Genomic DNA, 57,671 nt, shown 5'->3' with positions numbered 1-57,671 from the left:
TTGAAAAGTTGAAAAGTATAAGTTAGTTTTGGTTTGAATCCTCATTAAATGACCAATATCATTTCATCTAGTAGTACTTTACTTTAAATTAGTGAGTGTAAAGATGCTGTTAGATGAAAAATATATTACTCCTCACCGATTTCTCAGAAAATTCATGGAACGCTATTAAATATGCTATTAGTTTTTTTGAAAAAGAAACCTGCAATTTTTATTTACTACACGTAAATAGGTTAAGTAACCCAATAATAAATGACGCTTTATATATAGCTAATGAAGAAGTCATAGAAACCGTTTATTCCAAACCAACCAAAATAAAGTTACGAGAAATTTTAAAGCATATTGCAGTACAATGTTCACCTAATAAAAAACATAGGTTTTATACACTTTCAGATTATGATTTTTTTATAGAATCTATTAGGAAACATGTAGAAGAAAAAAAAATAGATTGCATTGTTATGGGCACTAAAGGGGCTTCTGGTTTAAAAAAAATTATTGTGGGAAGCAATACAGGTCATGTTATTACCAAAGTAAAATGTACCACTTTAGCAATACCAGAAAATGCTCAATTTGTTAAACTGGAAGAAATAGCCTTTCCTACAGATTTTTCATTAACCTATGATATACAAATATTGCAACCGCTTTCAGAAATTTTAGAAACCTACCAATCTGCACTAAGAATTCTTCATATTAGTAAAAAGAAACCACACTTAAACAACAATCAAAATAATAATAGAGAATTGCTACATGACTATTTTAGTCCCTTAAATCATAGCTTTCATTATTTAACAAATAATAAAGTTGAAGATGCCATACGATGTTTTTTAGAGAGCAGGAATATAAATATGATTTGTATGGTAGCAAAAAACCTAAACTATTTTCAGCAAATCTTATTTCATTCAAAAGTTGAAGAAATAAGTTTTCATACAGAAATACCATTTTTAGTATTACACGAAAAAATATAATGCATTATGGATAATTCAATTTTTTTAGCCAAGTTTTGGGGTTGGTACCTTATCATATTCTTCTTGATATTAAGTTTAAATCCCAAGCGAATAAAACAGATTTTCAACGATTTAAATGATGAGAAATTTTTAATTGTCACATCTTTTGTTGCTATTATTGTAGGTTTACTTAACATTCTGTTCCATAATATTTGGGAACCAAACTGGAAACTTATTATAACCTTTATTGGGTGGATTTCGCTTTATATTGGGCTATCTTTATTTGTGTTCCCAAAGCGTACGGTAGCTGTATTAGAATTTATAAATATAAAACTGGTACAGGTTATTTATACCTTGCTGTTTTTTACGGGCTTGTTTTTGTTAAATATTGTTTATGGAATTATACCTGCATAATTTTCTAAACTGATATATATCATTTCCTATTGAAAAATAGCGAATTATATTAGCATCATTATTAGAAAGTTCTTTTACATAGTTGTAAAAATATAGGTATTGTCGTTGCAAAACGCTAATACTAAAACAAAGTGTTTGAAGCTATTATTAGGCAGGAAAATCTCAATGTTGTCTTTAGTGATAAAGATGTACAGTAGAAAACCAAAGCTCAATGATGAAATTAAATACTTTGGAAAAGCAGGAAGTTTAGACTTCCTGCTTTTTATGAAAAAACCAGAACTTTACATTGCAAAATGTTTAGTACTGTATTGAAATGTTTGAAGATATTGGTTACTTAAGATTTAATATAGCTTTTATTAGGGATATTAATGATTAGGAAAAGGTTGGTTAATAAAATCAAACATTTCAAATAAGAAATAGGAAGTTTAGGCTTCCTGTTTCTTATTTAAATGGTGGCTATTAATTGATTCACATATATTGAGTAATGTGGAGAAAATAAGGGGATGTTTTTATAAACAATCCCCTTTTTTTTGTTAAAACTTATGTGGTGATATTTATATTTTTTTAAGTTTTAATCCAAACGATAAATCTCCAGCATCTCCCAAACCAGGAACAATATGGGCATCCTGATCTAAAGTATTATCTATAGAGGCAATCCAAAGTTGGGTGTCTTTTGGGAAAATGGAATTTACATAAGCAACACCAGGTTTTGATCCAATAACAGAAACGATATGAATCCGTTTAGGATTCCCATGATTTTTTAATGCATTAAAAACATTTTCTAGAGTTTTACCTGTTGCCAACATAGGGTCTATAAGTAAGAGTGTTTTATTATCTAAATTTGGTGCTGCCAAATATTCTACTACAATTTCAATAGATTTTTTATTGTTTTTATGTTTCCTATAAGCTGAAATGAACCCGTTTTCAGATTTATCAAATACATTTAGTAATCCCTTGTGCAAAGGCAAACCTGCTCTTAAAACAGAGCATAGAACTAATTCATCTAAGGGTAAGTTAATGTCTTTTGTGCCTAAAGGTGTTGTAATAGTTTCAGGTTTATAAGAGAGTGTCTTACTGAGTTCATAGCCAAAAATTTCGCCTATACGTTCTATGTTTTTTCTAAAACGCATCATATCTTTTTGAGTGTTCACATCCCTTAATTCAGCCATAAACTGATTTATAATAGAATTTTGATGACTAAAATCATGTACTTTCATGTCCTTTAAATTTTAATTTCTTTTAGTAATCTGTTTCAATACAACTTGGGAGCATATATTTCTTAGTATTAAAAGGCACCAATATTCCTTTAATAAATTAGAGTAGGGTAGTAGGTTCTTTATATTCTGAGATATTAAACTTCTTAGTTTTTTTCAGGGCGATAATACCTCCTTTGATATCAATTAAATTCTTAAATCCCATAGATTTTAAAATAGAGACAAATACCATAGAACGATAACCACTTCTGCAATGCACATAATAGGTTTTTTCTTTATCCAATTTTTTAATGCTATTTTTTATATAGTCTAAGGGCATATTTATGGCGTTTAATATATGCTCACTATTGTATTCACTGGCTCTACGTACATCTAAAATGGCAACAGGCTCTTTTTGTTTTATGGTAGCTAAATGGTTAGCTGTAATAGATGTAATCATTTCCAGTTCTTTTCCAGCTTTTTTCCAAGCATCAATACCTCCTTTTAAAAATCCAAGCGCATTATCAAACCCGATTCTTGCTAATCTTTTTGCAACTTCTTCCTCTCTGCCTGGATCAGCAACAATTAATATTGCTTGTTTTGTATTTACTATGGTAGTGCCTACCCAATTTGCAAAACTTCCATCAATACCAATATTATATGAATCTGGTATAAAGCCTTTAGCAAAAGCTTGTGCATCTCTAGTATCTATAATAATAGCACAATGTTCCAGCATAGCTTTTTCAAAAGCATTAACAGTTAATGGTGTTTTTGCCTTTTTTATAACGCTATCAATATTCTGGTAGCCTTGGATGTTTATTAAAACGTTTTGCGGAAAATAGCCTGGAGGAGGTGTTAAGCCTGTTAAAATATCATCTATAAACTCTTCTTTGGTCATGTCTGCTCTTAACGCATAATTTGTTTCTTTTTGATGTCCTAGCGTATCGCTTGTTTCATCACTCATTTTTTTGCCGCAAGCACTACCTGCTCCATGTCCTGGATAAATTATAATGTGGTCAGGGAGCGGCATAATTTTATTACGAAGGGAATCAAACAAATGTGCTGCAAGTTTTTCTTGAGTTAATTCTGCTATAACTTTTTGTGCTAAATCGGGACGTCCTACATCATCAATAAACAAGGTGTCTCCAGAAAACAATGCCGTTTCTTTACCGGTTTCATCAATAAGTAAATAACAACTACTTTCCATGGTATGTCCTGGTGTATGTAATAGCCTAATTTTAACATTTCCTAACTTGAATTCTTGTCCATCTTCTCCAACTACAAAATCGAAACCTGTTTTTACTGTTGTTGGCCCATAAACTATAATCGCTCCCGTTTTTTTTGCTAAATCGATATGACTAGAAACAAAATCTGCATGAAAATGAGTTTCAAACACATATTTAATTTTTGCTTTCCTATCTTTTGCCATAGCTATATATTGATCAACTTCACGTAAGGGATCAATAACGGCTGCTTCACCATGGCTCTCAATATAATAAGCGCCTTGCGCTAAACAGCTTGTATAAATTTGTTCTACTTTCATGATTTTTGAGTTATACCCTCTTTTAAAATTGTTTAATTATAGCAGCTTGAACCATGATATTTGTCAGCTTGAAATGTATCTCTTTATAGCAGGAAGTGCGCGTTAAAAATCAACCTGATATTTGTTTAAATAATCACCCCTAAATTTTTATTAGCTTCTTTTAACAACCTGATAACTTCATTATCGTTAACCTGGTCGAAATTTTCATAAAACTGACCAACAGCATGAAAGTTTGCAGGGACGAGCAAACAAATAGTATCGTTTACAAAGGGTATCTTTTTTATTTTTTCAATAATTGAAGGTGGTCCAACGGGTAATGCTACGATAATTTGCGATGGGTTTTGTTTTTCAATTAGTTTTATGCTTGAAATTAGGGTGTGGCCTGTAGCTACGCCATCATCAACAAGAATGGTTATTTTGTTTTTAAGATTTAAAGGTTTTTTAGTGCCATAGTACAAATCATGTCTTTGTTTTAAAAGCGTTCTAATTTTACTGGTTTCTTCATTTAAATATTGTTTAGAAACTTGATTGGCATCATCGCTTAAAATCCTATCATTTAAGGTCACCGCACCAATGGCAAACTCTTTGTGCAAAGGGTGTCCAATTTTTTTAGATAACACAATTTCTAAAGGCAAACATAATTGCTTTGCAATAGCATAACCAATTGGAAGTCCTCCTCTAGGAATGGTTACAACTATGGCGTTTTTGCTACGTGCGTATTTTTTTAACTTATCAGCGAGTAGTAACCCAGCCGTTTTTCTATCTTTAAACATAATTATTCTTTTTTTGAACCCAAATAAATATTAAGCCAATTGGCTGTTCGTTGCGCCACAATATCCAGTTTACCAGGCTCCTCAAATAAATGTGAAGCACCATTAACAATCTGTAATTCACAAATACCGTTCATTTTGCTTTTGGCTTTTTTATTTAAGCTTAGAACGGCTTGATCATTACCACCAACGATTAAAAGCGTTGGGGATTTTATTTTATCTAAAATGGGCATTGCAAGGTCTGGTCTTCCTCCTCTAGAGACTATGGTTTTAATAGTTGTACCTAATGATGATGCGGCAGTAAGTGCGGAGGCGGCTCCAGTACTTGCTCCAAAATAGGCTATAGGCAAATGCTGGGTTTCTTTATTATTAATAGTCCACTGAGTAGCTTTTAAAAGCCTTTCGGTAAGAAGTTCTATATCAAAACGGTTTTTATGCTTGGTGTCTTCTTGTGGTGTAAGTAAATCGAAAAGTAAACTAGAAAACCCTTGGTTTAATAAAAAATCGGCTACATAGTTATTTCTAGAACTCAGTCTGCTACTACCGCTACCATGAGAAAATAGAACCATGCCCTTACTATTTTTTGCATGGCGTAAATACCCTTTTAAACGCACTGAATTTATAGGGATTTCAATGTCTTTATAATCAGTTTCTGTTTCCATAATTTTAACAGATAAATCATTTTTTAACCAACAGCCATACCACCATCAATAATGTGCATGGTTCCTGTTATATATTTGCTTGCATTAGAAGCAAGAAATAGTACCGATTGTGCTATCTCTTCGGGTTCTGCATATCTTTTAAAAAGGATATCTTCTTCAAAACCTTTTTTTACGTCTTCAGCATGACCTGGTGAAATACTTTCTTCAATTGAGCGCATCATTCTGGTATTTACAGGTCCTGGATGAAGGGTGTTAACTCTAATGTTACGATCAGCAAACTCTATGGCTGCCACCCGCATTATACCTACAACAGCATGTTTGCTTGCCACGTAAGCGCCAAGGCCAGAAAACCCTTTTAGACCAGCTACAGATGATGTAATTATGACGCTTCCTCCATCATTCATTTTTGGAATAACATATTTACAACCCAACCAAACACCTTTTAAATTTATATCAATAACGCTATCAAATTCTGTATTAGGATAATCTTTTATTGGTTTTACAGAACCTTCAATTCCTGCATTATTAAAAAAGATATCAATACCTTTAAATTTTGATAGTGTTGTTTTTGTATATTTTTGTACGTCTTCAGCTTTAGAAACGTCCGCAGTGCAATATTCTAAATTCGCACTATTCAACTCTTTAGCAGTTGCTTTTAGTTTTTCTTCTCCTCTGGCAACCAACATGACTTTAGCACCTTCAGCCAAACATAGTTTTGCGGTTGCTTTACCAATTCCTCTAGATCCACCTGTAATGAGTACCACTTTATTTTCTAAAGTTTTCATGTCATTCTTTTTTAACGGTTAAAACATAATATTTTGATAAATCATCGATTTAAGATTTTTAGGAAGCTCTGTTCTTAAATCTTCTAATTCTCCTAGTGAAATGTATTTTCTTAGTAGTATAAATGTAGTGTCTATATAATTTTCAGCTAATTCGTCCGATCCAAAATCATGAATGGCTGTTACACCATCATATTTTCTTGTTAAATCAATAAACTCTGTCATTGTTTTAATTTTTTCTTTTTTATGGATGGTCCAACCATTTACATAAACTGCTTTTAAAAACATGGGAAATTGAGCAATGAGTTGCAAAGATTCTTGTGTAGAAATTACATCTCTTAAAGCATGTAGAATTGCAGAAAGTATACGACCAGCCTTTTCTTTGTCTTTACCTAAATTCATTTGTTTAGTATAGTCTTTTAAAAAGGCATTTGCTTCTGCTGCAAATTGATTAAAATTAAGTGCCATAACTGTTTGCTTTTAGTGTGAACATAAATATGCAAACTACTTGGGGTTTTTCAAATGATATATATCAGTGAGGTAAAGATTTTTCAGTTTATTAAATTGATATTAAGTGCTTTGAGACGAGATTTTTTCTAATACTGAAACTTAGATAATAGTTGTGTTTGTTGAAAGAAACCAATCTGATAAATATCATTGTACCAAGGGGTTTTAGTGTTTAAATTTAGAATTAATACTTAAGGCCATGAGAAAAATATTAATTCCTACCGATTTTTCTGAAAATGCTATGAATGCCATAAACTATGCTTTAGAGTTGTTTAAGTATGAGATTAGCGAATTTTTTATAATGCATGCGTACCAAGATGATATTTATGCTGATGAAGCTTTAATTAGCGAAAAAACCTTAGAAGTTGTTACTGATAGTGTGGGAAAAAAATCTGAAAAAGAATTAGAAAAGACGCTTAAAACCATTACTGCAATTTCTCCTAATCCCAGGCATACCTACAAAGTGATTTCAGCCAACAATGTCCTTTTAGATGAAACCGATAAAATTGTAGATGACGAAAATATTGATATCATCATTATGGGCACAAAAGGAAAATCTAATGATAAAAAAGTAACCTTTGGCAGCCATACACTTCAGGTTTTAAGATACGTACAATGCCCAGTGTTAGCCATTCCAGAAAATTATAAATATACGCAACCAAAGCACATCCTTTTTCCAACAGATTATTTAATACCCTATAAAAGACGCGAACTTAAATTGCTTTGCGAAATGGTATCACCTTATAGAGCTGTAATAGACATGCTTTACATATCTAGAAGTAAAAAATTATCATTGAGGCAAAAAGACAACCAAAGTTTTATAAAGGAAGAACTCTATAAAAACACAATTAATTTTAATGTTGAAAATAGTAAGCACATGATTAATACCATCTATAAATATATAAAAGAAAAACACATAGATATGCTGGTTATGGTAAATACAAGACATTCTTTTTTAGAGAATATTCTGTTTCAATCTACTATAGACGAATTGAGTTTACATCTTGATATTCCTTTTTTAGCATTGCAAAACATGAAACGTAATTAAGTTAAATTAAAAATTTTATATCATGAAAAATATTCTTCTTCCTACCGATTTTTCTGAAAACTCTTGGAATGCCATATCCTATGCTTTAAATCTTTTTAAAAATGAAACTTGTACCATGTATTTGTTAAACACTTATACACCGGTAATTTATCATGTTGAATATGTATTAGTAGAGCCTTCTCGATATGGTATGGCTGATGCTGTTAGGGAAAGCGCCTTAGAACAGTTAGATGAATTTAAAACCAGAATAAAAAAGGAGTTCAATAATCCAAAACATGCTATAGAAAGCATGGCTGCTTTTAACAACTTAATTTCTGAAATTAAAGATATTGTTAAAGAAAAAGCCATAGATTATGTAGTTATGGGTACTAAAGGTGCCACTGGTTTAAAAGAGGTTTTATTCGGGTCTAATACAGTCCATGTATTTAAAAATGTAAAATGTCCCGTATTAGCAATACCAGATGGTTTTGACTTTGAAACACCTCACGAAGTTTTGTTTCCAACAGACTACGAAATCAATTATAAAGACCATCACATAAAACCCATTTTAGATATTATCTCGCTTTATAACACGAGAGTTAACATACTGCATGCTACTTACGGATATGATTTATCTGAAGCTCAAGAAGAGAACAAAAAAGTACTGGAGAAATACTTTGAAAAATCGGCATACTTATTTCAGAGTATTAGTAATCAGACAATTGAAGAGGGGATCAATAATTTTCAATTAAAAGCACGCATTAATTTATTGGTTATGATAAATAATAAACACTCCTTTTTTGAAAATTTATTTTTTAAGAATACTATAAACAAAATAGGGTTTCATTTAAATATTCCATTCTTGGTAATTCCTTCAAAAAACAATAAAACTTAAATCATGAAATGTTGCATAATAAGTAATTTGATACGAAGTAAAAATGTTCAATGGAGAAATAAGAGATTCTTGAAATCTTTTGAAAAGCAATTATTAGCGACGAGAATAATCATATATAACCATTAAAAAATAGTAAAAAAAAAATCGGAGATGAAACGAAAGATTTTATTACCCACAGATTTTTCAGATAATGCTTGGAACGCCACGGTTTATGCCTTAAAACTTTATGCAGATGAAGAATGTACGTTCTATTTTTTGAACTCTTTAACTATAATTGGTGCACCCTTTGAGGATTTTTCAGATAAACTATTAAAAACAATGGAGGAAAATGCCATGAAAGAGTTATTGGCTTTAAAAGATTTAGCAGAAACATCTGATGCCAATGCAAATCATGATTTTGATGTTATTTTGAGTAAGGATGATTTAAGCAGAGCCATAAAAAACGCCGTAAAAAAACACAAAATCCATCTTGTGATAATGGGCACAAAGGGAGCAACAGGTTCAAAAAAGTTTTTCTTTGGTAGCAATACGGTACGGGTTATTAAAAACATTACTAATTGTCCTGTTTTAGTTGTGCCCGAAGAGTATGATTTTATTGTGCCTACACAAATCGCTTTTCCAACAGATTACAATCGATTTTATAGCATTGAAGAATTAAGGCCTTTAATGCAGTTAGCGGATATGTATGATTCTAAAATTAGAATTGTATATATCAATGTAAAAGAAGACGAAGAACTTAGTGATACCCAAGAATATAACTTAACGGTGCTAAAAAGTTATTTAAACAAATTTGATTTTAGTCTCCATTGGATGCCAAAATATGCTAAAAAAGAGATGGAAATTAATGATTTTATTGAAGAATTAGGAATCGACATTCTGGCGATGGTAAAATACAAGCACAGTTTGATGGAAAAAATAACAAAAGAACCTGTAATAAAAAAAATAGGATTTAATCCCAAAGTGCCATTTTTAGTTATACCGGAATAATGCTATTTATGCTTTAAAAGAAGTCTGTAAAAGTGGTTTTTCAAAGCATAAAAAATACTTACTTTTTTTATTGGTATTTGTTTGTGCTATAGGTATAGCTGATATATATCATTGTCATCAACAGCCTCTGGGGTTAAATTTATATGGCAAACTAAAAACAATCTCATGAGGCACAGAATATTAATCCCAACAGATTTTTCTAAAAATGCATGGCATGCTATAAAATACGCGCTAGAATTATATGAACACAAGTATTGCAATTTTTACATTTTAAACGTGTTTTCTGCATCCAATAATATTTTAGATAGTTTATTGAATTTGGGTCCTGGGAGTGAATTATATGAAACAGCAAAATTAGAATCTGAAAACGGGCTGGCCAAGATTTTAAATATGCTAGCTTTTGCAGATTATGATAACAAAAAACATCGTTTTGAAACTATTTCTTCTTTCAACAATGTCGTTGAAGCTATTAAAAATGTTGTTGAAGAAAAGGATATTAAAATGATTATTATGGGTACAAAAGGTAAAACAGATGCTAGGATCATGTATGGCAGTACCGCCATAAATGTGATGGAAAAGGTACGCAATTGTCCCGTAATTGTAGTTCCGGAAAAGTCCACAATAAAATTGCCCAAAGAAATTGTTTTCCCCACCAACTATAAAACACCTATAGAAAAACAAGAATTAAACCACTTACTGGGCATAGCAAGGAATTGTAATGCATCGGTTGAAATCTTATATATATCTGAAAAAGGTGAGCTGGACAACAAACAACTTACCAATAAAAAATTTTTACATGAAAGCTTTAATGGGGTTAATAATGCTTTCCACAAGCTTAGCAACATGGATATTCCAACGGCCATTAACTGTTTTGTAGAAAGTAGAGGGAGTGATATGGTAGCTTTTATAAATAGGAAACACATTTTTTTCGGAAGCATTTTAACCCATCCATTGGTAAAAGAACTCGGATATAATTCTAAGGTCCCCATATTGGTTATGCATGATTTACGAAACTAAAAATAATTCAAATCCTATAACAACGAAAGGATTTTAAAAGAGATAATAATGCAAAAGTCAAAATTTGATAGGATGAAACGAACTGGTGTTTGGTTAGACAAGGAAAAGGCCATTATTGTAACCCTGTATAATGGAGATATGAGCACGAACACCATACTATCTCATGTAAAAAATTTTCATGTTCATAGTGGTTCTGGAACACGATTAAAAGGAGGGCCACAGGATGTTGTTCAAGACAGTAAATATTTAGAACGTGAAAAACATCAACTAAAAAAGTACTTTAATAATATAGCTTCAGAAATTAAAGATGATGATGCTATAGTTCTATTTGGTCCAGCTGAAATTAAAGACCAATTCAATAAAGAGTTAAGGACATCTTATAAAGATTTAAGTGCTAAAATCAAAGATGTTGTAAAAACAGATAAAATGACCAAAAGACAAGTGAGATCATGGGTTAAAATATTTTTTGAATCGACAAATTAGTCGATTATAGTTGGTTGGTTAGTAACTGCCAAAATCATTTTTGGTTTTGGCAGTTTTAAAAAAAGCAAAAATGGAAACAGACGCTATCGAAATCATAAAATCATCAGGTGAAAAAGCAAAATTTTCATTAAATAAACTAAAGACTTCTTTAGAACGAATAGGTGCAGACCAACAAACTATTAATCAGATTATTGATAAGGTAAGAGACGAACTTTATCAAGGTATTTCAACAAAAGAAATCTATAATAGAGCATTTGCACTACTTAAAAAAAAGAAAAGCTATTTGGCTTCAAAGTATAAGCTAAAAAAGGCCATTTATGAATTGGGCCCTACAGGTTTTCCTTTTGAACGTTTTGTTAGTGCCATTTTAAAATACTCTGGTTACAAAACCGAAGTTGGTCAAGTTTTACAGGGAAAATGTGTTACGCATGAAATTGATGTTATAGCCTATAAGAATAAAGAAACCACGGTCATAGAATGTAAATTTCATAATGAAGAAGGGCTTAATTGTAACGTTAAAATACCGCTTTATATAAATTCACGCTACAATGATATAAAAACACATTGGAATGTAAATTCTAAAAATAAATCTACCCTTGCAAACGGCTGGGTAGTTACCAACACCCGTTTTACTGAAGATGCGTTACAATACGGCAAATGCGTTGATTTGTATTTATTAAGTTGGGATCATCCTAAAAATGATGGTTTAAAAGACCGTATAGATCGCTTAGGCTTATACCCCATTACCGTATCTACATTACTTACCAATAGAGAGAAACAGTTTTTATTAAGTAGGGATGTTGTGCTGTGCAGAGCATTAATTGGAGATGCTTTTTATTTAGATCATTTAGGAATTTCAGATACAAGGAAAATAAAAATATTGAATGAAATAAAAATGTTGTGTAGTAATTAGTGTTTGTTAGGCCGTTTTTATCTCATGTGTTTTTTAAGAATTGGTATAACGTGGAGGATTTAGATTTTAACAAAAAAGAATAAAAGTGAGCATGGAAAATTTTGTAAGAATCAACTTTTTAGGAGCGGCAGGTGTTGTTACGGGTTCTAAATTTCTTTTAGAAACTTCAGAAAAAAACATACTCATAGATTGTGGTGTGTTTCAAGGGTTAAAAGAATTAAGAGCGCTTAATTGGAGCAATTTACCTGTTAATGTTAAAACCATTGATGTGGTATTGCTAACACACGGACATTTAGACCATGTTGGCTATTTGCCAAGATTAGTAAAACAGGGATTTAAAGGGAAAATTAAGGGAACAGCACCTACTTTGGCCATTGCACAAATTATACTCAAAGACAGTGCTAAAATATATGAAGAAGAAGCGAAAAAGGCCAATAAAGAAAAATACACTAAACACGATCCGGCATTACCCTTTTACACAACATATGAAGCAGAAAAAACCATAACACAATTTCAAGTAGAAGCACCCGATAAGTGGATCGTGCTTTCAGAAAATATATCGTATCGCTTTCAGTATAATGGACATATTATCGGAGCTACTTTTATCGAGTTAGATATTAACCGAAAACGGTTTGTGTTTTCTGGGGATATAGGAAGACCAAATGATTATTTATTAGACACCCCTAAAAAACCTGAATGGGCAGATTTTTTATTTATTGAAAGTACCTATGGCAACAGGTTACATCCTAACGAGAATATTGAAGAACTACTTTCGGAATTAATTAACGAAACCATCCATAAAAAAGGAAATTTAATCATCCCAAGTTTTGCCGTAGAACGTTTGCAAACACTCATGTATTTACTTTGGAAACTCTACAAAAAAAACAAGATACCAAACATACCAGTTTTTATCGATAGCCCTATGGGAAATAACGTTTTAGAGGTTTTTGAACGGTTTCCTAAATGGCATAAATTATCGGTTTCAGATTATAACGCTATGTGTCATCATATAAATATTGTGCAATCCTATAAGGAAACCTGGGAAACTATTGATGATAAGCGTTCTAAAATAGTTATTGCAGGAAGTGGTATGGTTACGGGTGGGCGCGTACTTACATATTTGCAACAACTTATAGATGAACCCTCAACAACCGTTTTATTGGTTGGATATCAAGCTGAAGGCACAAGAGGCAGACAGTTACAAGAAGGTACTCACGAAATACGTTTTTTTGGAAAATATTATCCTGTAAAAGCCAAAATTAAAAGTATAGAAAGCTTATCGGCACATGCTGACCAAAAGGATTTATTGGATTGGATGAGCAGCATTAAAAACATCCCTGAAAAGGTGTATTTAATTCATGGAGAACCTACAGCTTTGGATGCTTTTCGTGTAAAAATAAAAGACACCTATAATTGGCAGGTTGCCATACCAAAACTTACAGATGTTGAAAAAGTAATGATTTAATTTTAAAACAGGAACACATGGAAGCCATTGAAGTTTACAGAAGTTTCAATAGTAATAAATCTATTGAAGAATTACAATACAATGTATCGAGACATAAAACTACAATTGAAAATTTAAAATTTGAACTTCATTTTTATAAATTTTTATTGAGTAAAGCCATTTTTAAACCTCATGTAATCAATTTATATGAAAGACTTACTAAGTTTAAAAATGAAATAATGTCTATGAATGAAAGTGGTATTGATTTAATAAATGAATTAAACTCACACGCTCATCTCATTAGAAATAAAATTGAATGCGAAGATTTGGCTTGTGATAATTTTTTCATTAAAAATCACGATGACTTAGAACTCAAGGTGTTCAGCTTTAATACTAAAATTTCTAACTTTAAATTTAGATTATTTCAATATCTGGAAAGCGTTATTAATAACTGAATTTTTTTTTAAAAACACTTTATAAAGTATCTAACTGACTGATATATATCATTGTAAAAATCTGTTTCTGTAAATATATTAGTGTTGAGTATAAATTTAACCTAAACATATAATATCATGACAACATTAATGAAACGCAGAAGAAGAAGTGGGTTGCGCCCATCAGAAAACAGGTTATTAACCCCTTGGAGCAATAACCTCTTAAGACCTTGGGAAAATCGTTTGTTCCCATCTAATTTTACCAACTTAATAAGATTTGATGACATTTTTAATGATGATTTCTTAGAAGATGATAGTTTAATGCCAGCTGTAAATGTGAAAGAACATGAAAAAGATTTTGAAATCGAATTTGCAGTTCCAGGCTTTAACAAAAAAGATTTTGAAGTGACTATTGAAGAAGATGCCCTTCATGTTTCTGGCGAAAAAAAAGTTGAAGAAGAAGAAAAGGAAGATGACTATTCTCGTAAAGAGTTTAGCTATAAATCTTTTAAAAGATCTATGATGCTCCCTCCTTCAGTAGATATAGACCAAGACATTAAAGCATCTTACAAAAATGGGATTCTAAAAGTGAAACTATTAAAGCAAGAAGAAGTTATTCAAAAAGAGCCTCCTAAAAAAGTTATTGAGGTTAATTAATTTTCCTTAAGCAGAAAGCAATATTTTCTCAAAATATGGCTTTCTGCTTCTTTAATTTTTAAAATAAATAGAAATGAAAACAAAACAAGTTAAACCAAAATATCAAGCATGGTTAAGTGCAGAAAGCATGCATAATATGTCCGCAAAATGGTTGTCTGAATTAAAATTTGCAAAAGATGAACAACTGTTCTTTAATGATTTAGTAAAATCGTATACACTTCAACTTATAGATTCAAAACGCTTTAATGAAAGCAAAAAGATTATAGATCAATTAAGTGCTTTGCAAAAAAAAACCGATAGCTTAATTGAAACAGTAATAAAGCACGAAAAAGGACTTAAAATTATGGTAGATGGTATTGATCAGATTGAAGAAGAAAACGCCTATAAAGATGAGCACACAAAACTTATCATTAAAATAAGTAAATTTTTAGCAAAATATAGAACGCTTAAAACACAGTTGTTTTCACTTGTAAAAGCTATTATAAAAGAAGGCAAACAAAAACGACTGCTACAATAGAAAAAATAGGATGGTTTATTTAATAGTATTTGTAATCAGTTTATTGCTTAGTATAACGATACGTTAGAATATATAAACTTCAATAAAAAGTAATATATGCAATCTATAAAAACAATAGCACTTTGCTTGCTGGTTATCAGTTGTTCTACAACAGAACTAGTTGAGAATTGGAAAAACCCAGATATAGATACGTATAGCCCTAATAAAGTTTTATTGGTAGGTATGACTTCTAACCTAGACGCTAGACAAGAATTTGAAAAACAATTAAAAGACGAATATACCTCTAGGGGTATAGAATCAGTGATGAGTTTAGAGTTTTTTGAACCATTATTTACAGAAGAAAAAAAGACAGAAGAAGAGATTAAAATATTGGAAAACAATCTGATAAAAGATGGGTTTGATACCATTTTATTCACAAAAGTAATTGGAGTAGAAGATAAAATAGAATACAAAAAAAATTACGATACCTATGATAGTACCTATAGGAAATTTAGTGAAGATTATTTAAAGTATCAAGATGCTTTTTACAATCCAGATTATTATCTAGAATATACGGTTTATCATACCGAAACGTCTATGTATTGTATTTGCCCAACAAAAGAGCGTGAACTTATCTGGAAGGGGTATATAGATATTATGGATCCGCAATCAATACATGAAACCATAAACGATTACGTTAGGTTAGTAATCGTTGTTTTAGAAGAACAACAGCTTATTTACCCAAACATACCTAAGGATGCGATACATGAAGAAGCTATTAATTAATATCAATTTATATGTTAAAAAGATAGCGATCTTAATATTTGTCACATCATTAATCAGCTGTTCTTCAACAAAACTTATTACGAGTTGGAAAAACCCTGATTATTACATATTTAAACCAAAAAAAATACTGGTTGTAGGTGTTACGCCTAATTATGAATTACGTAAAGCTTTTGAGTTTAAGCTTATAAGAGCGTTAAATGCCAGAAAAATTAAGGCTTTACAAAGCGCAGTAGTATTTGAAACTTCATTTAAAGATTCAAAACAGACTGAAAAAGAAATTGAAGTTCAGGTAGACATATTACTTTCTAAAGGGTATGATACGATACTGGTGTCCCGTGTTAAAGGCGTGGATGATAATAAGGCCTATAGCGGTAATTCTCCAAAAACCGACTATCATTTACGACGTTTTATTCTTTATTATTTGGCTTATCAAGATGCTTATTTCATGGAAGATTATTATAGCAGATATAAAGTTTTTAATATTGAAACATCCATTTATAATTTGAAAAATGATTCAGATAAATCTTTAGTTTGGAAAGCTTCTTTTGATGTGGTCGATATAAATAACAGCAATAAGGTTATGGAGTCTTATGTTAAAAAACTTGTCAAGACTTTAGAAAGGAAAAAAATTATTCCAACCAAATAAAAATATTAAAGTACTTTTGGCTAATATTTCAAAGAATTAGTAATAAATACATATAAACAATGGCCAAATTATTTCTGCTTAAAGGGAGAATTCAAAATTATGCTTGGGGAGGCACGCAATTCATCCCCAATTTATTAAACAAGAAGCCCAGTGGTGAAAAATGTGCCGAATATTGGCTCGGAGCTCATGTAAATGCTCCGTCTGTTTTAAAAACGAAAGACGGCGAGCAAACTTTAAATACGTTCCTGAATTCAGATTTAAAAAATAAGTTAGGTCAGAATATAGCTGAAAAATTTGGAAGGCTACCATTTTTATTCAAGGTTTTGGATGTAAATGATATGTTGTCCATTCAAGTACATCCCACTAAATCTGAAGCAGAAAAAGGCTTTAAGAAAGAAAACGAAATGGGCATTCCGCTCAATGCGCCCCATAGAAACTATAAAGATGACAACCATAAACCTGAAATTATGGTGGCACTTAGCGAATTTTGGCTGTTGCATGGGTTTTTAACAAAAGAAAAATTGGAGCAGGTGCTTGCAGGCATTCCAGAATTTCATGCATTACAATCTGTGTTTCAGTCAGAAGGGTATTTTGGACTCTATAAAAAAGTAATGGAACAGACCCAAGAGGAAACCAATAAAGCACTTAAACCATTAGTCGATAGGGTTTTGCCGCTTTTTAAATCTGGAAAATTAAGTAAGTCAAATCCAGATTATTGGGCTGCTAAGGCTGTTGATTCTGCAAATGATGCCTCAGTATTGGACAAAGGGGTCTATTCCATTTATTTTTTCAATATTGTAAAAGCCAACAAAGGGGAGGCCGTTTTTCAGGATGCGGGAATTCCACATGCCTATTTAGAAGGCCAGAATATGGAACTCATGGCAAATTCAGATAATGTTTTACGAGGCGGATTAACCCCAAAACATGTTGATGTGCCAGAATTGCTCAAACATGTGGTTTTTGAAGCTACCGTTCCTAATATTATGTATGGCGAATTACAAAATGATGGTATTGAACGCATATATAAAAGTCCGGCTCCGGATTTTGAACTGAGCCAGATTACTTTAAGCAGCTCTCAGCATTATAAAACCAAATCTAAAACGGCACAAATCCTAATGATTATAAATGGAGAAGTGAATATTACTGAAGGTGATACCTCTTTAAATCTTAAAAAAGGCCATTCAGTAATTTTACTAGCAGATAGTTCTTATCAAATTTCATCTTCTAAAAATGCTGTTTTATATAAGGCCACAACGCCTTAATGATTGTGTTTCTTGATAAGATAAGGGTATTGAGTAAAATATATCTTTAAAAATTTATTGAATACAGATAATGTTATGGTAAATAAAACAAAAAAGCCGAAGACTAATTAAGTTAGATACTCTTTTGATATGGTGTTTTTAAGTATTTTTAAATTTAACTGTCAAATCACCTTAAAGAAAGATTACTTTATATAACTGAAAGATTAAGAATGGAAAATTCTTAATTTTAAGTTAACATTAAATTGTGAAATTAGAATCCTTTATTAAGGAAGTCCCTTCCAACATCGATTCTTAATTATGGAAAACCATAAATATAGACCAGCGTGTTTTGACTGTGCACCTTTACACAGAAGCCAACGTTGGAGAAAAATTAAGTAATCCTGAACTGGCTTCCATGGTAAGCATGACACCAAATTCGTTTGCTAGATTGTTTAAAGAAGAAATGCATATTACTTTTACAGTTTTATTCAAAACAGAAAAATAGCAAAAGCTTGTGAATTGTTTGAACACTCGAACGTGACTATAAATATTGTGTCTTATAATCTTGGTTTTTCAGATCGTTGCCATTTCTCTAGGGGATTCAAGTCTATTTCTGGTATTAGTCCAGCAGTTTATATATTTGGTAGATACACTTAATTTAGCAATTGAAATATTTGAATTATAATGTATATATGATTAATTTTGGTTTACATTAAATATCAAATAATTATTATAAACAAAGAGGGCATTTGTTTCAAGGTTCCATTAATTAATATTTCTGAAATTAACCACATTAAATAGATTATACAAATCATTATGAAAACATTAAAACCAACATATATAAAAGGAGATTATAAAAAAAGTAATTTTTTTAATAATGAAAGTCGGCTGGTCTGTGGTTGTTCCGGATTAGGTGGGGTTTGGAGACCAATAAAAGAGGAAGATGCCATTGACACTCTAACATATGCATTAGAAAATGGAGTAAGTGTTTTTGATACGGCTCCATCATACAATAATTCTCAGTTATATTTAGGGAAAACTATAAAACAATGGACAGGAAAAAAACCATTTATTAGCACAAAAGTTGGTAGATTAAGAGCAGATAGAGCAGACGAATGTATTGTGGATTATTCACCAGAAACAATGCGTAAAAGTGTATATGAAAGCCTTGATGTTTTGGGTTTAGACAAAATAGACTTGCTTTTTATCCACGAGCCACACCTAGTTCCTGTCGAAAAAATGGATGACATTATGGATTGCTTGAATGCTTTTAAAAAAGAAGGTGTTGTTGGTATGTTAGGAATTGGAGGGAATCCAATAGAACGGTTTTATCCCCATATGATTAAAGAAAATTTTGATGTTTTATCAGGTTTTTTAAAATTAGATGCTTGTAATTTATCAGGCTTTGAAAGAGATATTCCTCAAATTAAAAATGAAAATATTGCTTACTATGCAGCATCTGCATTGCATATGGGATTACTCGGTAGACGTTTGAACCAGTATAATGAAGAACGACCAAACAATGAGTGGATTACTAATACAGATGTTGATAATGCTTTAAAAATCAATAAAATATCAGAAAAACATAAAATTCCATTGTCTAGATTGGCACTTCGTTATGTGTTTTCAATTGAAGAGGCAGACAGAGTTGTAGTTGGTCCTACTACGAAAGAACAATTAGTCGACTTATTGAATGCTTGGGATGAGGGAAAACTTCCTGAAAATATTTTTGACGAAATTACGAACACTATAGTCAACTAGGTTAAAATTAAATACTTGTATATTCTTAAATAAGGATAGAAAAGCCATAACATTCTTTATAGTTGTTTTTGTATTCTCATTTTTTTTAAATTTAGTTATTTAAAATTTTAGAAACCTCGTATATATTCTGTTATATCAATCATTTAATAAGTAGGCTAAAACCTTTAACTTGAAAGTTTTGCTATAAGTCTTGCTACTTTGTCATTTTTATACATTACTATTTAGGATTTTTACTTAATTTGAATAATGTGCGTTGAACGTAAATATTGATTTAATTTACTGCTATTTTTTTTCTTTCAGAAGAAAAAAAATGTAAGAAACTGATTAATTGTAGGCATAAAAAAAACGGTTTAGTGTGAACTAAACCGTTTGTTTATGGGCAATTTTGAATTGTAGCGAGAATGGGGCACGATCCCATGACCTCCGAGTTATGAACTCAGTGCTGGCATTTTTTTAAACACATTTACTGGGCTCACAAGCTGTTATTTTTGAAAATCGTGTTCTAAAACGTGTTCCGTTTTATGTTCACTTATTTGTAAAATACTTTAATGCAATATAAATAAAATTTCGCAAGTAAATAAAGTGTGTAATGACAAAGATAATGTGATATGTTTTAATTTAATCAGATAAGTTTTTCATTTTTTCTATAAGCAGATGAGAAAGGATTGTTCTTGTTTGTTAAGCTAATTAAACTTTGCTTTTCTTAAATTATTAATGAATTAAGAAGAATAATTTTATTAATAATGCGTAATATTGTGTAGGTGCCAATAACAATTTTTGACTGTAAAATTGTTTTTCATCTTCCCTACTGCATAAATTTTTTTATCACATTAAATTTAGCAAGCATTTAAATATAAAAGCAAGTTAATATAATGGCTAATAATCTAGACAAAAAGAGTAAGCTTCTTTTCATAGGAATTATTCTTATGGCAATTCTTAGTTGCGATAATAAAATTGAGCAATCTATATCAAATAGCTTACCTCAAAATTTTAAGTTAGATTCTTTACAAGAAATCAGTCACAGTTTTGAAGAGGTTCTTGATACATCAAATATTTTAAATGTTAAATATTCTACTGAGCAGTTAGATAATACAAATGGACTTTCAAATAGTTCCGTAAATACCATTTTTCAAGATTCTGAAAACATACTATGGATTGGCACTTGGGATGGACTAAATAGATATGATGGCAATAATATCAAGATTTTTAGACCAGAATTGAATAATGAAAATAGCCTTTCCAATCAAGTAATCCTTAAAATTGATGAAGATGAAAATGGATGTATATGGGTATTGACCATGCATGGCTTAAATAAATATGATAAAAAATCAAACACATTTAAGAGATTTTATTTTTCCAGAAAAGATATACCACCTTTTTCAGAATCAGAATTTAATATGGCTGTTGACAGTTCAAAAAATGTCTATTCTATTGTAAAAGATTGGGGGCTTGGCTACTTTGATGGGGAAGATTTTCAATTATTAGAAACTAAAAATCTTCAAACCAATGCTGTTAAAAAGATGGCATTTACACCTAAAGGAGAGTTACTTTTATTATTTAATAATGATGAACTCTATTCTTTGGTTATAAAATCAAGCGAGGACGGTACTAAAATAATATCTCATACAGATTTGATTTTAACTGATGTTAGAGATTTTGGAATATTGTCACAGAACAAAATTTGTTTTATTTCTACCACTGGAGACACTAAATTATATAATCTTACAGATAAAGTAAAAAAGCAAATCAATAAGGGGAATAATTACAATATTATATCTAGGACAGAAGAAGGCCTTTTAATAAGTGATAATTCAGGATATTTTATTATTGATAGTTTAGGAGAAATCAAAATTAATTCATGGGTTAGGAGTATAAAGAATAAAAAAATTACAACTTTAATACAGGGTACAGAAAATATAATATGGTCGGGGACTGATGGAGATGGACTTTTTAAAATGCACCCTCTTAAAAAGATGTTTAATCTAGTCTCGAAAGAACAGGTTCCTGAAATTGATGGAGGCATTGTGCGCGTATTTTTAGAAGTAGAAGAAAATTCTTTTTGGGTAGGAACAAAGGGAAAGGGCTTATTCCTATTTCCCTCCAAATTTTATCAAAAACCAAATGAACCAATAAAATATCAAAATTTCAATGAAAGCAATAGCCCTATTAATAATTCTGTATTCTCACTCTATAAAGGGCAGGACGATCTTGTTTTTATTGGTACCGATGGAGACGGGATTAATGTTTTTGACTTAAAAAAATCAAATTTTATTAGTTGGTCAGAAATTATAGGTAGTGAACTGTGTGACTATTTTAAGTCCACTTACACAATTTATCAAGATGAAAATGGGTTTATTTGGCTTGGAACGAATGGATATGGTATGATTCGTTTTAAAATTTCACGTACAGGTGATAATTTAAGAGTTACCGATTTTAAAAAATATTTGGCTGCAGATGGAACAGATGGATATTTAAGTAGCAATATTATTTTTTCAATAGTTTCAAAAAGCAAAAATGAACTTTGGTTAGGAACAAGATTAGGGGGGTTAAATCTTTTTAATAAGGAAACGAGTAGATTTAAAACATATAAAAACAGAAAGAGCGATTCGCAAAGCTTATCAAATAACGATATTTTATGTCTTCATAAGGATGTAAACAAAAACCTTTGGATAGGCACGAGTTTGGGCTTGAATTTATTGGAAGAATTTCATTATGAAGACGAGCCAAAGTTTAAAAAATTCACAGTTAAAGAGGGACTTCCGAATAATACAATTCATGGAATTACTTCCGATAAAGAATCAAATCTTTGGATAAGCACCAATTTTGGCTTATCTAATTTTATATTCAATGAGTCAAAATTTAGTAACTATACTAAAAATGAAGGTTTACAGAATAATGAATTTGCAGATGGTGCTTTTTATCAAAATAACATTACAGATTTCGTTTTTATGGGCGGGATAAAGGGGTTTAACTATTTTTTACCTTCCAAAATAGAAGAATCTCAAGTTTTACCAGATATCCTTATCGATAAAATTAGTGGTCAAAATCAGGATCTCCCCTATTATCAAGGACTAGTTATATCACCAAATTCAAAAACATTTCCATCCATAGTTTTAGAACATGATCAAAACTTTTTTGATGTAGAATTAGCAGCTTTGACTTATATAAATAGTGAAAAATGTCATTATGCCTATAAACTGAATAATTTTGATCAAAATTGGAATGTAGTAAATAATAGAAGAATTATTTCCTTTACAAATGTACCTAAGGGCTTTTATTCTTTATGGATTAAATGGTCTAACAGCGATGGTGTTTGGAGCAGTCCAGTTCAAGTCATTGATATAAAAATTAAACCAGTTTTTTGGCAATCAAACTTGGCTATCGTTATTTATTCTATTTTTATTTTTCTCTTTCTTCTATTTGTGTGGAGCTATTTTAATAAGCAGTATAAATTAAGACAAAATATTATTTTTCAAAAACGAGAAGAAGAAATACACCAAAACAGGTTGACATTTTTTACAAATATTGCACATGAATTTCAAACACCTTTAACCTTGATAGTTGGTCCTGTTCAAAAACTTGCTGAATCTGAAAACCTTGGAGAAAAAAGCAAGAAATTTATAAATATGATACAGCGAAATTCTTCAAGACTATTTTTTTTAACACAGCAGCTACTTGAATTCAGAAAAGCTGAGTACGATCATTTAGAAGTGACAGTAAAACAATTTGATTTAGTGAATTTGATTGAACAAATTGCTGAGCTTTTTGATGAATGGGCACTAGATAAAAATATAGAATACGATTTAGAATTACCAACTGAACTCATCGGGTGGTATGATAAAGATAAAATTGAAAAAATTATTTTCAATTTGTTGTCAAATGCATTTAAATATACACCCCAAAATGGCAGTATAAAATTAGAGTTCAGTATTCAAAGTGACAAAGCAAGAACACTTCATATCAAAGTATCCAACACAGGAAAAGGTATTTCTAAGGAAAAACTAGAATCTTTATTTGATAGATTTTTCTTGACTGATAATGTTGACAAATCAGATACGGATTTGTTTAGAACAGGTATTGGGTTAGCATATATTAAAAAATTAATAACAGTATTAGGAGGTGATATTAATGTGTCTAGTGGATCAAATAAAGGTGCAATTTTCACAATCAATCTCCCTTGTAGTAAACATTCATTTAAGGAAAAAGAACTTGATACAGAAGGCAGTCAAATTTTAATTTCAGACTATCTTAAAAATATTCTTGAAGAAACTCCAGATAACTCTGAAGATACCTTTAATAAAATGTCAACATTAGAAGCGTTTTTAGAAAAACGTAAAGTGGTATTAATTGTTGAGGACGAGCGAGAAATTCAATTGTTTTTGAATGAATTACTAAAGGAAAAATATAAAATTATAATCGCTAATAATGGATTTGAAGCCATAGAGAAAATGAAAAATGAGCTTCCAGATATTATCATTACTGATGTTATGATGCCTGTTATGGATGGTATAGAGTTATGTAAAAAAGTTAAAAGTGATGATAAAACTTGCCATATACCTGTAATAATGCTCACTGCAAAAAGTTCAATTCTACACCGTATTGAAGGATTAGAAAGTGGTGCAAACTCATACATTCCAAAGCCATTCCATCCAGATCATATTCTTATTAGGATACAAAAACTAATTGAAGAAAAGGAACTTATTTTAAAACATCTATCTCAAGACACCTTTATAGAGGACATTAAAGATCTTCCAGTGCATAATGATGATAAAGAATTGCTACGAAACGTTATTAAATTAATACGAGATAATATAGACAATGAAAACATGCAAAGTCTATATATTGAAGAAAAGTTAGGTATTAGTAATTCTCAATTATATAGAAAGATTAAACAAAACTTTGGTTTTTCTCCTGGAGATTTAATACGGACAATTAGGTTAAAGTATGCTGCCGAATTATTACGAAAAAGTAATTGCACCGTCTCAGAGGTGTGTTATCAATCTGGTTTTAATAACCGATCTTATTTTTACAGGGAGTTTAAAAAAATGTATAACAGCACTCCTAAAAACTATCAACTCCAAAATAATTCCAGAATACGATAGCTTAATTAGCTTAAAATAATGCAATTACATCTAGTGTACACTATTGGCGAAATAGTGTACAGTATTTAACGCACCCTACATCTACCTTTATAAAGTGATTTTTAAATCATAATCACACAATGAACTAAACATTAACTAATCCATTTAATTATTTAGAATTATGAAAAAAACTACTCAAATTATGAATCAATTAAAAACACTCTTATTATGAAAAAAAACATTATTTATAACATATTTTTTATAGGCGCCCTATTAGTAGGCACTACGTTATTTGCTCAGACCGTTACAGGTACTGTTTCAGATAGTAATGGTCCCATTCCGGGAGTAAATATCATTGTGAAAAACACATCCAAAGGAGCTGTGACCGATTTTGATGGTAACTACGCCATCGATAATGTAGACCAAAATGCCATTTTGGTTTTTAGTTTTATTGGATATACGACCCAAGAGGTTTCTGTTGATGGAAGAACTGTTATTAATGTTATATTGATAGAAGATTCGCAGGCACTAGATGAGGTTGTCCTTGTAGGATATTCATCAAGAAAGAAATCAACATTAACTGGGGCTTTGGCCGTTGTTGATGTAGAGGGTTTAGCCAAGGTTAGAACTTCAAATGTAGCACAATCTTTACAAGGTCAAGTTGCAGGTGTTCAGGTGGCTTCAAGTAGTGGTGCTCCTGGAGGAAATATTGAAGTCACTATTCGTGGGGTTGGAACTATAGGCAACAATACGCCATTATATATTATTGATGGAGTACCGTCTCGTGATATTTCTTTTTTAAATCAATCAGACATTCAAACAATGACTGTTTTAAAAGATGCCGCAGCTGCTTCAATTTATGGAGCAAGAGCATCAGCGGGTGTTGTTTTAATCACAACCAAGAGCGGTAAAAAAGGAAAAATGACTCTTGAGGCTAATTACTTTTACGGTATTCAAAGCGCTACTAATCTTCCTACTATGTTAAATGCCGCTCAGTACATGGATGTTACTGAAAAAGCATGGAATAATACTTTTACAGGAACAAACCCTTATACGGCAGATAAAGGAAGAGCAGATTTTGGAGATACCGATTATATTGATGAGTTATTTGAATCGGGTTCATCACAAAATTTACAATTATCAGCCAGTGGCGGTAGTGATAAAGTACAATATTTAATGTCTTTAGGATATTATGGTGAAAATGGTATTGTAGTTTATAACAATGATAAATACCAAAGATTGAATTTTAGAACCAATATCAATGCTCAATTAACGGATAAATTTAAGGTTGGTACAAATCTCCAGTTATCATATTCAATCCAAGATAAGGTGCCTTCTACAGGTGAAAGTTTAATTAGATTTGCTTTATTAAGAGCACCTGTTATTCCAGTTTTCAAAGATGTAAGTGATCCTACTTATTCAGCTGAAGATCCTTTTACCGATATGCCCTTTTTTACGTCTACTGGTTACGACCAAGGATTGAACAGAACCATGTATGAAATGGTAGGTAACCCTATTGCTCAAGCATATTTTTCTGATGATAGAACTACAAGGTTCCAAACATTTGGTAATATTTATGGTGAGTATAAATTAATGAAAGACCTTACTTTTAGAAGTAATGTGGGTATAGATTTATCTTTTTATCACGATAAAACTTTTAATGTGAATTACGGTGATGATGATGGAGGTGGAAGCGCAATTGACCAAGGATTAGGCAGACGTAATAGACCAAACAATTTAGGTGAATTAAGAGGAGAAGCTTTTACGTTTACCTTTAGTAATACATTAAATTATTTAAAAACGTTTAATGAAAGACATGATTTTAGTGCTATGCTTGGTACTGAATTAGTTTCAAATTATGAATCATTTATTGGGGCAAGTAGATCACGATTTCCTTATACGGTTGATGAATTTAGGTATCTAGATCAAGGAGGCTCAGGTCTTGATGTTAACAATTCTGGTACTGCATCAGAATACGGGTTGTTTTCAGTATTTGGATCAACATCTTACGTATTGGATAATAAATATATGGTAACTGCGAATCTTAGAGCTGATGCTTCTTCAAGATTTTCTGAGAATAATCGCTGGGGGTATTTCCCTTCTATTTCTGCAGGTTGGAAAATATCAGATGAGGACTTTTTAAGTGATGTTGATTGGTTATCAAATTTAAAATTAAGAGCAAGTTGGGGGCAAGTAGGAAATCAAAATATTGATGATTATTCTTACTTAGAATTACTTAGAGCAGGAGATATTCCTGGAAGAGACCGTTTTGGTAATCCAGATTTAAAATGGGAGACTTCCACTCAAAAAAACATAGGTGTCGATGTTGGTTTCTTAAGCAATAAATTGGTGTTTAATGCCGAGTATTATATAAAAAATACGACAGATATCTTATTACCTATAGGGCTGCCTGGTATATTTGGAGATTTACAACCTACCATTGTAAATGCTGGAGAAGTTAGTAATAAAGGATTCGAATTTTCTGCTAATTATAGAAATTCAGACCATGAATTTAAGTATAGCATAAATGCAAACTTTTCAACATTGGTAAATAATGTCGAAAAACTGCATCCAAATGTACCTAGTATAGTTACTGATAAATATAGAACGGTTGTTGGGCAATCTTTAAATTCATATTATGGTTATAAAATGATTGGGATTTACCAAAATCAAGCTGAAGTAGATAGTCATTTAACAGCTGGTAATGCTCAACCAGGCGATATTAAATTTAAAGATGTTAATGGAGATGGTAAAATAAGTCCTGATTTTGATAGAGAATTTATTGGATCTCCAATACCAGATTTAACCTATGGTTTTGCATTTAATGCCGAGTACAAAAAATTTGATTTCTCCTTGTTTGTACAAGGTGTGAGCGGTATTGAAAAATATAACGATGGGAAGAAAATCGTAGATTTTGACACACGACCATTCAACTATACGACAGCTATTTTAGGGTCTTGGGATGGTGAAGGTAGTACGAATAGTATGCCAAGAGTTGCATTTAATGATAACGGAAGCAGTAACGTTTCTAGTCTTTTCGTAGAAGATGCTTCATATTTCCGTCTTAAAAATATTGAGATTGGATATACTATAAATGGCATTAAAGGATTTCAAGATATGCGTTTATATATCTCTGGTAAAAACTTATTCACATCAACTGATTATACTGGTTTAGATCCAGAAGTTTCAGGATTGGTAGATAAAGGAACGTACCCATCCTCAACATCTGTTTTGTTTGGAGTAAACGTTAAATTTTAATTTTAAAAAACTGTAACAATGAAAAATATATTTATAAGCATACTAATAACATTTTGCTTTACTGCCGCTTTAGTTGGTTGTACAAGTGAATTGGATAATGAACCCATAGGAAGATTAACTGAGGATTTAGTTGATACGGAGTTGGCCGCAGTTACTTTAGAAGCGTTAATAAGCTCGTCATATCACCCACTTGGCAATACTTTAAATGGTGTTGTGCCAGGTTGGAGATGGGATTTAGGTACCGTATTTAGAAATGATATCGTATTGCAAGATATTGCAGCTAATGATATGAATAAGAAATGGAATCCAGACGGCGATCAGCCTTGGATGGATAAGGTAAGTGATTTTTCCTTTACTACGGAAAATCAGGCTTTTAATGGAATTTGGGTCTACGATTTTATTGGGATTAATAGATTAAACTTAGGTATTGGTTTTCTAACTGATGGTGAAACAGTTCCAAATTCTGGAATGAGTGAGGCTCGTAAAAACCAGCTATTATCAGAAGCTTATTTTCTAAAAGCATATTACTATTTTGATTTGGTAAACAATTTTGGAGATGTACCTTTATTAACTAAATCCCCTGAATCTTTTCAAGAAGCCGCAGAGGCTTCAGTAAGATCTCCTAAAGCCGACGTATTAACTCAAATAGCTTCAGATTTAACTACTGCCAAATCGTTAGCATCTAACGCTAAATATCCGGACGGTGCAGAACCTTGGAGAGTTTCAAAAGGGGCTATTATTGCTTTGCAAGCTAAAGTTGCATTATTTTCTGAAGATTGGCCTTCAGTACTAAGTTTAATTACAGAATTGGATGGTTTAGGAAATTACAGCCTTAACACTGAATATTTTGATAGTTTTGATGCTGATCTTGAATTTACCGATAATGAAGTGATTTTTGCTTATGATCATCGCTCAAATGAAACTCCAAATAACACAAACGGACTTCGAGATGTTGTTGGCTGGGGGTTTTTCGCGCCTACAGATGATTTTATCCAAGCCTTTGAACCAAATGATCCGAGGTTATTATATACAACTACTGGTGATCCAGACAATAAAGCATCTTATAAAATTAGAGGTTCGGTTGCGGGCAATCCAGATTATGGCAACAAAATTTATATTCGATATGCGGATGTATTATTATGGAAAGCAGAAGCACTTCTTGAAACAGCAGACTTATCTGGAGCCATTACTATAATTAACCAAATAAGAAACAGAGCTAGAACAAGCTCTACGGCTGATGGTTCAGTAATACCTCCAGGAACGTTACTCGATAGAGCAAGTTCTACAAATGCTTCCGAAATAAAAGGCTGGTTAATGCATGAAAGACGTGTTGAGCTTGGATTTGAATCTCACCGATTTAATGATTTAAAAAGATGGGGAACGGCTTCAACAGAACTTTCTAGTAAAGGTTTTCAAAGTCATCACAACCTGTTCCCAATACCTCAAATTGATATTGATAAGTCTGGTGGAACCATCATCCAAAATCCAGATTACTAATATTAACATTGTTTTAATAAATCATTGTTTTTTAGTTTAGTTTGAAGGGAAGTAGTTGTTTTTATAATTACTACTTCTCTTTTTTATGATTACTAAATAAAAAACTATGTTCTTTTATGATTCATTATTAAATAAAATTAGATATGGCAGATATTGCAATTAGATATAAACAAAATCCATTATTGTCTCCCAAGGATTTAGAGCCCAGCAATAAAAACATGATTATTGAATGTTTGCTAAATCCAGGCGTGTTTGAATTTAATGGGAAAACAGGACTTCTTGTAAGGGTAGCCGAACGCACCGTTCAAAAAGAAGGTGTCGTATCCGTTCCCATTTACAATGATTTTGGTAAAGTGGAAATTTTAGATTTCGACTTGGATGACCCGAAGCTAGATGCGTCCGATGCTAGAGTTATCAATTATGATGGCACAGATTATTTAACAACCATATCCCATCTTAGACTGCTTTTTAGCGACGACGGAATCAATTTTCAAGAATCAGATAAGTATCCTTCACTTTTTGGAGAAGGCGAATATGAAAGTTATGGCATTGAAGATTGTAGGGTTTCACAAATTGAAGACACCTATTATTTAACCTATACCATGGTGTCCCCCAATGGCGTAGGCGTTGGATTAAGGACCACTAAAGATTGGAAAAATTTCGAAAAGAAAGGCATGATGTTTAGTCCACACAATAAAGATTGCGCCATTTTTGAAGAAAAAATAAATGGAAAATACTATGCTTTGCATAGACCGAGCAGTCCAGAGCTTGGGGGAAACTACATTTGGATTTCAGAATCACCAGACGGTGTACATTGGGGCAATCATAAATGTATCGCTAAAACCCGTAAAGGGCAATTTGACAGCAAACGATTGGGAGCAGGAGCGGCACCAATTAAAACAGATAAAGGTTGGTTAATGATTTATCATGGAGCAACAGAGGGGAACCGTTATTGTTTGGGTGCTATACTATTAGATTTGGAAGCCCCTTCAACTGTAATTGCTCGCTCTGAAGAACCCATTATGGAACCTATTGCAACATACGAAAAAACAGGGTTTTTTGGAAATGTAGTTTTCACCAATGGACACATCGTTGATGGAGATACCATCAAAATGTATTACGGAGCGTCAGACGAACACGTTTGTCTTGCAAAATGCTCGATTAACCAAATATTGAAAACACTAGAAAAATAATGGGAAAATTAGCAGGAGTAGGACTAAAGGATTTTACTAGAAGTGCAAAAATACTGATACTTACTAATACAATTTATGCTTTTGTATTGCCAGTAATCGACATTTTTGTAGCCTCATATATCATGAGAAACTCGGATGATCCGTCTAAAGTTATTTTATATCAATTGGCAATTTATGTGGGAATCCCCATTACTTTTTTTATAAATGGATATTTATTGAACACCATTAATATTAAAAGATTATTTTCTTTAGGCATGTTATTAAGTGGCGTTTCCATGGTGTTTATGATGTCTTTGGATGAAATTAATTATACAGGAATAGCTGTAGCTGGTTTAATTATGGGCATGTCTTTTGGTTTATATTGGGCAAATAGGGATTATTTGGTTCTTGCTACCACCAAAGATAAAACACGAAATTTTTATTATGGCTTAGAAACATTTCTTTATACCATTATTGCGTCTATAGTTCCTGTAATGATTGGATGGTTCTTAATGAGCGGAAATGAAGGTGAAGGTGAGATTTCAAATGATGCTGTTAATTCAGGATATAGAGTTATAACCATGATTGTTTTTGGAATTACCATTTTAGCATCTATTGTATTTCATTTTGGAACCTATGAAAAACCAAAGAGTGAAAAGTTTTTATACTTTACATTTCACAAACTTTGGAAAAAAATGCTTCAATTAGCGGTATTAAAAGGATTAGCACAAGGTTTTATTGTTACAGCACCTGCCATGTTGATGATGAAATTCTTTCACTCAGAGGGCGCATTGGGTTCGGCAATATCCATTGGAGCGGTTATAGCAGCAGTAATTATGCTTGTTTTAGGTAAAATATCTAAACCAAAACATCGATTAATGATTTTTTCAGTTGGGCTCGTATCCTTTTTCTTAGCATCCTTTTTTAATGGTTTGCTTTTTAATACAACAGGTGTTATCATATTTATGTTTTTATTATTAATATCTAGACCTGTTCTTGATATTGCTTATTTTCCCATTCAATTGAAAGTCATTGATTTATTGTCTTCCATTGAAAACAGAAACGAGTTTTCTTATATTCTGAATCATGAATTCGGGTTGTTTGTTGGTCGTTTTTTAGGTGCAGGCACGTTCTTGGTCATTGCGTTTTATGTAAATACGGACATAGCATTACGATACGCCTTGTTGATTATTGGGGTGCTTCAATTGCTTTCCATAATTATTGCGAAACAGCTTTTAAAACAGCAAGAAACATTAGAAAATGAAACCCTAGCAACCAAAAATGAAATCGCTCAAAGTACAGATTCTATAGATACTATAACCGTCCAATAAAAAAAGAAAAATATTATCAGATGAAAATACTTAAAATAAAATACATCCTAGTTTTAATGATTGGCTTAGGTTTTTATTCATGCAAAACCGAACCATCAAAATTTAGCATAGAAAACCCGGTCAATCAGCTTCAATTAAGTCGTATTGATTCCATGCCTAATTTGCCAGAACCTTTTAAAATTATCGACTTCAACCAGATAGCTAAAGATTATGATAGATTGGTATATGACCCAAACCAAACTGGAAAATATTGGCCCATGATCTGGAAGGATAATTCCCGTAAAAACGTAGATCAAGAAACTTACGGCATTTATACAGCAATGGGCGATGTAAGGCAGGGCATAGAACATTACGATGGTATTTTTCATGAATCCCTGGCAAGTATTGGCTCTGTTTTGGGAGGCAGTTTGGTAGGTGTGGACAAGTCGAACCAGAACGGTGAAAATTATACGGGCATGCTGAAAAATTATTTCAATTCTGAAACGAAATGGGATATTATGATGAACAATACTTGCCCAGAAGTAGCTCAGTTAGGTGGCGGTTATGCGCGCGATTGGTGGTATGATGTGTATCCCAACGTGATGTTTTATGCCGTAGCGGATTTTTATCCAAACGAAACAGGTTTTGAACCTATTTTACGTTCAGTAGCCGATAAATTTTATGAAGCTGATGCTGTTTTAAACGGAAATTACGAGTATTCTTTTTTTAATTATGCCACCATGGAACCCACTAAAAATTGGATTTGTGCACAAGAAGATGTGGCTGCAGGACATGCTTATGTATTGTATTCAGCTTATCAAAAATTTAATGACCCAAAATATTTAGAAGGTGCAAAATCATCATTAGAAGCACTTTTAAATCAGAAAGAAAATAAGTTTTATGAAATACTGATGCCTTTTGGTGCTTATGTAGCAGCCCGATTAAATGCTGAACAAGGAACCAATTATGATTATTCAAAAATATTAGATTGGACTTTTAATGGAGATCCCATATGCAGAGAAGGTTGGGGTGTATTAGTAGACGAATGGAACGGATATGATGTTTCTGGATTAGTTGGAAGTACCACACATAATGGAGGATTTGGGTTTTTAATGAATACCTATGATACCATGTGGCCATTAGTACCCATGGTTAGATACGACCAACGTTATGCGAATGCCATAGGGAAATGGATGTTAAATGCTGCCAATGCATCCCGTTTATTTTATCCATATCAAATTCCAGACGATCATCAAACAATTCCTGAGGAAAAAGCACATACTAAAGGTGTAATTGCTTATGAAGGCCTAATAAAAAGTTCTCATTATGAAGAGGAAGGATTGTATTTAGATTTAAAAGCTCCTGTGGCAATTGGTGATGGAATGAAATGGAACAAAGACAATCCGAAAGTGTCTCAATTCAGTGTTTATGGAAGTGGACATGTTGGAATAGCAGGATCCATTATATCAAGAACGAATATTGAAAATATATTACAATTAGATTTATTAGCTACAGATTTTTATAAATCCGAAGCATATCCTTCTTACTTATTTTACAATCCAAATCCAGAAGCTAAAGCCGTTACCATTTTAACAGGAGAGCAAGAATTAAAGATTTATGATGCCCTTCAAAGAGCATTTATTGCTAAAAATGTAACAGGTAGTTTTACTTTTAATGTAGCTAAAGAGCATTCGGCCTTATTGGTTTTTGTTCCTCAAGAAGCTGTTGTAATTGAAAAGAATGGCAAGTTATATGCTAATGATGTTATCATAGATTTCAGATACTCTGCATCAAACTAGCACGTTTAAAAATGACAGGATTATATAAAAAAATTAGGATTGTACTTCTTGTTCAATTCTTTTGTTTTATAAGTACTATTGGATGGAGTCAAAATATCAATCTAAAAGTAGTTGGAAATGCAGAACAAGGTTTTACTGTAGATATTTATAGCGGTAGTAAACTATTAGTTCATAACACAGAAGAATTTAAACTTAAAGTAGCCAATTTGGATTTAAGTGAAACCTCTGAAATATCTGATTGGAAAGCTTCAGAATGGAGTAGAAATGAAACTTCAATAAAACTCTCAAAAGAAACATATTTGTCGGATTTTGATTTGAATTTATTCGTTACAGTAACATATGAAGTTATAAATTCAAATGTTATAAAAAAGAGTATTGATTTATTTCAGTCTGGTATGCCTTCTTTATATTATATCCTTGAAGAACATTTGAAGCCCGCAGAAATACCTACTAAGTATGTCACTTTTGAGCATAATAATTTTTCTGGAGGTTTTGTTCACGAAATGTTTCCATCTGCAGGATTTGTAACTTCTGATAATCAGTTGGTAGGAGTTTTAATGGATGCAGGATATAAGAACCATTATACCAGAACTACACGTAGAAGGTTTAACGGGCACGGTGGCGGTTTTGTAGGAATGAGGAAATTACCAGATACTGAGCTGGTTTCCGTTGCTACATTGGAAGAAAGAGCAAAGGGACAACATTACATCCAACAAAAATTTGGGGAAATGTACAACCTTGATGCTGGAAAGGAATTGGTATTAAAAATTAATGACAACTTTCAAAAAGTAGGAGTGGTTGGAATTGAAAAACAATCTGGAATAATTACACTTAATTGTAAACCTTCAAATCGGTCAGGAATAGAATTTTTAGCACCGTTAAAAGACCAAAAGATATATACTATCTCATTTCTATCCAAGGGTAATTCACCAATGGCGTTAAAGCTTTTCAGAATCAAAAATGGTCAAAAAACTAATGAATTGGAGCACGGAATCAAATATATTGATCAATTTCCTGTAAAAGAAAATGAATGGACTCTATTTAAAGGAAGTGTATTGGTTCCTTACATAGAAAATGATAGTGTATCCATGTTTTTAGGATCACAATCTGGTAAAGCATCTAAAATACAAATTAAAGATTTGAAGATTGTAGAACACCACCCTCAAAAACAGCCTTATAATAGAATGGATATGGGTAAAAAGGTAACAAAAACAACATACATTTTTATTGAGCCTTGGACTAATCATCATGATTTTGTTATTTCATCTCAATCACGACTTGCAGAGGGAAAGGGGTTTAAAGGGTCTTTAATTGAAAAAATGTTGTATGCAAATTTTAATATGTTAACATGGATAACTTCAATACATGATTTTACTCCTTTAAATGTTCCTAATATGAATTATGCTCCTGACATGTATAATCGGGACTCCTTTTTTTCAATAGTGTCAAGTTATAATGAAGGGTTGAATTTGAAAATTTGGGAACAATGGGCGAAAACCCAAAACTCCAAAGGAGCCGTAGCAACTATTATAACCCCTTATATGGGGACTATTGAAGCTAAAGATAATGAGGCTACTATTCAGTTTTTAATTTGGGCCATGATTGATAAAAGACGTTTTGGTGTTACCCTGCCTAAAGAGAAAATAGATAAAGCAGTTGATTATGTTTTAAATGAATTTGATGAAGATAGAAATAGTATATGTGAGTCTCACTTTACACTAAGTCAAGTTGATATTAATGTATATGAACCTAAGACAGATAAATTGGCAGTAAACCAAGGCATGTTTGCAATTGCGTTAAAAACCATTAAAGAATTGGGTTATGATATATCAGACGCATACATCAAAAAAGCAGAAAAAGCCTATCTGGATTTTTATGATGTAAAAAGGAAACATTTGTTGTTCGATAGAGACTTCCCCGATGTAATTACTATGACTGATTTGGAACCGGATTTTTTTTCCTTATGGTTGTTTGATAAGCCTATGTTGTCTGACGAAATGGTTGTCAATCATTTGGAGCAGATTCCTATACTGAATAAAACACCAAATTCGCCTCATCCGGAGTATGGCACTACGGCTCCTGTTTGTGTTCGATTGGATAATAGCGAAAAAGGATATTCCTATTTAACTCCAGATTATCAGCCTTTCAGAGAATTTGGAGAATCTAACTATAAAGATGGTGCGAGAGATGGCTTTTATTATAATGGAGGTAGCTGGATGCGACCAGAATATTGTGGGTATGTTGTTGGCCAAAGACATGGATGGGAAAAGGCAAAGGCTCTTATGGAGAACAGAGCATGGGCTGAAATTAACCTCAATCCAAAATGGCCATATAGCAAAGAATTTATTCCAACAAAATGGACCACAACCGATTCTTGGTGGTTGTCAACCCGTGGCTTATGCTGGAACGTATTTATACTTATGGCAAATGAAGTAGCAGGTTTGCGTACAGCAGATATGGATCCGGACTTTAACAAATAGAGAACCTTTATTAACGATTTTTCAAAATAGTTAGTAAAAGCAATATGATAAATAGTATTTTTTAAATTTAATTAAAAACACTAATAAAGTGAATAAAATTATAGTTTGGTTTGTTAAGGTAACAATAGTAGGGCTAGTTTTATTTACTTTAATAAAGTGTGCGTTTTTTGTTAATAACGATAAACGGGTTTCACAAAAAAGCAAAAAGTTTTATACCGAAGAAGAATTGTATAGACCAAAATTTCATTTTACACCAAGACAAAACTGGATGAATGATCCAAATGGGATGTTTTATCTCAATGGAAAGTATCATTTATTCTTTCAACATTATCCTGATTCTACCGTTTGGGGACCAATGCATTGGGGACATGCAATTAGTACCGATTTAGTAGCATGGAAAGAACAACCAATAGCATTATATCCAGATGAAAAGGGTTACGTTTTTTCAGGAAGTGCAGTAGTAGATGTTAATAATACATCTGGCTTTGCAAGTGGAACAAATCCACCAGTGATAGCGATGTTTACTTACCATGATCCTAAACTAGAAAAAGAAGGCAAAATTGATTATCAAAGTCAAGGGATTGCATTTTCTTTAGATGAAGGTAAGACATGGACTAAATACTCAGGGAATCCGGTTATAAAAAATCCTAGAATTAAAGATTTTAGGGATCCAAAAGTGTCTTGGGACCCTATTCATAACCAATGGGTTTTAGTATTAGCAGCAGGAGATGAATCAATGTTTTATAAATCAAATAACTTAATAGATTGGGAATTCTTGTCTTATTTTGGTAAAGATATTGGTGCTCATGGAGGTATTTGGGAATGCCCTGATTTTTTTTCTATGTCGGTTGAAGGAACCAATGAAATAAAATGGATTTTAATTCAAAGTTTGGTTTCTGGAGGACCTAATGGGGGTACAGGAACGCAATATTTTATAGGTGATTTTGATGGAAAAACATTTACGCTAGATACTGCTTTTAAAAAGGAATTACAAGATAAAAAAGTTATGTGGATTGATTATGGAAGGGACAATTATGCAGGGGTTACTTGGTCAAATATCCCAGCAAACGATGGTAGAACGTTATTTTTAGGTTGGATGTCAAATTGGGAATATGCTGAAAAAGTGCCCACTAACAAATGGCGTAGTAGCATGACAATTGTGAGAGCACTTAGATTAATTAAAAATGATAATCACTACAGTATTGTGTCACAGCCAATTAAAGAAATAAATAATTACATTTCAAAATCAATTAATAAAGGTGATTTTAATGTTGAAGGTGAAACAGTACTTGTTAGAAAACCTGAACTTGATTTTTCAAGTCTAGATATTCAGTTCAAAATAAAAAACATAAAGAAAGACATATACACTTTTTCGTTTTTCAATTCTTTTGGAGATTCCTTAAAATTTGGAATTAACAATAAAGAAAAGTTCTTCTTTCTAGATAGAACAAAATCTGGAAATCTTTCCTTTTCAGTTAAATTTGCGCCAATAGTTTCTATTGCTCCTATAAAAGAAGAATTCATAAATATTGATATTGAAGTGCTTTTGGATAAAACTTCAATTGAAATATTTTATAACAATGGAAAAACGGTAATGACAGAAATATTTTTTCCACAAAAGCCCATTGAAGCTTTTTCTGTTAAATCCGAAAAATTCAATATTGAAATTGAAGGTATGACTATTAATCAGCTAAAGTTTGACTAAACTAAATTATTTATTATATGAGTATTTTAAAACTAGCGTATCAATTTTGTTTTTATGCATTATGTTGTCTTGTAATGAAGAAAGAACATTAGCGTTAGAAAAAACATGGTGGAAAGAAACGGTTTTCTATGAAATTTATATGCCCAGTTACAAAGATAACAACGGCGATGGTTATAGTGATTTTAAGGGCTTAACATCCAAGTTAGATTATATTCAAAATTTAGGAATTAAAGGCATTTGGCTAACACCTTTTCTGCAATCGCCAAAAGTAGATAACGGCTACGATGTTTCTGATTATTATAAAATTGATTCAACTTATGGAAACTTGAAAGATTTTAAACTTTTCTTGGAAGAAGCGCATAAAAAAGATATCAAAATAATCATGGATTTGGTAGTGAACCATACGTCCACAGAATCAAAATGGTTTCAAGAATCTCGAAAATCTAAAGACAATCCATATCGAAACTATTACATATGGAAAGACAATCCCAATAATTGGGAATCCTTTTTTGGTGGTTCTGCTTGGGAGTTGGATAGTATTACAAACCAATATTATTACCATCAGTTTGATGTGAAAATGGCAGACCTTAATTGGGGGAATCCAAAGGTTGTTGAGGAAATTCAACATGTTCTAAGGTTTTGGTTAGATATGGGGGTTGATGGTTTTCGGTTGGATGTTATCAATTTTTTGACCACTGAAGGCATCACTTCGGATAACCCAATAAATGAAAAAGGAGAACAGGAACATCTCAATGATATTAATCAGAAAGGTGTTAAAGACGCTATGAAAACGATTCGGGCGACCGTTAATGAATATAATAACCGTTTTATAGTTGGTGAAATAGGAAGCGATAAAATCGAGGTCTTAAAACAATATCAGGGCACTGAATTATTGGATGTTATATTCAATTTTAATTTTGGAAGTATTTCCGAATTTTCTACACAACGCATATTTGATGAGTTGCAAAGCATGGAAAAAAATATGAGCAACTATCCAACATTATTTTTTGGAAGTCATGACATGCCACGTCTTATAAATCGTTTGGCAAAAAATAACCCAGAAAGGGCTGAAACTTTAGCTGCTTTAATGTTAACAGCAAAGGGCGTTCCCTTTATATATTATGGAGAAGAAATTGGTATGAAGAACATTGAGGCAAATTCAATAGATGACATGATGGATATTCAAGGGCGTACACACTATAATTTTGCCTTAGATAATGGAAAGTCTGAAGAAGAAGCCCTTATAATCGGGAATGACCATAATAGGGATAAATCTAGAAGCCCCATGCAATGGAATAATACTGAATTTGCTGGTTTTTCAAACAAGGCCCCTTGGATAAAGGTTCATGAAAATCACACCTATTTAAATGTAGCATCTTTAGAGAAAGATAATAATTCGTTGTTAAACAATTATAAGAAACTCATTGCTTTGCGAAATTCAGAGCCAGCACTTCAATATGGAAAATATTCAGATTTGACTTTTTCAGATGATGTCATAGCATTTACCAGAACATTTAATGGAGACACAATTAAATGCTACTTTAATTTTGGTGGAAATCCTAAGAAAATAACCTTAGAAAAGAACGAGAATATTTTACTCGGAGAATTAATAATTCAACCTAATACATACTTAATTATTAAATAATTTTAAAACGAAATGGAATTATGGACTTAAAAAACACCCATTTGTTGTACCTATGTTGTACCTAAAATAAAAAAGCCGAAGACGAATCTTCAGCTTTTCCTTTATTTACCTTGTAGCGAGAGGGGGGCACGATCCCCCGACCTCCGAGTTATGAATCCGACGCTCTAACCAGCTGAGCTACCTCGCCATAATTTAAGGCTGCAAATATAAAAACAATATTGTTGTAAGCAAACAGAACTAAGGAAAAATATTATTAAAAATAGTTGCTATACTTATCAATTAATGTATATATTGGGCTTATAAATTTCAAAAGTAGATATGGACGATAAAATTAAATTTGATATTGAATTCCCAATACATGCCTCTCCTCAATTGTTATATCAATATATATCCACTCCATCTGGTTTATCTGAATGGTTTTCAGATAATGTAAATTCTCGAGGAGAATTATTTACCTTTATATGGGATGATAGTGAAGAACAAGCAAAACTATTAAATAAAAAAAGCGGTGAGCGTGTTAAGTTTAGATGGCTTGAAGATGAAGAAGATGGTTTGTCTTGTTATTTTGAAATTAGAATTCAAGTAGATGAAATTACTAAAGATGTGTCTTTAATGGTTACTGATTTTGCTGAAGAAGATGAGGTTGACGAGTCAAAAATGCTTTGGACAAATCAAATTTCCAGTTTAAAGCAAGTATTAGGTTCGGCTTAATTACCAATAGCATATTTTAAATTATATTTGTCCCGCTTTCAAAACAATGTTAGCGGGATTTTTTATGACAAATTTTAACGGAACACTTTTAGAAGATAACACTGTTTTATCACCTCAAAATAGAGGATATGCTTACGGCGATGCGCTTTTTGAAACTATTAAGACCAGTTACGGAAAGGTTTTATTTTGGGAGGATCATTATTTTAGGTTAATGGCATCCATGCGTATTATGCGAATGGAAATTCCTATGAATTTTACCATGGAGTTTTTACAAGAACAAATTCTAAGCACATTAGAGGTCAATCAATTGTTGAAATCATCAGCCCGGATAAAATTGATGGTTCATAGAAATGAAGGCGGTTTATATACACCTGAAACCAATAATGTGAGTTTTATAATATCTGCAAAGCCAATTCAAGATGATTTTTACATATTGAACAATGATTATTATGAAGTTGATTTGTTCAAAGATTACTATGTGTCTCCAAGTTTACTGTCAACTTTAAAAACGAATAATAAAGCACTCAATGTCGTTGGAAGCATTTATGCAAAAGAAAATAATTTAAATAATTGCTTGCTTTTAAATACAGATAAAAAAGTTATTGAAGCGCTAAATGGAAATGTTTTTTTAGTCAAAGGTCATGTTATTAAAACCCCGCCAATATCTGATGGCTGTTTAAAAGGGGTTATGCGTACACAACTTATTAATATTATTAAAGCATTACCAGAGTATGAATTAGTTGAAGATTCGATATCACCTTTTGAGCTTCAAAAAGCAGATGAAATATTCATAACAAATGTTATTGTAGGAATACAACCAGTAAATAAGTATAGAAAAAAAGTGTTTACGAATGAAGTTTCTAAAATATTGCTTCAAAAATTAAATGTAAAAATACGATTGAATTAATTATAACTTGGATTTTCTGGCGCATTAGACCAAATGCTGTATTCTCCACCAAACTCTATCATTTTTTCTTTCCAAAAGGTTTCGTAGTCTTTCTCTATAATATTCTTTTTATAGATATTTTCAGTAACCACCCAAGAATTAGCTTTCAATTCACTTTCTAATTGGCTAGAATCCCAACCAGAATATCCAAGAAAAAAGCGAATATCATTTTCTTTTATGGTGTTATCTTTAATAAGTTCGGCAACTTTAGTAAAATCTCCACCCCAGTAAATCCCTAAAGAAATTTCAATGCTATCGGGAATTAATTGTGGTATTTTATGAATAAAATATAAATTATCCTGTTCTACGGGGCCTCCATTATAAACTTTAAATGTGGCTTCTACTTCAGGGATTAAATCGTTAATAGTATATTCAAGTGGTTTATTTAGAATAAAACCTATAGAGCCTTCTTGTGAATGATCTGCTAGTAAAACAATGGAGCGATTAAAAGAAACGTCACCAATAATTGCTGGCTCAGCGATTAACAAATTTCCTTTTTTTGGTTTTGTTGTTACCATGTTTTGAGGTTTTAATAATTAAATCTAATATTTATTTATTAAAAATGCAACTCTTTTGGTGATATATAAAAAAATGCCTCCATGAAATGAAGGCATTTTTAATATAAGATAAGTAACTGTAATTAGTTTACTGCACTTGATAAATCAGATCCAGCTTTAAACTTAACAACGTTTTTAGCTTTGATTTTTATTGTTTCTCCTGTTTGAGGATTTCTTCCGTCTCTTGCAGCTCTTTTAGAAACTGACCAAGATCCAAATCCTACTAAAGAAACTCTGTTACCTTTTTGTAAAGCTCCTTCAATTTCAATGATTGCACACTCTAAAGCTTTTTTTGCAGCTGCTTTAGTAATTCCTGCGTGTTCTGCCATTGCGTCAATTAAATCTGTTTTGTTCATAATATAAAATTTAATAATTAATAAATCGGTTAAACATTTTTGTTATTCCTCTACAAATTTATACGGATTATACTACCATGCAAGTAACAGTAAGGGAAATACATGGTTTTGTTAATAACTTAGGGTGTTTGTTAATAAAGGAAGCGCATTTTACCGATTATTTTATAATATCAATGAGAATAAGGCTTTAGAGCATTTTGGCATTTGCATTAAAAGTATAGCCATTTAAAAGTGATTTTACATCCATAGCTCGCTTGCCAGGAAGCTTCATTTCTTTTATAATAATGTAACCTTTTGTAACTGCTACCTTTAATTCCTTTTTAGTTGAAATAATGCTACCAACTTCTTCAGAATGATTTATAAACTCTTTTTCGGCCTCATATATTTTGATGTCTAATGTATCACTATCATTAATTAAGGTGCACCATGCTGCTGGGTACGGGCTTAATCCTCGAATCATGTTATATATATGGTCTATACTGGCATTCCAATCTATTTTACAATTGTCTTTATTTAATTTGTATGCTGTTTTTATATGTTTAGTTTCTTTTTGTGGAATGGTTTGTACTTCGCCATTTTGTATTAAATCAACGGTTTTTAAAACTAAAGCACTACCTAAGTTCATTAATTTGTCATGAAGGCTACCTGCGTTCTCATCTGGTTCTATAGCTAATTCTTCTTGAAGAATCATATCACCTGTATCAATTTTCTCATCAATAAAAAATGTTGAAACCCCGGTTTTTGTTTCACCATTAATAATGGCCCAATTAATTGGTGCTGCACCACGATAGTTTGGCAATAAAGAAGCATGCAAATTAAACGTACCGAATTTAGGCATTTTCCAAACTACTTTTGGTAACATTCTAAAGGCAACGACAATTTGAAGATTGGCATTTAGGGCTTTTAATTTGTCTAAAAAATCTTGGTTCTTTAAGTTAGTAGGTTGTAAAATATTTAAACCTTGAGTTTTTGCATATTGTTTTACGGCACTCTCATTTAATTTTCTGCCACGTCCCGCAGGTTTGTCAGGTGCAGTAATTACACCTACGATATTATGTTTATTTTCTACTAATGTTTTTAATACGGTAACTGCAAAATCGGGCGTACCCATAAATACAATTCTTAAATTTTTCATTTGTTGGAGTTTTTTTATATGTCAGACGCAATTCGATTCAGAAATTTCAAATTAAGTTGAAATTTCAAGAAGCTCATTTTATAAATGACTTAATTTATATGTATTTGTTGGTGTAATCGTTATAATTTGATGTTCTAATAATAGTTTTAAAACAGTTTTTAAATCTTTTTCAGAACATTTTAAGTTGACAAGCATAGTCCTTGATGACTGATCACCGTTTTCCAATAATTCTATAATACGTTTTTTTATGGTATTAATATCTTGTGGAGCGTTTCTTTTTTTAGAATTCATGCAAACCGAACAAATACCACAAGGTTTCATGTCCTTTTCACCAAAATAGGCGAGGAGTTGCATGCTTTTACAAACCGAATCATTTTTAATATAATCAAGCATTGCTTTTACTTGCTGCTGTTTTAATTTGTTTTGCTGTTCTATTATTGATGCAATTCTATTGATGGTTTTATCATCTTCTCTAGGTTGAATAAATGTGACTTGTGCATCGGTTTTTGCTAAATTTAAAGCGATGATATCATCGCTTTCTAATTGTTGTAGTGTGTTAATTAATAGCTGTTCTGAAACTGAAGCTTTTTCAGCAATCTTGGCTAAATCAATTTTTGTAATGTGATCAAAAACACCCCCATATAGTCGCAGAATAGATTTTATGATAATATTATAATCTTGATGTGTTTCTAAATAATTAAAAAGTGCGGTATTCGATATAATGAATTGTACGGTTACTTTATTTTTAAATTGTTTTGATAATGTAATAATGCTATTTCTATCTAACAACAGCAAGGCATTGTAGCATAAAATAGAGCTAAAGTTATAGGTTTTACAAAAGGTGTTAAAATCAAAATCGAAAGTAATGTATTCGCCTTCACCATAAGATATTTGAAAATAGTTGCATAGTTTTCTATACACTTGCTTTACAAAATCAACGTTTGGTAATACGCTTAGAAACTGATTTTTAACCTTAGATTCATCGCTATTGTTTTTTAAGATAACGGCAAAAGCCTTGTCGCCATTTCTACCAACACGACCAGCTTCCTGAAAATAACTTTCTATACTTTCTGGTAAATTTATATGAATAACCGTTTTTACATCTGGTTTATCAATACCCATACCAAATGCATTGGTGGCAACCATAACTTGTTTTTGGTTGTGTAACCATGCAGTCATATTTTTGTCTTTTTCAATATTTGAAAGACCGCCATGATAATACGATGCTGTAATGTTTTTGGATTCTAAAAACGTGCTAATTTCTAAAGTTAGCTTTCTGCTTCTAACATAAATAATTGAAGACCCAGTATATTTTTTTAGTATAGTTTCAAGTCGATAATGTTTGTCATTCTCATGATACACCATGTATGCCAGATTAGGGCGTAAAAACGATTGTTTAAATATTTTAGGCTGAATAAAATCGAGTTCCTTAACAATATCTTTTACGACTTCTGGTTTTGCTGAAGCGGTTAATGCCACCACATTTACGGAGGGTTGCAATTGGCGAAGTATAGCTATGTTTTTATAAGCCGGTCTGAAATCGCTGCCCCATTGTGAAATACAATGAGCTTCATCAACAGCAATTAAATTGACATGCATTAACCTAATGCGGTCTTGAACTATTTCTTGTTGCAAACGCTCGGGCGACAGGTATAAGAATTTATAATTCCCATAGATGCAATTATCTAAAAGCGTATCTAATTCATTATAACTTATACCACTTGTAAGCGCCATGGCTTTAATGCCTTTGTTGTTTAATTGTTGCACTTGGTCTTTCATAAGCGCAATTAAAGGAGAGACTACAATGCATATGCCTTTTTTAGCTAAAGCTGGAATTTGAAAACATAGGGATTTTCCGCCCCCAGTAGGTAAAAGTACAAAAGTGTCTTCACCCTCAATAACAGCGTTGATAATAGCTTCTTGTTCTGGTCTGAATTCCGTGAATTTCCAATAGCGTTCTAATATGTTTATTGGGTGTTCCATGTTACATATTTAACGTTTTTAAAATAAAATCAGTGCGCTTTTCAACGGTATCAAAAGGCACATCAATTAACTTATAATTGAAAGACTGGTAGGTTCTAAGTAGGTAGTCGTGAATTTCTAAAGCTTGTTTAAAACTTTCATAACGCTCGTTATCACTAGTATAAATAGCTTTCCATGGTTTTAATATGAACACCATGTCATAAATTGAGTTTTTACTGATTTCTACAAAGTTTTCTGGATAAGTATCACCAATAAAATCCATATATGCTAAAACATCGGGAACACCTCTATCAAAAAAAACCGTTTCGTTAGTAAAAATATTCGCGGCTACATATTGTTTTTGCCTGCCTTTTATAAGCAATTCACTAAATAATAACGGCTTGCTTAAAAACAACTGATCTATACCTTCTTTTTTAGCATCCAATGTTACCTGGCGCGAAATTTCTTCAAGGCATGAATAACCTCTTCTAATCAATTCATTGATTAAAGTCGATTTTCCAGTTCCTGGACCACCAGTAATAACAATTTTTTTTGTGCTCAATTTTGCATATTTGCTGTAAAAATCGGAATTTAACTGCTATAAAAAAAATACAAATGAAACCTTATATTTGTAGCTTAAAAAAGGATTATGAGCACACCTGAAAATACAGAAGAATTTTATAAAAAATTAAAAGCACAATTATATGATACTGCACTTTGGCCATCGGAATATTTATATAAATTTATAGTGCTTTCAGATAAAGAAAAGATACTGCAAATAGAGTCGTTTTTTAATAATTTAGGAGCAGTAATAAAAACTAAGGAATCTAAAAACGGAAAATATACTAGTGTATCTATTAACGTTTTAATGAAAAACCCCGTTGCTGTAATTGAAAAATACAAGGAAGTTGCAGAAAAAGTAGAAGGTGTCATAAGTCTTTAGTTTTTTTTCGTATTTTGCGCATGCATAGCAACTACATGCATCAATATTTAACTCTACACATTTATTTTGATAATAGACAATTTAGAATACAACACAGAGCGTGAACATTTAATCATTCCGGAATACGGGCGCCACATGCAGAAAATGATTAATTACGCTAAATCACTTGAAACAAAAGAAGAACGCAATAAAGTGGCAAAAGGGATTATAGCCGTAATGGGTAATATGCAACCACATTTGCGCGATGTTCCAGATTTTCAGCATAAACTTTGGGATCAATTATTTATCATGTCTAATTTTGAATTAGACGCGGATTCACCTTACGAAATTCCTACTAAAGAGATTTATGAAGAGCGTCCAGAGCCCTTAGACTACCCACAAAATTTCCCAAAATACCGTTTTTATGGAAACAATATAAAAACCATGATCGATGTGGCTAATACTTGGGAAGATGGCGAACTTAAAGAAGCTTTGATTTATACTATAGCGAATCACATGAAAAAGTGTTTTTTGAATTGGAATAAAGACACGGTAGAAGATGCTGTGATTTTTAATCATTTATTTGAACTTTCTGGAGGGAAAATTGATTTAAGAAATTCTGAGGAAAGCTTAACAGACGCTACAAGCTTAATGCGATCTAAAACTAAATATTCTAATACGAGCAGCAGTAAGAAAGGACATCACAAAAAAAGTTCTAGTAATCGACAAAGAAAACGCTATTAGAGCAGTATGGGAACATTTAAAATTGAAGGTGGTCATAAGCTAAAAGGAAGTATACAACCACAAGGTGCAAAAAACGAAGCGTTACAAATTTTATGTGCGGTTTTATTAACTCCAGAGTTAAATACAATTAACAACATTCCAGATATTGTTGATGTTAACAAGCTTATAGGCTTGTTAAAAAAGCTGGGTGTTAAAGTTGAGAAAATTGGAAAAGGTTCTTACACCTTTCAAGCAGACGATGTTAATTTAGAATATTTAGAATCCGACCAATTTAAGATTGATGGACGTGGTTTACGCGGTTCTATCATGATTGTTGGCCCATTATTAGCTCGTTTTGGTAAAGGATACATCCCAAAGCCAGGAGGTGATAAAATAGGGCGCCGCCGTTTGGATACACACTTTGAAGGGCTGATAAAACTTGGAGCTAAATTTGGATATAGTAAAGAAGAACAGTTTTATGGTGTTGAAGCTGAAAAATTAAAAGGTACTTACATGCTTCTTGAGGAAGCTTCGGTAACTGGAACCGCAAATATATTGATGGCAGCCGTCTTAGCCGAAGGGCAAACCACTATTTATAACGCTGCTTGCGAGCCGTACTTACAGCAATTATGTAAAATGCTGAATAGAATGGGAGCCAAAATTAGCGGTATTGGTTCTAATATGTTAGTTATAGATGGTGTTGAAAATTTAGGAGGAACAGAGCATACGATGCTGCCAGACATGATTGAAATTGGCAGTTGGATTGGTCTTGCGGCCATGACTAAAAGTGAACTTACCATCACGAATGTATCTTGGAGCGATTTGGGAGTAATCCCAAATGTGTTTAGAAAATTGGGCATTACTGTTGAGAAGCAAGGTGATAATATCCATATCCCTGCACATACCGATGGTTACGAGATACAAAGTTTTATTGATGGTTCAATTCTAACCATTTCTGATGCACCTTGGCCAGGGTTCACTCCCGATTTATTGAGTATTATTCTAGTAGTGGCAACACAAGCAAGAGGTAGTGTTTTGATACATCAAAAAATGTTTGAAAGTCGTTTGTTCTTTGTAGATAAATTGATTGATATGGGTGCAAAAATTATTTTGTGTGATCCTCATAGAGCCACTGTTATTGGGCATGACTTTAAATCGACTTTAAAAGCAACAACCATGACCTCGCCAGATATTCGTGCAGGTGTGTCGTTATTAATTGCAGCACTTTCTGCAAAAGGAACATCTACCATTCAAAATATAGAACAGATAGATAGAGGTTATGAAAATATTGATGAACGTTTGCGCGCTATTGGAGCTCACATTGAGCGTATATAGTTTTAGGACGCTATAAAATTAGAATGCACTATTTTTAAGTTTACATGGCAGTCTTCATTAATGACTGAAACACCTTTTTCTTTCATTGAACTTACATAGTCTTTTACTATTGAAATAGGAATGTCCATACATTCAGTAGTTTTAATATGGTGTTTAAATTCTATTTCTAAAGTATTATCTTTTTTGTTGAAATTTAGACTTTTAAGAAGCGAAGGGTTTAAATTTAAGCGTATCATATAATGTTAGTTTTGAATGGTGTCTACCAAAGATACGGTTATGGATAGTTAAAAAAAATACGCACTTGTACGTATTTTTGGTTGTTGTTTTGGAGTAGGGCTTAGTGTGTTTGTGTAACTTAAGTAAAAGATTAAAATGCACCTGTTTTTCGGTTTAGCGCTTAGCTAAATCTATAACTTTACCGTTATTTTACTTTTAATCAAATTGCAAATAAGTTAAAATTGAAAGTTTTACTACTAATATCAGCCTATTTTACATGTAAATCTTTGTGCAGTGTTATTTCTTTGCTTAATATCATATTTTGATGTATTTGCATATTTGATTTTGCATAATCAACCATTTCAAAAGCTTTTCTTTTATTCTGTTCAAAATAATTTGTTTTGTCTATATCTCTGTACTTATACAATTGTGGGGTGTTTCCTTGTTCTTTCATAATGCAAAAATATGTAGAATCAATAATGCCTATTTTATCGTCATCATTAATTATGGCATATGCTCTTTCTTGTTTTATCAAGTCAATTCCTAATGTGTTATTCACATATTCTTGTTTTAAGAGTCCCATAATTGTTGGGTAAACATCAATTTGACTTCCTGTTTTTTTATAGGTCTTACTGGATTTAAAAATAGAAGGAGCATAAAAGACCAATGGGACATGAAAATAGTTTAATGCAATATCGTAGTTGGCATGAAGAGGAACGCCATGGTCGGCTAAAAACACAAAAATAGTGTTGTCAAACCATGTTTCTTTTGAAGCTAAATCTATGAATTTCCGTAAAGACCAATCTGCATACTCTATAATTTGAGTTTTTATATCTTTTGTTTTTGGGTGGAAATATTCTGGTACGTAAAACGGTCCATGATCGCTTCCTGTTAAAAAGGTGACAAAAAAAGAATTTTCTTTTTTGTAAAGATCATTGATAATAGGTATCGAATGTCTGAACATATAATCGTCAGGGACACCCATTGCTGTTTTTATTTCAGACAAAGGATAATCTGCTTGGCTTACAATATTTTGGAAATCATTGGCTCTTAAAAAACCTTCAATATTATCAAATTGACTATCATGTGTTGTTATGTAAGTCGTTGAATACCCGTTTTTTAAAAGCGTACTACTTATACCGTCATACTTGCGTATATTTCTCATGGTATGCTGACGATACAAAGCAGGGAAAGAAAAAAGTGTACTAAAAACACCATTAAATGTATGCTTTCCTGCTGAATAGACATTTTCAAAATATATTGAATTATAAGATAGACTGTCAAGAAAAGGAGTCAATTCTTGTTTGTTACCATGGCGTTTCATTTTAGCGGCACTCATGCTTTCCATCAAAATGATAACAACATTAGGTTTTGATGTTAAAATAGTGTCTGATTGAATTTTTCTTGCAACAGGAGATTTATAATGCTTTTTATCAATGTTCAAATAAGATTGCACTTTATTGATTGCAATGGTTTTATCCATTAAATGTATTTTGTCATTTTCTTTACGGGTACTCTCAATATAGCTACGCATGAGCGTAAAAACAGGATTTAACCCCAGTTTATTCAAAAATGAATTATCAGAAAAATATGCAGTGCCTACTTTTATTGTGGATTTCTTCTGAAGACGACCTCTAATCCCAACAAACATTATAGCTAAGAACATTAAAGAGGTAAGTGTATTAAAGAAGATATGTAATCTAACAGGTTCGCTTTTTTGTGAGAATAACTTTTTTAATAAGATAAAAAATAAAATATCAAGTACTAAAAAAGGGATGCTAATTATAAAATACTTTGGTTCTTGAACAACCATGGATACAACAAAATCAAGGTTTTCAATCCATTCAAAGGCACCGATTGAAAAACGATCATAAAACTGATTGAAATAAGGGATATCTGCCGCTGATATGGTAAAAGCTATCGTGAATAAAATGAAAATCCAAAAGAAAAAGAATTGTTCAATAATTTTGCTTTTAATAAGGAATAGCTCTGAAATAAGTAATATTAGGGCAGGGAAAATAAGGATATATCCAGAAATTACAATGTCAAATCTTATGCCCATTATGAAAGATTGAACGATAGTCAGAATATCTACTTCATTAAAATCTATTCGGTTTAATTCCGTTAGAAACAGTATTACCCTAAAAACTGAAAAAATTGACAATACAAGTAAATATACTTTAAGTAAAAAAGGTATGGTTTTGTTTATTTTCATAACGTTTTTTAGTTGCTTTTGCTAATGTCAAAATATTTGCGAGATTGCATTTAGATGAAAACAAAATCTTTGATAGGCGAAATTAGAGTTTTCTTACTAGATTAGCAATGCGCATTTGAGCGTAAATTAACAAAATTAAGCTCTATCTGTTAAATTTGAAGTTTGTAAAATGAACTTTCTGCCCTTAAAACATAGGGATGTACAGTTTTTAGTGCTGTCTTAGAGGAAGTCGAAAAGAAAGCGTAATTAATAAATAAGTGTCTCATTATTAACGTTAACCGTTTAAAGCGGCCTTATAGACCTGTAAACAGCGTTCTCTTGCAGATTTATGGTCAACAATAGGGGTTGGGTATGTAAGTTGATGTAAATCTGTAACCCAGGTGTTAATGTATTCTAATTGTTTGTCAAATTTTTCAATTTGTGTCGTGGGGTTAAAAATTCTGAAGTAGGGCGCTGCATCAACACCAGAACCTGCAACCCATTGCCAGTTTCCAATATTACTCGCCATATCATAGTCATGGAGTTTTTCGGCAAAATAAGCTTCGCCCCAGCGCCAATCTATCAATAAATGTTTGCAAAGAAAACTACCAACTAACATTCGTACACGATTGTGCATAAATCCTGTTTCGTTTAATTGTCGCATACCGGCATCTACTAGAGGGTAACCTGTTTTTCCTTCGCACCAAGCTTTAAATTCAGTTTCGTTATTTCGCCATACAATACGATCGTATTTTGGTTTAAAACTTTTAGTTTGAGTATGTGGAAAATGCCAAAGGATTTGCGTGAAAAACTCACGCCAAATCAATTCTTGCCAGAATATCTCATTGGTTTCTCCTATGGCCTTTTTTATCATGTTTCGAACGCTAACTGTACCAAAACGTAAATGAGGTCCTAATCTTGAGGTGCTATCCTGAGCAGGAAAATTTCTAGTGGCTTCGTAATTTTGTATAAGTTTTGGTGTTACTGAGTATGGCTTTATTCTTTGTTCAGATTTAGAAAAACCAATATCAGCCAAATTTAAATTTGAAAGCGCTTTGTTTGAAACTAAATTAGCCAATACATCTTCTGATGGATAATGATTAAGATTCTCTTTTCTAAAAGTTTCTTTCCAACGTTTCATGTATGGTGTATAGACTAAATATGGAGTGCCATCACTTTTTATAATATCATTTTTTTCAAAAATAACATGGTCTTTAAAAGTTTTAAACTCAATATTATGTTTATTTAAAAATAATTTCAGTTCAGCATCACGATCTCGAGCGTAAGGCTCATAATCATGATTGATGTATACAGAATCAATGTTATAGGTTTCTATTAATTTCTTGTAAATAGAAATAGGTTTTCCATGATACATGGCTATTCCACTATCAAATTCATTCTGAATTTTTGAATTTATATTTTGAAGTGTTTCATGAATAAACGTAACGCGTGCATCGGTTTTTGGAAGCTGTTCTATAATTTCAGAATCAAAAATAAAAATGGGAAGGACATGTTGTTTTCCTTTTAGGGCTTCATATAGTCCATGATTGTCTTCTAATCTTAAGTCGCGACGAAACCAGAATATGTTAACTTTTTTTTTCATAGGAAAAATATTTTTTCATTTCCGTATTTCAACTATCGATCAAGATAAATAACAACGGAAATCTTTTAAATGAGCTCCATTTTGTTATACACTCCGAATAATGCTTCGAGTTTTTGTGTCCGGTAGTTAAAAATTTCTTCCAATTTAGGTTTTACTAAAAAAGGATGAACCAGTTGACCCAGAATTCCAAATGGGATTTTATAATCAATTATATCTTCCATTTCTACACCGCCTTCTATTTCTTTTATAAAATGTTTATGATGCCATAGGGTATAGGGTCCAAAACGCTGTTCGTCTACAAAATAATGTTTGTCGACAACATGTGTGATTTCGGTTACCCATTTGGTTTTAATGCCAAAAACGGGCGTTACAATATATTGAATTATTTGCCCAGCAAACATGGGTCTGTCTGCTCCTGAAAGTATATTAAAACCCATATAATCTGGAGTGATGGTTTTAAGGTTTTCAGGGCTTGATAGAAAATCCCAAGCCTGTGTTACTGTAATAGGTAAGTTTTGCTTTTTGTGAAGACGGTATATTTTCATTATTTTTTTATTGATTTGTTAGTTGTAAATAAAAACATAAGCATTCAATGAAGTTGCAACAATTAACCAAATAAAATAAGGTAAAATAAGCAGGCTTTTTGTTTTTAATTGGTCTTTATAAGCGAATAAAAATTTGCCAACAACAAGGCTTAATAAAATAATGCAAATTAAAGCTACTCCAACCAAATGTTGATTAAAGAAAATGTAATTCCAAATGACATTAAGAATAAATTGAATGGCAAATAATATTTTTACTTTAGAATTGGGCATAGTTTTATATAAATAGGCCATATAAACTGAAAAACATATCATAATGGTGCTCCAAGCTACTCCAAAAAACCAGCCAGGAGGTGTCCAAGGTGCTTGATTTAGATTTTGATACCAAGCAGTACGCGGCCCATCATTCATTAATATATTACCAATGTATAAAGCGCCAAAGTTGATTATTGAAAAAACAAAAATAGTTTTAAACAACTTCATTTTTATGATGATTTTAGTAATTCAATTTGTCTTGCAATAGCTTCTGCTTCAGCATATTTTTTATCACTTTCACTTCTGTTTATACTTGATAGCTCATGCCATTCTTTCATGAGTTTATTAAATTTGTCTTGAAGTTTTTCAACTTGTGTTTTCTTTTTGAATAATCCGAACATAGCGTTATTTTAAGTGTTTTGTTATTTTAGGACTTAATGGATTGGTTATAGAAAAAAAGTAGTCTACTAAATGACCATTATCGTCCACTAGATATTTTTGAAAATTCCATTTTACTTTAGAGTTTCTTTTATTATTATGTGTTTTTTGAGTAAGCCAAGCATATAATGGATGTTGGTTTGTTCCTTTAACATCGACTTTTTCGGTGATTAAAAAAGTAACTCCGTAATTAACCTCGCAAAATGATGCTATAGCAGTTTCATCCCCTGGTTCTTGACTACCAAATTGATTACAAGGCACGCCAATGATTTGGAGTTTGTCATTGTATTGTTCATGCAAAGCTTGTAAGTTTTTGTATTGGGGAGTAAAACCACATTTAGATGCTACATTAACAAAAAGGATGTGCTTTCCTTTAAAATTTGAAAGTTCAATTGGTTTTCCGTTTAGCCTATTAATCGGGATGTTGTATATAGATGTTTTATTCATTTTTAGAGATTCGTTGCCTTTTGAAAAAAAGGTCGCTATAAATATTTTTAATGGATTCATATTTTAAAACTTACAATACCGCAATCCATTTCAAATATTTGACCAGACATGGACGCTGCTTTGTTGGACATTAAAAAGTCAGCCATTCCAGCGACTTCTTCAGGGTTTAAAAATTTTTTAAGCGGATGACGCTGGGTAATATTTTCGACCATTTTGTCATTTCGTAAAAGTTTTGATGCTAATTGCGTATTTGTTACTGTAGGAGCAATAGCGTTTATGCGAATTGTAGGAGCTAATTCTGCCCCAAGCGATTTTACTAAACCTTCTACTCCAGATTTAGCAGTGGAAATACTGGCATGAAACGGCATGCCTAATTTAGCGGCAACTGTACTAAAAAGCAATATAGACGGATTTGTGCCATTTTTAAGAAGGGGCAAATAGGTTTGTATGGCTTTTACGGCACCAAGTACATTGATTTCAAAATCATTTTTAAAATCATCAATACTTAATCTAGAAATGGGTTTAAGATTAATACTGCCAGGGCAATAAATTAACCCATCTGCATGTTCGATTTTTGGTAAATCGTCTTTAGTAACGTCGCAAGAAAAGTGAGATAAATTAGCGTGTTCGAATTCAGGAACCGTTCTGCTAATATTTAAAACTTTGGAATGACTGAGTAGTTTGTTTAATATGGCATTTCCAATGCCCTTACTACCACCTATAACAATTATTGTTTTCATATGGTTTCAGGGCTTTGTTCTTTTTTATGGCCTGCCCTTTAGCCTTTTTTCAATTTTTTGTTTAATAACAGTTAAGCGTTTCATTAAATCCATGATTTCTGGATCTTTGTCTTCTTTATAAATGTTATTTAAACTTAGTATTAGGTTTTTTACTTCTCTAGACGATTCAATACGCTCACTAGTTGTTTTAAACGTGTGTCTACGTTGCTCGAATTCTAAAGCTTTATCAATAATCTCCATAATTTTTTAATCTTTAATCTATTTTAATATATGTGTGAAAAAACGTTATGTTTCACAATTTGACAATATAATAAAATCTATGACATTTTCTATTTTTATGGAGAATAATTATGTAAAATTTAATATTTAATGATTAAAATCATTGTTTTTTGGAACATTACGAAATATTTAGGCTGTTAATGGTTTGCCTTTTAATCGTTTTTCTACTTTTCTTTTTATAGCCGTTAGGCGTTTCATGATATCCATGATTTTTTCATCTTTTTTAACTTTATAAATTTCATTTAAATCCAAAATCAAGGTTTTTGCTTCTCTAGAAAGTTTAACACGATCGCTAGTCGATAATGATCTCATTTTTGTTTTTTCAAATTCTAGGGCTCTGTTTATTAAATCCATAGTTTTATTTTTTACTATATTGGTATTGTTTTTTCTATTAGTCAACTTAAATTAATTTGGTTTCACCATATTAATCATAGCAATTTAACGTTTTGATATATTATTCTGATTTATTTGTTTTTGTCGGGAACATTTAAAACGTCCCTTTTCAAAAGTCCGTAACTTTTCATGTTTTGTTTTTCTGCCTTGAACTCTTTTACGCCACATTTTGAAACTTCTTGGTTTCATTTCGGTTCGCATGAGTTCAATCACTTTTTGTTCTTTTAAACCAAACTGAAAATTTATAGCTTCAAAAGTTGTTCGGTCTTCCCAAGCCATTTCAATGATTCTATCAATATCTTGAATTACTAAATCCATAAATGCTCAAAATCATATTGCTTATCATACTTAATTTTTTCATCTAACATCTTTCTGAAAAAATTCTTATTTTCCTGAAACGTTTTGTTGTTTTTAAAATGAACAAATCGACCAGCTGCATGAATACTTGCTCCATTTGATTTATAAATTACTAATTGATAGTAAGGAATAGCCCAAGTAAAGTTTTGTAAACCTTTATTAATATGGATAAGAATACCGCCTGTTCTTAATTCTATATTGGCATAGTTGGCATCTGGAACCGAATTCATGTACTGTTTTAAATTGATGCTAACATTATCTATAATCATTCTTTTAGAACCAATACCGTTCATTTTTAATGATCTTATAAGTGAAAAGGGTTTGCCGACCAGATCGATAATTAGCGTCTGTTTTTTTTTGTTAGTATAGGTCGTGCCCAATATCATAGTTAACTATTTATTCAAATATATAAAATGTTTAACATATTTACAAATATGTTAAACAAAATAAATTATGGAACTATAAGAAGGATTTATTATACCTCGGTAAGTTTGTTTATCATGCCCGTGAAAATCAACCCATGAAAAGGAAGTACGCTATACCAATACAAACGTCCCCAAAGTCCTCTTGGTCTAAAAGTTGCGGTTTGTTTGAGTAGGCCATCTTCAATTTTGAATTCTAACCAAGCTTCACCGGGGAGTCGCATTTCGGCATAAAGTAGAAGTTTTTGTTGTGTTTTGTCTGCAAAAATAACCCGCCAAAAATCTAATGCATCACCTGCGGCTAAATCTGTTGGACTTGTGCGTCCTCTACGTAAACCAATGCCACCAAAAAGCTTATCGATATATCCGCGTGTTTTCCAAAGAAAAGTTCCGTAATACCAACCCGTTTTTCCTCCAATGCTCCAAATTTTATTTATGGTTTTTTCTGAGTCTTTTACAGGTCTTTCTTTATAGTCCTTAAAGCAACCATATTTTGGAACATTTATGTACTTATGCAAATTATTACGCAATCTGCCACTGCTAATCATAGAATCTTTCCAACTGGAAACAATACTATTTTGTTCTATTTTCTCGAAGGCAAGTTCTACCGCCTGTTTATATGTTAAGGGTTTGACATTTAGTGTTTTATTAATATCACTTGGTTTGCCTATAATTTCCACACCCATACTATCAACCAATGTAGATGCTAATTTGTAAGATGTTGAAGTAACAAAATATAACCAATAAGACGAGAGTTTAGGTGTCATTACGGGTACTGTTAAAATGTACCGTTTTAAGTGTCGAACTTCTGCGAATTGAAGTAATAATTGTTTATAGGTTAATATTTCTGGACCAAAAACATCATAGGATTTATTGTAAAGGGAGTGATTGCCTATGGCACCAGATAAAAAGGATAAAACATCTCGTACAGCAAGTGGTTGTGTTTTTGTGTTTAACCATTTTGGTGCAATCATAACCGGCAGTTTTTCAACTAAATCTCTAATGATTTCAAAAGACGAACTACCTGAGCCTACAATAATACCTGCTTTGAAAATAGTTAGCGCATAATTGTTAGAAACCAACCTGTCTTCTACATTTTTTCTTGAGTTCAGATGTTTCGAGAGTTCTTTATCGTTTGTGATACCGCTTAAATAAATAACCTGTTTAGTTTGTGTTGTTTCAATATGGCTTTTGAAATTGACTGCACAGCGTTCTTCTAGCGACTCAAAATCTTTAGAAGAATTAGACATCGAGTGAATTAGGTAATATGCCACATCAATATCTAAAGGAATGTTTTTTAGTGTTTCAGGTTTTAAGAAATCAGCTTCAATAATATCAATAAGTTCTTCTTCTAAATAGGTTTTATCCGCACGTAGTTTATCTCGAACGGCGCAAACAACGTGGTGTCCTTCATTTATTAAAAACGGAATAAGCCGTTTGCCAATATATCCGGTTGCTCCTGTAACGAGAATTTTCATTTTATTTTTTTGATATAAATTACATGAATTTTTATTGTTTATAATCAATCCTGTCCTAAATAAATTTTGGACACACTAAATCTAACCATTTTACTGATTTATTTCATTGCTTTT

At 31.9% G+C, this 57,671-nt stretch carries 57 protein-coding genes and 1 tRNA gene (1 of these 58 running past the window's edge); 33 read left to right on the top strand and 25 right to left on the bottom strand.

Translation table 11 applies throughout. The annotated features are described in order from the left end of the window. The 3 genes from ABD935_RS06220 to ABD935_RS06210 all read left to right on the top strand — a co-directional run. Nucleotides 1-26, top strand: partial view of a response regulator gene (locus ABD935_RS06220; RefSeq protein ID WP_345190835.1) — the 3' portion only. Its footprint begins 1,030 nt before the window's first position; only the last 26 of its 1,056 coding nucleotides appear in the window; its start codon lies off the left edge, out of view; its stop codon occupies nucleotides 24-26. Between the two features lie 87 nt (nucleotides 27-113). Then, a complete protein-coding gene (locus ABD935_RS06215; protein ID WP_345190834.1) occupies nucleotides 114-962 on the top strand; it encodes a universal stress protein in 849 nt (282 codons plus the stop codon). Nucleotides 963-968: 6 nt separating this feature from the next. Then, a complete protein-coding gene (locus ABD935_RS06210; RefSeq protein ID WP_345190833.1) occupies nucleotides 969-1,355 on the top strand; it encodes a hypothetical protein in 387 nt (128 codons plus the stop codon). 554 nt (nucleotides 1,356-1,909) lie between these two features. Here ABD935_RS06210 and upp read toward each other — a convergent pair. The 6 genes from upp to ABD935_RS06180 all read right to left on the bottom strand — a co-directional run bounded on the left by upp (nucleotide 1,910) and on the right by ABD935_RS06180 (nucleotide 6,773). Then, on the bottom strand, nucleotides 1,910-2,572 hold the full coding sequence (gene upp, locus ABD935_RS06205; RefSeq protein ID WP_345190832.1) for a uracil phosphoribosyltransferase: 663 nt from the start codon (nucleotides 2,570-2,572) through the stop codon (nucleotides 1,910-1,912). A gap of 97 nt (nucleotides 2,573-2,669) precedes the next feature. Beyond that, nucleotides 2,670-4,091 (bottom strand): MBL fold metallo-hydrolase, encoded by a 1,422-nt coding sequence (locus ABD935_RS06200; protein ID WP_345190830.1) that lies wholly within the window; start codon nucleotides 4,089-4,091, stop codon nucleotides 2,670-2,672. A 125-nt stretch (nucleotides 4,092-4,216) separates the two neighbouring features. Next, on the bottom strand, nucleotides 4,217-4,864 hold the full coding sequence (locus ABD935_RS06195; protein WP_345190829.1) for a phosphoribosyltransferase: 648 nt from the start codon (nucleotides 4,862-4,864) through the stop codon (nucleotides 4,217-4,219). Between the two features lie 2 nt (nucleotides 4,865-4,866). Then, complete coding sequence (locus ABD935_RS06190) at nucleotides 4,867-5,523, bottom strand: dienelactone hydrolase family protein (RefSeq protein ID WP_345190828.1); 657 nt, start codon at nucleotides 5,521-5,523, stop codon at nucleotides 4,867-4,869. Between the two features lie 23 nt (nucleotides 5,524-5,546). Next, the gene (locus ABD935_RS06185; protein WP_345190827.1) at nucleotides 5,547-6,308 is read right to left on the bottom strand and encodes an SDR family NAD(P)-dependent oxidoreductase; all 762 of its coding nucleotides are present in this window, start codon (nucleotides 6,306-6,308) and stop codon (nucleotides 5,547-5,549) included. Between the two features lie 18 nt (nucleotides 6,309-6,326). Next, the gene (locus ABD935_RS06180; protein ID WP_345190825.1) at nucleotides 6,327-6,773 is read right to left on the bottom strand and encodes a DUF2267 domain-containing protein; all 447 of its coding nucleotides are present in this window, start codon (nucleotides 6,771-6,773) and stop codon (nucleotides 6,327-6,329) included. A 238-nt stretch (nucleotides 6,774-7,011) separates the two neighbouring features. Between ABD935_RS06180 and ABD935_RS06175 the strand changes: the two genes are divergently transcribed. The 25 genes from ABD935_RS06175 to ABD935_RS06060 all read left to right on the top strand — a co-directional run bounded on the left by ABD935_RS06175 (nucleotide 7,012) and on the right by ABD935_RS06060 (nucleotide 39,546). Next, entirely contained in the window at nucleotides 7,012-7,860 is an 849-nt protein-coding gene (locus ABD935_RS06175; RefSeq protein WP_345190824.1) for a universal stress protein, read from the top strand. 22 nt (nucleotides 7,861-7,882) lie between these two features. Further along, nucleotides 7,883-8,734 (top strand): universal stress protein, encoded by an 852-nt coding sequence (locus ABD935_RS06170; RefSeq protein ID WP_345190823.1) that lies wholly within the window; start codon nucleotides 7,883-7,885, stop codon nucleotides 8,732-8,734. 150 nt (nucleotides 8,735-8,884) lie between these two features. Then, nucleotides 8,885-9,721, top strand: coding sequence for a universal stress protein (locus ABD935_RS06165; protein WP_345190820.1), 837 nt, complete (start codon nucleotides 8,885-8,887; stop codon nucleotides 9,719-9,721). A 165-nt stretch (nucleotides 9,722-9,886) separates the two neighbouring features. Continuing rightward, nucleotides 9,887-10,738 carry a universal stress protein gene (locus tag ABD935_RS06160; RefSeq protein WP_345190819.1) on the top strand — a complete coding sequence of 284 codons (852 nt, stop codon included), beginning with the start codon at nucleotides 9,887-9,889 and terminating at the stop codon, nucleotides 10,736-10,738. Nucleotides 10,739-10,786: 48 nt separating this feature from the next. After that, nucleotides 10,787-11,221 carry a hypothetical protein gene (locus ABD935_RS06155; protein WP_345190817.1) on the top strand — a complete coding sequence of 145 codons (435 nt, stop codon included), beginning with the start codon at nucleotides 10,787-10,789 and terminating at the stop codon, nucleotides 11,219-11,221. A 70-nt stretch (nucleotides 11,222-11,291) separates the two neighbouring features. After that, the gene (locus ABD935_RS06150; RefSeq protein ID WP_345190912.1) at nucleotides 11,292-12,134 is read left to right on the top strand and encodes an ATP cone domain-containing protein; all 843 of its coding nucleotides are present in this window, start codon (nucleotides 11,292-11,294) and stop codon (nucleotides 12,132-12,134) included. A 91-nt stretch (nucleotides 12,135-12,225) separates the two neighbouring features. Further along, nucleotides 12,226-13,599 (top strand): MBL fold metallo-hydrolase RNA specificity domain-containing protein, encoded by a 1,374-nt coding sequence (locus tag ABD935_RS06145; RefSeq protein ID WP_345190816.1) that lies wholly within the window; start codon nucleotides 12,226-12,228, stop codon nucleotides 13,597-13,599. Between the two features lie 17 nt (nucleotides 13,600-13,616). After that, a complete protein-coding gene (locus tag ABD935_RS06140) occupies nucleotides 13,617-14,033 on the top strand; it encodes a hypothetical protein (protein WP_345190815.1) in 417 nt (138 codons plus the stop codon). 117 nt (nucleotides 14,034-14,150) lie between these two features. Further along, entirely contained in the window at nucleotides 14,151-14,669 is a 519-nt protein-coding gene (locus tag ABD935_RS06135; RefSeq protein WP_345190813.1) for an Hsp20/alpha crystallin family protein, read from the top strand. A 73-nt stretch (nucleotides 14,670-14,742) separates the two neighbouring features. Then, complete coding sequence (locus ABD935_RS06130; RefSeq protein WP_345190812.1) at nucleotides 14,743-15,186, top strand: hypothetical protein; 444 nt, start codon at nucleotides 14,743-14,745, stop codon at nucleotides 15,184-15,186. Between the two features lie 96 nt (nucleotides 15,187-15,282). Next, on the top strand, nucleotides 15,283-15,951 hold the full coding sequence (locus ABD935_RS06125; protein WP_345190810.1) for a hypothetical protein: 669 nt from the start codon (nucleotides 15,283-15,285) through the stop codon (nucleotides 15,949-15,951). Then, nucleotides 15,932-16,597: a hypothetical protein gene (locus ABD935_RS06120; protein WP_345190809.1), complete on the top strand. Its 666-nt coding sequence runs from the start codon at nucleotides 15,932-15,934 to the stop codon at nucleotides 16,595-16,597. Before ABD935_RS06125 ends, ABD935_RS06120 begins: the two co-directional genes overlap by 20 nt. A gap of 59 nt (nucleotides 16,598-16,656) precedes the next feature. Further along, the gene (manA, locus tag ABD935_RS06115; RefSeq protein ID WP_345190808.1) at nucleotides 16,657-17,859 is read left to right on the top strand and encodes a mannose-6-phosphate isomerase, class I; all 1,203 of its coding nucleotides are present in this window, start codon (nucleotides 16,657-16,659) and stop codon (nucleotides 17,857-17,859) included. A 328-nt stretch (nucleotides 17,860-18,187) separates the two neighbouring features. Continuing rightward, the gene (locus ABD935_RS06110; RefSeq protein WP_345190806.1) at nucleotides 18,188-18,343 is read left to right on the top strand and encodes a hypothetical protein; all 156 of its coding nucleotides are present in this window, start codon (nucleotides 18,188-18,190) and stop codon (nucleotides 18,341-18,343) included. 14 nt (nucleotides 18,344-18,357) lie between these two features. Further along, entirely contained in the window at nucleotides 18,358-18,495 is a 138-nt protein-coding gene (locus tag ABD935_RS16610; protein WP_425550201.1) for an AraC family transcriptional regulator, read from the top strand. A gap of 159 nt (nucleotides 18,496-18,654) precedes the next feature. Continuing rightward, complete coding sequence (locus ABD935_RS06105) at nucleotides 18,655-19,599, top strand: aldo/keto reductase (RefSeq protein ID WP_345190805.1); 945 nt, start codon at nucleotides 18,655-18,657, stop codon at nucleotides 19,597-19,599. Between the two features lie 872 nt (nucleotides 19,600-20,471). Next, entirely contained in the window at nucleotides 20,472-24,701 is a 4,230-nt protein-coding gene (locus ABD935_RS06100) for a hybrid sensor histidine kinase/response regulator transcription factor (protein WP_345190803.1), read from the top strand. 207 nt (nucleotides 24,702-24,908) lie between these two features. Next, a complete protein-coding gene (locus ABD935_RS06095; protein ID WP_345190802.1) occupies nucleotides 24,909-27,938 on the top strand; it encodes a SusC/RagA family TonB-linked outer membrane protein in 3,030 nt (1,009 codons plus the stop codon). An 18-nt stretch (nucleotides 27,939-27,956) separates the two neighbouring features. Further along, on the top strand, nucleotides 27,957-29,435 hold the full coding sequence (locus tag ABD935_RS06090) for a RagB/SusD family nutrient uptake outer membrane protein (protein WP_345190800.1): 1,479 nt from the start codon (nucleotides 27,957-27,959) through the stop codon (nucleotides 29,433-29,435). A gap of 143 nt (nucleotides 29,436-29,578) precedes the next feature. Next, nucleotides 29,579-30,628 (top strand): glycoside hydrolase family 130 protein, encoded by a 1,050-nt coding sequence (locus ABD935_RS06085; RefSeq protein WP_345190799.1) that lies wholly within the window; start codon nucleotides 29,579-29,581, stop codon nucleotides 30,626-30,628. Next, on the top strand, nucleotides 30,628-31,938 hold the full coding sequence (locus tag ABD935_RS06080; protein ID WP_345190797.1) for an MFS transporter: 1,311 nt from the start codon (nucleotides 30,628-30,630) through the stop codon (nucleotides 31,936-31,938). Before ABD935_RS06085 ends, ABD935_RS06080 begins: the two co-directional genes overlap by 1 nt. 20 nt (nucleotides 31,939-31,958) lie before the next feature. Beyond that, nucleotides 31,959-33,716 (top strand): hypothetical protein, encoded by a 1,758-nt coding sequence (locus tag ABD935_RS06075; RefSeq protein ID WP_345190795.1) that lies wholly within the window; start codon nucleotides 31,959-31,961, stop codon nucleotides 33,714-33,716. 11 nt (nucleotides 33,717-33,727) lie between these two features. After that, on the top strand, nucleotides 33,728-36,196 hold the full coding sequence (locus ABD935_RS06070; RefSeq protein ID WP_345190793.1) for a hypothetical protein: 2,469 nt from the start codon (nucleotides 33,728-33,730) through the stop codon (nucleotides 36,194-36,196). An 88-nt stretch (nucleotides 36,197-36,284) separates the two neighbouring features. Next, a complete protein-coding gene (locus ABD935_RS06065) occupies nucleotides 36,285-37,901 on the top strand; it encodes a glycoside hydrolase family 32 protein (protein ID WP_345190792.1) in 1,617 nt (538 codons plus the stop codon). Then, nucleotides 37,894-39,546 (top strand): alpha-glucosidase, encoded by a 1,653-nt coding sequence (locus ABD935_RS06060; RefSeq protein WP_345190791.1) that lies wholly within the window; start codon nucleotides 37,894-37,896, stop codon nucleotides 39,544-39,546. Before ABD935_RS06065 ends, ABD935_RS06060 begins: the two co-directional genes overlap by 8 nt. Before the next feature lie 113 nt (nucleotides 39,547-39,659). Here the strand turns inward: ABD935_RS06060 and ABD935_RS06055 are convergent. Beyond that, nucleotides 39,660-39,733: transfer RNA gene (locus tag ABD935_RS06055), tRNA-Met, on the bottom strand. Nucleotides 39,734-39,864: 131 nt separating this feature from the next. Here ABD935_RS06055 and ABD935_RS06050 point away from each other — a divergent pair. Further along, on the top strand, nucleotides 39,865-40,257 hold the full coding sequence (locus ABD935_RS06050) for an START-like domain-containing protein (protein WP_345190789.1): 393 nt from the start codon (nucleotides 39,865-39,867) through the stop codon (nucleotides 40,255-40,257). A gap of 64 nt (nucleotides 40,258-40,321) precedes the next feature. After that, nucleotides 40,322-41,164: an aminotransferase class IV gene (locus ABD935_RS06045; protein WP_345190788.1), complete on the top strand. Its 843-nt coding sequence runs from the start codon at nucleotides 40,322-40,324 to the stop codon at nucleotides 41,162-41,164. Here ABD935_RS06045 and ABD935_RS06040 read toward each other — a convergent pair. The 5 genes from ABD935_RS06040 to ABD935_RS06020 all read right to left on the bottom strand — a co-directional run bounded on the left by ABD935_RS06040 (nucleotide 41,161) and on the right by ABD935_RS06020 (nucleotide 45,775). Then, a complete protein-coding gene (locus ABD935_RS06040; RefSeq protein ID WP_345190787.1) occupies nucleotides 41,161-41,721 on the bottom strand; it encodes a YqgE/AlgH family protein in 561 nt (186 codons plus the stop codon). The two genes, ABD935_RS06045 and ABD935_RS06040, sit on opposite strands and share 4 nt — an antisense overlap. Nucleotides 41,722-41,843: 122 nt before the next feature. After that, on the bottom strand, nucleotides 41,844-42,116 hold the full coding sequence (locus ABD935_RS06035) for an HU family DNA-binding protein (protein WP_345190785.1): 273 nt from the start codon (nucleotides 42,114-42,116) through the stop codon (nucleotides 41,844-41,846). Nucleotides 42,117-42,303: 187 nt separating this feature from the next. Next, nucleotides 42,304-43,251, bottom strand: a complete 948-nt coding sequence (gene fmt / locus ABD935_RS06030; protein ID WP_345190784.1) for a methionyl-tRNA formyltransferase — start codon at nucleotides 43,249-43,251, stop codon at nucleotides 42,304-42,306. A gap of 78 nt (nucleotides 43,252-43,329) precedes the next feature. Continuing rightward, entirely contained in the window at nucleotides 43,330-45,234 is a 1,905-nt protein-coding gene (locus ABD935_RS06025; RefSeq protein ID WP_345190783.1) for a RecQ family ATP-dependent DNA helicase, read from the bottom strand. A 1-nt stretch (nucleotide 45,235) separates the two neighbouring features. Beyond that, nucleotides 45,236-45,775 carry an AAA family ATPase gene (locus ABD935_RS06020; RefSeq protein ID WP_345190782.1) on the bottom strand — a complete coding sequence of 180 codons (540 nt, stop codon included), beginning with the start codon at nucleotides 45,773-45,775 and terminating at the stop codon, nucleotides 45,236-45,238. An 87-nt stretch (nucleotides 45,776-45,862) separates the two neighbouring features. Between ABD935_RS06020 and ABD935_RS06015 the strand changes: the two genes are divergently transcribed. The 3 genes from ABD935_RS06015 to murA all read left to right on the top strand — a co-directional run bounded on the left by ABD935_RS06015 (nucleotide 45,863) and on the right by murA (nucleotide 48,193). Continuing rightward, nucleotides 45,863-46,156 (top strand): DUF493 family protein, encoded by a 294-nt coding sequence (locus ABD935_RS06015; RefSeq protein WP_345190781.1) that lies wholly within the window; start codon nucleotides 45,863-45,865, stop codon nucleotides 46,154-46,156. Between the two features lie 69 nt (nucleotides 46,157-46,225). After that, on the top strand, nucleotides 46,226-46,879 hold the full coding sequence (locus tag ABD935_RS06010) for a DUF4290 domain-containing protein (RefSeq protein ID WP_345190911.1): 654 nt from the start codon (nucleotides 46,226-46,228) through the stop codon (nucleotides 46,877-46,879). A gap of 6 nt (nucleotides 46,880-46,885) precedes the next feature. After that, complete coding sequence (gene murA / locus ABD935_RS06005) at nucleotides 46,886-48,193, top strand: UDP-N-acetylglucosamine 1-carboxyvinyltransferase (protein ID WP_345190780.1); 1,308 nt, start codon at nucleotides 46,886-46,888, stop codon at nucleotides 48,191-48,193. A 2-nt stretch (nucleotides 48,194-48,195) separates the two neighbouring features. Here the strand turns inward: murA and ABD935_RS06000 are convergent, their stop codons facing one another. The 13 genes from ABD935_RS06000 to ABD935_RS05940 form a co-directional block, all read right to left on the bottom strand. Then, nucleotides 48,196-48,429, bottom strand: a complete 234-nt coding sequence (locus tag ABD935_RS06000) for a hypothetical protein (protein WP_345190779.1) — start codon at nucleotides 48,427-48,429, stop codon at nucleotides 48,196-48,198. 248 nt (nucleotides 48,430-48,677) lie between these two features. Continuing rightward, nucleotides 48,678-50,624, bottom strand: a complete 1,947-nt coding sequence (locus ABD935_RS05995) for an LTA synthase family protein (RefSeq protein ID WP_345190778.1) — start codon at nucleotides 50,622-50,624, stop codon at nucleotides 48,678-48,680. A 274-nt stretch (nucleotides 50,625-50,898) separates the two neighbouring features. Beyond that, the gene (locus tag ABD935_RS05990) at nucleotides 50,899-52,206 is read right to left on the bottom strand and encodes a cryptochrome/photolyase family protein (protein ID WP_345190777.1); all 1,308 of its coding nucleotides are present in this window, start codon (nucleotides 52,204-52,206) and stop codon (nucleotides 50,899-50,901) included. A gap of 65 nt (nucleotides 52,207-52,271) precedes the next feature. Continuing rightward, nucleotides 52,272-52,751: an SRPBCC family protein gene (locus tag ABD935_RS05985; protein ID WP_345190776.1), complete on the bottom strand. Its 480-nt coding sequence runs from the start codon at nucleotides 52,749-52,751 to the stop codon at nucleotides 52,272-52,274. Nucleotides 52,752-52,769: 18 nt separating this feature from the next. Further along, nucleotides 52,770-53,231: a TspO/MBR family protein gene (locus ABD935_RS05980; protein ID WP_345190775.1), complete on the bottom strand. Its 462-nt coding sequence runs from the start codon at nucleotides 53,229-53,231 to the stop codon at nucleotides 52,770-52,772. Nucleotides 53,232-53,233: 2 nt separating this feature from the next. Next, a complete protein-coding gene (locus ABD935_RS05975; RefSeq protein ID WP_345190774.1) occupies nucleotides 53,234-53,404 on the bottom strand; it encodes a Lacal_2735 family protein in 171 nt (56 codons plus the stop codon). A gap of 4 nt (nucleotides 53,405-53,408) precedes the next feature. After that, complete coding sequence (locus tag ABD935_RS05970; protein WP_425550200.1) at nucleotides 53,409-53,948, bottom strand: glutathione peroxidase; 540 nt, start codon at nucleotides 53,946-53,948, stop codon at nucleotides 53,409-53,411. Then, nucleotides 53,945-54,628: an SDR family NAD(P)-dependent oxidoreductase gene (locus ABD935_RS05965; RefSeq protein WP_345190773.1), complete on the bottom strand. Its 684-nt coding sequence runs from the start codon at nucleotides 54,626-54,628 to the stop codon at nucleotides 53,945-53,947. Before ABD935_RS05965 ends, ABD935_RS05970 begins: the two co-directional genes overlap by 4 nt. 24 nt (nucleotides 54,629-54,652) lie before the next feature. Then, the gene (locus tag ABD935_RS05960; protein WP_345190772.1) at nucleotides 54,653-54,868 is read right to left on the bottom strand and encodes a hypothetical protein; all 216 of its coding nucleotides are present in this window, start codon (nucleotides 54,866-54,868) and stop codon (nucleotides 54,653-54,655) included. A 168-nt stretch (nucleotides 54,869-55,036) separates the two neighbouring features. Next, nucleotides 55,037-55,261, bottom strand: a complete 225-nt coding sequence (locus ABD935_RS05955; RefSeq protein WP_345190771.1) for a hypothetical protein — start codon at nucleotides 55,259-55,261, stop codon at nucleotides 55,037-55,039. A gap of 84 nt (nucleotides 55,262-55,345) precedes the next feature. Next, nucleotides 55,346-55,618 (bottom strand): TIGR03643 family protein, encoded by a 273-nt coding sequence (locus tag ABD935_RS05950; RefSeq protein ID WP_345190769.1) that lies wholly within the window; start codon nucleotides 55,616-55,618, stop codon nucleotides 55,346-55,348. Beyond that, nucleotides 55,609-55,950, bottom strand: coding sequence for a hypothetical protein (locus ABD935_RS05945; RefSeq protein WP_345190768.1), 342 nt, complete (start codon nucleotides 55,948-55,950; stop codon nucleotides 55,609-55,611). The genes ABD935_RS05950 and ABD935_RS05945 overlap by 10 nt, the downstream gene beginning before the upstream one ends. Before the next feature lie 182 nt (nucleotides 55,951-56,132). Then, the gene (locus ABD935_RS05940) at nucleotides 56,133-57,557 is read right to left on the bottom strand and encodes an SDR family oxidoreductase (RefSeq protein WP_345190767.1); all 1,425 of its coding nucleotides are present in this window, start codon (nucleotides 57,555-57,557) and stop codon (nucleotides 56,133-56,135) included. Nucleotides 57,558-57,671: the final 114 nt, after the last annotated feature.

This window comes from Algibacter agarivorans, from assembly GCF_039543245.1.
Taxonomy (GTDB): domain Bacteria; phylum Bacteroidota; class Bacteroidia; order Flavobacteriales; family Flavobacteriaceae; genus Algibacter_G; species Algibacter_G agarivorans.
This window is presented reverse-complemented; position numbering and strand designations above follow the sequence as displayed.

Excerpts from the sequence above, each read along its gene's own strand:
- ABD935_RS06135 (WP_345190813.1), top strand. The coding sequence starts at position 14,151 with ATGACAACATTAATGAAACGCAGAAGAAGAAGTGGGTTGCGCCCATCA.
- ABD935_RS06025 (WP_345190783.1), bottom strand. The coding sequence starts at position 45,234 with ATGGAACACCCAATAAACATATTAGAACGCTATTGGAAATTCACGGAA.
- ABD935_RS06215 (WP_345190834.1), top strand. The coding sequence starts at position 114 with ATGAAAAATATATTACTCCTCACCGATTTCTCAGAAAATTCATGGAAC.
- ABD935_RS05995 (WP_345190778.1), bottom strand. The coding sequence starts at position 50,624 with ATGAAAATAAACAAAACCATACCTTTTTTACTTAAAGTATATTTACTT.
- ABD935_RS05985 (WP_345190776.1), bottom strand. The coding sequence starts at position 52,751 with ATGAAAATATACCGTCTTCACAAAAAGCAAAACTTACCTATTACAGTA.
- ABD935_RS06050 (WP_345190789.1), top strand. The coding sequence starts at position 39,865 with ATGGACGATAAAATTAAATTTGATATTGAATTCCCAATACATGCCTCT.
- manA (WP_345190808.1), top strand. The coding sequence starts at position 16,657 with ATGGCCAAATTATTTCTGCTTAAAGGGAGAATTCAAAATTATGCTTGG.
- ABD935_RS06185 (WP_345190827.1), bottom strand. The coding sequence starts at position 6,308 with ATGAAAACTTTAGAAAATAAAGTGGTACTCATTACAGGTGGATCTAGA.
- ABD935_RS05990 (WP_345190777.1), bottom strand. The coding sequence starts at position 52,206 with ATGAAAAAAAAAGTTAACATATTCTGGTTTCGTCGCGACTTAAGATTA.
- ABD935_RS06180 (WP_345190825.1), bottom strand. The coding sequence starts at position 6,773 with ATGGCACTTAATTTTAATCAATTTGCAGCAGAAGCAAATGCCTTTTTA.
- ABD935_RS06040 (WP_345190787.1), bottom strand. The coding sequence starts at position 41,721 with ATGGTAACAACAAAACCAAAAAAAGGAAATTTGTTAATCGCTGAGCCA.
- ABD935_RS06160 (WP_345190819.1), top strand. The coding sequence starts at position 9,887 with ATGAGGCACAGAATATTAATCCCAACAGATTTTTCTAAAAATGCATGG.
- ABD935_RS06085 (WP_345190799.1), top strand. The coding sequence starts at position 29,579 with ATGGCAGATATTGCAATTAGATATAAACAAAATCCATTATTGTCTCCC.
- ABD935_RS06210 (WP_345190833.1), top strand. The coding sequence starts at position 969 with ATGGATAATTCAATTTTTTTAGCCAAGTTTTGGGGTTGGTACCTTATC.
- ABD935_RS06105 (WP_345190805.1), top strand. The coding sequence starts at position 18,655 with ATGAAAACATTAAAACCAACATATATAAAAGGAGATTATAAAAAAAGT.
- ABD935_RS06150 (WP_345190912.1), top strand. The coding sequence starts at position 11,292 with ATGGAAACAGACGCTATCGAAATCATAAAATCATCAGGTGAAAAAGCA.
- ABD935_RS05955 (WP_345190771.1), bottom strand. The coding sequence starts at position 55,261 with ATGGATTTAATAAACAGAGCCCTAGAATTTGAAAAAACAAAAATGAGA.
- upp (WP_345190832.1), bottom strand. The coding sequence starts at position 2,572 with ATGAAAGTACATGATTTTAGTCATCAAAATTCTATTATAAATCAGTTT.
- ABD935_RS05945 (WP_345190768.1), bottom strand. The coding sequence starts at position 55,950 with ATGAACGGTATTGGTTCTAAAAGAATGATTATAGATAATGTTAGCATC.
- ABD935_RS06140 (WP_345190815.1), top strand. The coding sequence starts at position 13,617 with ATGGAAGCCATTGAAGTTTACAGAAGTTTCAATAGTAATAAATCTATT.
- ABD935_RS06090 (WP_345190800.1), top strand. The coding sequence starts at position 27,957 with ATGAAAAATATATTTATAAGCATACTAATAACATTTTGCTTTACTGCC.
- ABD935_RS05975 (WP_345190774.1), bottom strand. The coding sequence starts at position 53,404 with ATGTTCGGATTATTCAAAAAGAAAACACAAGTTGAAAAACTTCAAGAC.
- ABD935_RS06075 (WP_345190795.1), top strand. The coding sequence starts at position 31,959 with ATGAAAATACTTAAAATAAAATACATCCTAGTTTTAATGATTGGCTTA.
- ABD935_RS05960 (WP_345190772.1), bottom strand. The coding sequence starts at position 54,868 with ATGGAGATTATTGATAAAGCTTTAGAATTCGAGCAACGTAGACACACG.
- ABD935_RS06130 (WP_345190812.1), top strand. The coding sequence starts at position 14,743 with ATGAAAACAAAACAAGTTAAACCAAAATATCAAGCATGGTTAAGTGCA.
- ABD935_RS05950 (WP_345190769.1), bottom strand. The coding sequence starts at position 55,618 with ATGGATTTAGTAATTCAAGATATTGATAGAATCATTGAAATGGCTTGG.
- ABD935_RS05970 (WP_425550200.1), bottom strand. The coding sequence starts at position 53,948 with ATGAATCCATTAAAAATATTTATAGCGACCTTTTTTTCAAAAGGCAAC.
- ABD935_RS06035 (WP_345190785.1), bottom strand. The coding sequence starts at position 42,116 with ATGAACAAAACAGATTTAATTGACGCAATGGCAGAACACGCAGGAATT.
- fmt (WP_345190784.1), bottom strand. The coding sequence starts at position 43,251 with ATGAAAAATTTAAGAATTGTATTTATGGGTACGCCCGATTTTGCAGTT.
- ABD935_RS06125 (WP_345190810.1), top strand. The coding sequence starts at position 15,283 with ATGCAATCTATAAAAACAATAGCACTTTGCTTGCTGGTTATCAGTTGT.
- ABD935_RS06200 (WP_345190830.1), bottom strand. The coding sequence starts at position 4,091 with ATGAAAGTAGAACAAATTTATACAAGCTGTTTAGCGCAAGGCGCTTAT.
- ABD935_RS06165 (WP_345190820.1), top strand. The coding sequence starts at position 8,885 with ATGAAACGAAAGATTTTATTACCCACAGATTTTTCAGATAATGCTTGG.
- ABD935_RS05940 (WP_345190767.1), bottom strand. The coding sequence starts at position 57,557 with ATGAAAATTCTCGTTACAGGAGCAACCGGATATATTGGCAAACGGCTT.
- ABD935_RS06195 (WP_345190829.1), bottom strand. The coding sequence starts at position 4,864 with ATGTTTAAAGATAGAAAAACGGCTGGGTTACTACTCGCTGATAAGTTA.
- ABD935_RS06120 (WP_345190809.1), top strand. The coding sequence starts at position 15,932 with ATGAAGAAGCTATTAATTAATATCAATTTATATGTTAAAAAGATAGCG.
- ABD935_RS06155 (WP_345190817.1), top strand. The coding sequence starts at position 10,787 with ATGCAAAAGTCAAAATTTGATAGGATGAAACGAACTGGTGTTTGGTTA.
- ABD935_RS06070 (WP_345190793.1), top strand. The coding sequence starts at position 33,728 with ATGACAGGATTATATAAAAAAATTAGGATTGTACTTCTTGTTCAATTC.
- ABD935_RS05980 (WP_345190775.1), bottom strand. The coding sequence starts at position 53,231 with ATGAAGTTGTTTAAAACTATTTTTGTTTTTTCAATAATCAACTTTGGC.
- ABD935_RS06175 (WP_345190824.1), top strand. The coding sequence starts at position 7,012 with ATGAGAAAAATATTAATTCCTACCGATTTTTCTGAAAATGCTATGAAT.
- ABD935_RS06100 (WP_345190803.1), top strand. The coding sequence starts at position 20,472 with ATGGCTAATAATCTAGACAAAAAGAGTAAGCTTCTTTTCATAGGAATT.
- ABD935_RS06045 (WP_345190788.1), top strand. The coding sequence starts at position 40,322 with ATGACAAATTTTAACGGAACACTTTTAGAAGATAACACTGTTTTATCA.
- ABD935_RS06000 (WP_345190779.1), bottom strand. The coding sequence starts at position 48,429 with ATGATACGCTTAAATTTAAACCCTTCGCTTCTTAAAAGTCTAAATTTC.
- ABD935_RS06190 (WP_345190828.1), bottom strand. The coding sequence starts at position 5,523 with ATGGAAACAGAAACTGATTATAAAGACATTGAAATCCCTATAAATTCA.
- ABD935_RS06015 (WP_345190781.1), top strand. The coding sequence starts at position 45,863 with ATGAGCACACCTGAAAATACAGAAGAATTTTATAAAAAATTAAAAGCA.
- ABD935_RS06095 (WP_345190802.1), top strand. The coding sequence starts at position 24,909 with ATGAAAAAAAACATTATTTATAACATATTTTTTATAGGCGCCCTATTA.
- ABD935_RS05965 (WP_345190773.1), bottom strand. The coding sequence starts at position 54,628 with ATGAAAACAATAATTGTTATAGGTGGTAGTAAGGGCATTGGAAATGCC.
- ABD935_RS06145 (WP_345190816.1), top strand. The coding sequence starts at position 12,226 with ATGGAAAATTTTGTAAGAATCAACTTTTTAGGAGCGGCAGGTGTTGTT.
- murA (WP_345190780.1), top strand. The coding sequence starts at position 46,886 with ATGGGAACATTTAAAATTGAAGGTGGTCATAAGCTAAAAGGAAGTATA.
- ABD935_RS06170 (WP_345190823.1), top strand. The coding sequence starts at position 7,883 with ATGAAAAATATTCTTCTTCCTACCGATTTTTCTGAAAACTCTTGGAAT.
- ABD935_RS06080 (WP_345190797.1), top strand. The coding sequence starts at position 30,628 with ATGGGAAAATTAGCAGGAGTAGGACTAAAGGATTTTACTAGAAGTGCA.